Origin of the sequence: Brevibacillus sp. MS2.2, assembly GCF_013284345.1 — a bacterium.
Classification (GTDB): Bacteria; Bacillota; Bacilli; order Brevibacillales; family Brevibacillaceae; genus Brevibacillus; species Brevibacillus brevis_C.
This window is the reverse complement of record NZ_JABSUZ010000044.1, coordinates 1-42,831: the sequence shown is the minus strand read 5'-3', so window position 1 is coordinate 42,831 and position 42,831 is coordinate 1. Positions and strand designations below refer to the sequence as shown.

General features: G+C 48.3%; 41 protein-coding genes. 27 read left to right on the top strand and 14 right to left on the bottom strand.

Going from position 1 to position 42,831, the window contains the following annotated elements; genetic code table 11:
- Positions 1–192: 192 nt before the first annotated feature.
- Positions 193–1,305 (bottom strand): aminopeptidase, encoded by a 1,113-nt coding sequence (locus HP568_RS26275; protein WP_173630661.1) that lies wholly within the window; start codon positions 1,303–1,305, stop codon positions 193–195.
- 173 nt (positions 1,306–1,478) lie between these two features.
- Positions 1,479–1,571: a YjcZ family sporulation protein gene (locus HP568_RS26270; protein WP_017250455.1), complete on the bottom strand. Its 93-nt coding sequence runs from the start codon at positions 1,569–1,571 to the stop codon at positions 1,479–1,481.
- Between the two features lie 226 nt (positions 1,572–1,797).
- Here HP568_RS26270 and HP568_RS26265 point away from each other — a divergent pair, with 226 nt between their 5' ends.
- The 3 genes from HP568_RS26265 (at position 1,798) to ytxJ (ending at position 3,352) form a co-directional block, all read left to right on the top strand.
- Positions 1,798–2,031, top strand: coding sequence for a hypothetical protein (locus HP568_RS26265; protein WP_047071914.1), 234 nt, complete (start codon positions 1,798–1,800; stop codon positions 2,029–2,031).
- Positions 2,032–2,503: 472 nt separating this feature from the next.
- Entirely contained in the window at positions 2,504–2,902 is a 399-nt protein-coding gene (locus HP568_RS26260; protein ID WP_082195972.1) for a hypothetical protein, read from the top strand.
- A gap of 123 nt (positions 2,903–3,025) precedes the next feature.
- Positions 3,026–3,352 (top strand): bacillithiol system redox-active protein YtxJ, encoded by a 327-nt coding sequence (ytxJ, locus tag HP568_RS26255; RefSeq protein ID WP_048034000.1) that lies wholly within the window; start codon positions 3,026–3,028, stop codon positions 3,350–3,352.
- A 72-nt stretch (positions 3,353–3,424) separates the two neighbouring features.
- Here ytxJ and HP568_RS26250 read toward each other — a convergent pair whose 3' ends face one another.
- Complete coding sequence (locus HP568_RS26250; RefSeq protein WP_173630660.1) at positions 3,425–5,581, bottom strand: cell division protein FtsA; 2,157 nt, start codon at positions 5,579–5,581, stop codon at positions 3,425–3,427.
- 314 nt (positions 5,582–5,895) lie between these two features.
- Between HP568_RS26250 and HP568_RS26245 the strand changes: the two genes are divergently transcribed.
- The 4 genes from HP568_RS26245 (at position 5,896) to HP568_RS26230 (ending at position 9,532) form a co-directional block, all read left to right on the top strand.
- Positions 5,896–6,993, top strand: coding sequence for a bifunctional 3-deoxy-7-phosphoheptulonate synthase/chorismate mutase (locus tag HP568_RS26245; protein ID WP_048033998.1), 1,098 nt, complete (start codon positions 5,896–5,898; stop codon positions 6,991–6,993).
- A gap of 126 nt (positions 6,994–7,119) precedes the next feature.
- Positions 7,120–7,428: a metal-sensitive transcriptional regulator gene (locus tag HP568_RS26240; RefSeq protein WP_007720961.1), complete on the top strand. Its 309-nt coding sequence runs from the start codon at positions 7,120–7,122 to the stop codon at positions 7,426–7,428.
- A gap of 116 nt (positions 7,429–7,544) precedes the next feature.
- Entirely contained in the window at positions 7,545–8,555 is a 1,011-nt protein-coding gene (gene ccpA, locus HP568_RS26235) for a catabolite control protein A (protein WP_173630659.1), read from the top strand.
- A 44-nt stretch (positions 8,556–8,599) separates the two neighbouring features.
- The gene (locus HP568_RS26230) at positions 8,600–9,532 is read left to right on the top strand and encodes a 5'-methylthioadenosine/adenosylhomocysteine nucleosidase (protein ID WP_173630658.1); all 933 of its coding nucleotides are present in this window, start codon (positions 8,600–8,602) and stop codon (positions 9,530–9,532) included.
- Positions 9,533–9,601: 69 nt separating this feature from the next.
- Here the strand turns inward: HP568_RS26230 and HP568_RS26225 are convergent, their stop codons facing one another.
- The 6 genes from HP568_RS26225 to HP568_RS26200 all read right to left on the bottom strand — a co-directional run bounded on the left by HP568_RS26225 (position 9,602) and on the right by HP568_RS26200 (position 18,631).
- The gene (locus tag HP568_RS26225; RefSeq protein WP_048033996.1) at positions 9,602–10,750 is read right to left on the bottom strand and encodes an acetoin utilization protein AcuC; all 1,149 of its coding nucleotides are present in this window, start codon (positions 10,748–10,750) and stop codon (positions 9,602–9,604) included.
- Positions 10,747–11,391: a CBS and ACT domain-containing protein gene (locus HP568_RS26220; RefSeq protein ID WP_048033995.1), complete on the bottom strand. Its 645-nt coding sequence runs from the start codon at positions 11,389–11,391 to the stop codon at positions 10,747–10,749. Before HP568_RS26220 ends, HP568_RS26225 begins: the two co-directional genes overlap by 4 nt.
- Positions 11,392–11,425: 34 nt before the next feature.
- The gene (locus HP568_RS26215) at positions 11,426–12,058 is read right to left on the bottom strand and encodes a hypothetical protein (RefSeq protein ID WP_047071930.1); all 633 of its coding nucleotides are present in this window, start codon (positions 12,056–12,058) and stop codon (positions 11,426–11,428) included.
- A gap of 71 nt (positions 12,059–12,129) precedes the next feature.
- Positions 12,130–15,270, bottom strand: a complete 3,141-nt coding sequence (locus tag HP568_RS26210) for a penicillin-binding protein 1A (RefSeq protein WP_048033994.1) — start codon at positions 15,268–15,270, stop codon at positions 12,130–12,132.
- Between the two features lie 180 nt (positions 15,271–15,450).
- Positions 15,451–16,050: a 30S ribosomal protein S4 gene (gene rpsD, locus HP568_RS26205; protein ID WP_048033993.1), complete on the bottom strand. Its 600-nt coding sequence runs from the start codon at positions 16,048–16,050 to the stop codon at positions 15,451–15,453.
- 292 nt (positions 16,051–16,342) lie between these two features.
- Positions 16,343–18,631 (bottom strand): S-layer homology domain-containing protein, encoded by a 2,289-nt coding sequence (locus tag HP568_RS26200; RefSeq protein ID WP_173630657.1) that lies wholly within the window; start codon positions 18,629–18,631, stop codon positions 16,343–16,345.
- 228 nt (positions 18,632–18,859) lie between these two features.
- On the opposite strand from HP568_RS26200, the gene HP568_RS26195 reads away from it, so the two are divergent.
- The 7 genes from HP568_RS26195 (at position 18,860) to HP568_RS26165 (ending at position 27,388) form a co-directional block, all read left to right on the top strand.
- Positions 18,860–19,441, top strand: a complete 582-nt coding sequence (locus HP568_RS26195; RefSeq protein WP_048033991.1) for a histidine phosphatase family protein — start codon at positions 18,860–18,862, stop codon at positions 19,439–19,441.
- Positions 19,442–19,479: 38 nt separating this feature from the next.
- Complete coding sequence (locus HP568_RS26190; RefSeq protein ID WP_173630662.1) at positions 19,480–21,720, top strand: sensor domain-containing diguanylate cyclase; 2,241 nt, start codon at positions 19,480–19,482, stop codon at positions 21,718–21,720.
- Positions 21,721–21,786: 66 nt separating this feature from the next.
- Entirely contained in the window at positions 21,787–22,785 is a 999-nt protein-coding gene (locus HP568_RS26185) for an MBL fold metallo-hydrolase (RefSeq protein ID WP_173630656.1), read from the top strand.
- A 127-nt stretch (positions 22,786–22,912) separates the two neighbouring features.
- Positions 22,913–23,821, top strand: coding sequence for a DUF6612 family protein (locus HP568_RS26180; protein WP_173630655.1), 909 nt, complete (start codon positions 22,913–22,915; stop codon positions 23,819–23,821).
- 257 nt (positions 23,822–24,078) lie between these two features.
- Positions 24,079–24,681, top strand: coding sequence for a forespore capture DNA-binding protein RefZ (refZ, locus tag HP568_RS26175; protein ID WP_048033987.1), 603 nt, complete (start codon positions 24,079–24,081; stop codon positions 24,679–24,681).
- 47 nt (positions 24,682–24,728) lie between these two features.
- Positions 24,729–27,182, top strand: a complete 2,454-nt coding sequence (locus HP568_RS26170) for a septation ring formation regulator EzrA (protein WP_173630654.1) — start codon at positions 24,729–24,731, stop codon at positions 27,180–27,182.
- Entirely contained in the window at positions 27,179–27,388 is a 210-nt protein-coding gene (locus HP568_RS26165) for a hypothetical protein (protein WP_173630653.1), read from the top strand. The genes HP568_RS26170 and HP568_RS26165 overlap by 4 nt, the downstream gene beginning before the upstream one ends.
- A gap of 238 nt (positions 27,389–27,626) precedes the next feature.
- Here HP568_RS26165 and HP568_RS26160 read toward each other — a convergent pair whose 3' ends face one another.
- Positions 27,627–28,928 carry a BaiN/RdsA family NAD(P)/FAD-dependent oxidoreductase gene (locus HP568_RS26160; RefSeq protein ID WP_173630652.1) on the bottom strand — a complete coding sequence of 434 codons (1,302 nt, stop codon included), beginning with the start codon at positions 28,926–28,928 and terminating at the stop codon, positions 27,627–27,629.
- 79 nt (positions 28,929–29,007) lie between these two features.
- Complete coding sequence (locus tag HP568_RS26155; RefSeq protein WP_173630651.1) at positions 29,008–29,847, bottom strand: GNAT family N-acetyltransferase; 840 nt, start codon at positions 29,845–29,847, stop codon at positions 29,008–29,010.
- Between the two features lie 153 nt (positions 29,848–30,000).
- Between HP568_RS26155 and HP568_RS26150 the strand changes: the two genes are divergently transcribed.
- Both HP568_RS26150 and HP568_RS26145 read left to right on the top strand, forming a co-directional pair.
- Positions 30,001–31,080, top strand: coding sequence for a M42 family metallopeptidase (locus HP568_RS26150; RefSeq protein WP_048033982.1), 1,080 nt, complete (start codon positions 30,001–30,003; stop codon positions 31,078–31,080).
- Positions 31,081–31,121: 41 nt separating this feature from the next.
- Entirely contained in the window at positions 31,122–31,637 is a 516-nt protein-coding gene (locus tag HP568_RS26145) for a hypothetical protein (protein WP_082196053.1), read from the top strand.
- 70 nt (positions 31,638–31,707) lie between these two features.
- Here the strand turns inward: HP568_RS26145 and HP568_RS26140 are convergent, their stop codons facing one another.
- From HP568_RS26140 to HP568_RS26130, 3 genes are read right to left on the bottom strand one after another with little or no spacing between them, the layout of a single operon-like run.
- Positions 31,708–31,845 (bottom strand): hypothetical protein, encoded by a 138-nt coding sequence (locus HP568_RS26140; protein ID WP_173630650.1) that lies wholly within the window; start codon positions 31,843–31,845, stop codon positions 31,708–31,710.
- On the bottom strand, positions 31,842–32,012 hold the full coding sequence (locus HP568_RS26135; RefSeq protein WP_162630224.1) for a hypothetical protein: 171 nt from the start codon (positions 32,010–32,012) through the stop codon (positions 31,842–31,844). The genes HP568_RS26140 and HP568_RS26135 overlap by 4 nt, the downstream gene beginning before the upstream one ends.
- On the bottom strand, positions 32,009–33,256 hold the full coding sequence (locus HP568_RS26130; protein ID WP_173630649.1) for an MFS transporter: 1,248 nt from the start codon (positions 33,254–33,256) through the stop codon (positions 32,009–32,011). Before HP568_RS26130 ends, HP568_RS26135 begins: the two co-directional genes overlap by 4 nt.
- Positions 33,257–33,588: 332 nt before the next feature.
- Between HP568_RS26130 and HP568_RS26125 the strand changes: the two genes are divergently transcribed.
- The 11 genes from HP568_RS26125 to HP568_RS26075 form a co-directional block, all read left to right on the top strand.
- Positions 33,589–33,813, top strand: a complete 225-nt coding sequence (locus HP568_RS26125; RefSeq protein WP_173630648.1) for a hypothetical protein — start codon at positions 33,589–33,591, stop codon at positions 33,811–33,813.
- Between the two features lie 132 nt (positions 33,814–33,945).
- Positions 33,946–34,257 (top strand): YtrH family sporulation protein, encoded by a 312-nt coding sequence (locus tag HP568_RS26120; RefSeq protein ID WP_007720892.1) that lies wholly within the window; start codon positions 33,946–33,948, stop codon positions 34,255–34,257.
- Positions 34,254–34,799, top strand: a complete 546-nt coding sequence (locus tag HP568_RS26115) for a sporulation membrane protein YtrI (protein WP_173630647.1) — start codon at positions 34,254–34,256, stop codon at positions 34,797–34,799. Before HP568_RS26120 ends, HP568_RS26115 begins: the two co-directional genes overlap by 4 nt.
- Before the next feature lie 56 nt (positions 34,800–34,855).
- Positions 34,856–35,632, top strand: a complete 777-nt coding sequence (locus HP568_RS26110) for a sporulation protein (protein WP_048033979.1) — start codon at positions 34,856–34,858, stop codon at positions 35,630–35,632.
- Between the two features lie 234 nt (positions 35,633–35,866).
- A complete protein-coding gene (gene codY / locus HP568_RS26105; RefSeq protein ID WP_173630646.1) occupies positions 35,867–36,643 on the top strand; it encodes a GTP-sensing pleiotropic transcriptional regulator CodY in 777 nt (258 codons plus the stop codon).
- A gap of 203 nt (positions 36,644–36,846) precedes the next feature.
- The gene (locus HP568_RS26100; RefSeq protein WP_173630645.1) at positions 36,847–38,340 is read left to right on the top strand and encodes a M81 family metallopeptidase; all 1,494 of its coding nucleotides are present in this window, start codon (positions 36,847–36,849) and stop codon (positions 38,338–38,340) included.
- Positions 38,341–39,219 carry a MurR/RpiR family transcriptional regulator gene (locus HP568_RS26095; protein WP_173630644.1) on the top strand — a complete coding sequence of 293 codons (879 nt, stop codon included), beginning with the start codon at positions 38,341–38,343 and terminating at the stop codon, positions 39,217–39,219.
- 25 nt (positions 39,220–39,244) lie between these two features.
- Positions 39,245–40,843: an ABC transporter substrate-binding protein gene (locus HP568_RS26090; RefSeq protein WP_173630643.1), complete on the top strand. Its 1,599-nt coding sequence runs from the start codon at positions 39,245–39,247 to the stop codon at positions 40,841–40,843.
- Positions 40,844–40,860: 17 nt separating this feature from the next.
- Positions 40,861–41,781, top strand: a complete 921-nt coding sequence (locus HP568_RS26085) for an ABC transporter permease (protein ID WP_048033974.1) — start codon at positions 40,861–40,863, stop codon at positions 41,779–41,781.
- Positions 41,782–41,796: 15 nt separating this feature from the next.
- Positions 41,797–42,651, top strand: coding sequence for an ABC transporter permease (locus HP568_RS26080; protein ID WP_056489352.1), 855 nt, complete (start codon positions 41,797–41,799; stop codon positions 42,649–42,651).
- A gap of 22 nt (positions 42,652–42,673) precedes the next feature.
- On the top strand, positions 42,674–42,831 hold a 158-nt coding region (locus HP568_RS26075), incomplete at its 3' end, for an ATP-binding cassette domain-containing protein (protein WP_173630642.1).

Sequence of the window (42,831 nt, the reverse complement as noted above, 5' to 3'; positions counted from 1 at the left end):
TAAAAAGCTGGAAGTGAATTTTGACGAATATCAACGTTTTTGCTGGGAGTATACCATTCATCATCTGGAGTCAACGATTTCCTTTATGGAACAAAAAATGACTTCCTTGTTGAAACAACCAGCTTATTCCGTTTAACCACATAAAGCGAAGGGCTCATGTCTTGTGAACAATGAGCCCTTCGTTTTTTTCATTTATTTAAGATTTTCTGGATTGAGGCATTCGAGCTCAGGAACAACGAAACGTCCGTCTTTACGGATCAGGCGATCGTCAAACCAAATTTCTCCACCGCCCCACTCAGGGCGTTGAATCATAACCAAGTCCCAGTGCACGGAGGATTTGTTTCCGTTAAACGCTTCATCGTATGCCTGTCCTGGTGTAAAGTGGAAGCTTCCATCGATTTTTTCGTCGAAGAGGATGTCTTTCATTGGGTTTTGGATGTACGGATTCACGCCAATCGCGAATTCCCCAACGAAACGAGCACCTTCATCCGTATCAAAGATTTCATTAATCTTCTCTGTATCGTTTGCAGTTGCTTCGATGATTTTGCCATCCTTGAAGGTCAGCTTGATATTGTCGTAGGTAAAGCCTTGGTAAGGAGATGGCGTGTTGTACGCGATCGTACCGTTGACGGAATCACGGACAGGAGCAGTGAATACTTCTCCGTCAGGGATGTTGGCTTCACCTGCACATTTGATTGCCGGAATATCTTTGATGGAGAAGGTCAGATCGGTGCCTGGCCCTACGATACGTACCTTGTCGGTTTTCTCCATCAGCTCGACCAAGCTGTCCATGGCTTTATCCATTTTGCCGTAATCAAGCGTGCACACTTTGAAATAGAAATCTTCGAAAGCAGCGGTGCTCATATTAGCCAACTGAGCCATGGATGCATTTGGATAGCGAAGCACGACCCATTTGGTATGTGGTACGCGAATGTCCAGTACAGGACGGGCTAGCAGCTTGGAGTGTAGCTGCATTTTATCTCCAGGCACATCAGAGAGCTCACTAATGTTATCGCCACCGCGGATGCCAATGTAGCAATCCATTTGCTTCATGAAAGCCACATCTGCTTCACGCATGATACCCAATTGTGTTTCGTTGGCACCCATCAAGAGTTCGCGCTGAACGGATTGGTCGATCAGTTGGACAAACGGATTTCCCCCAGCTTCGTATACCTTGGCAATGACGGCTTTTGTCAGATCGGTAACGTTGCCAATGGAGTAAATTAAAACGTTTTCACCAGGCTTGACAGTCGCCGAATAATTGACGAGGACGTCAGCCAGTTTTTCAATTCGTGAATCTTTCATAGGAAGGGGATCCCTCGCTTTCCATATCATTCTTATCCATTGTACACAACTCAAACAGAAAAAAGCTACCCACTGACGAGGGTAGCTTGCGGAGGAAACGCGCTTGAAGGATTCGGTACTTCATGTATATGCAACGACCTGCTAAATATGGCTATATCTTCGGGGAAGAAAGATTAGTCGCAGCTGCACCCGATAATAACCAGCAGGATGAAAAGAATCAAAACCAGAGTGAAGCCGTCGAATTCTCCATTAAAGATGCCGCTCATCGAATAAACATCCTCCTCATATGTGTGTTAAGCCTCTTGTGCTTACATCTACAACATATGGGTGATCGCATAGGACCGAACCGGGCATCCGCCCATTTTTGAGAAAATTGTTTGGGGAATCTCTCATTTTTCATACTCTTGCAGTTCTCGATGTTTATTATTCTGAAAAGCAGGAAAAGCTAGAGGATACCAAAAGACTTTGCAAGTATGAAAGGATGTTTATGTGATGCAAAGATCATTATCTAGCATGCAGCATGATCTGGTACAAATTACGATTAATGTTGGAGAAGACTTTAAATCCATTGTGTGGAAAGCGCAATACGACATGGACTTCAATACAGAATGTCTCTTTTGTTTCTCCGAGCAAATTACCGGCTACCGTGTAGAAGACGAAGACGGAAAAGCGGGGAAAGTCGCCGTTTGTCCGCATTGTGAAAAAGTAAACGCCATCTACGCGTAAGATTGAAGTTTGATGGCAAAGAAAAGACGATGTTTCTTGCAAGCATCGTCTTTTTTGCGTTCTTTCAAGTTTTGGAAGGTACCGATGAACGCCCACAACTCGTGAGAAGAAAAAGCACAGGGCTCGCAGACCTTGACAACGCCTACCCAGTCGGAACTTAAAAAAGGGGACCACGCTTGTCGAACACTTCTTCCCTGAGATACATCCGCCCGTAGGGTGGCTTTGGCTCGACGGTCCCCTTTTTGAAGTGGAGACGGCCAGTGAATCTCCCATGCTGGCGTGTCAGAGTCGAAGAGAACTGTGCTTTTTCTTCTCCTCCACTATGTTGACTCAAACCAAATAGACCGCGTCCTTCTTAGTCTATATCTGACTCTATATCCACCAAGTACCACCTGTTCTTTAGCAGGATTGAAAGGAGGCTTCTCGAATAGTATGAGAGACATACATAAGTAGATAGGTAGGGGTGAACACCGTGCAAAAGAGATGCAACCGCTGCGGGAACGAAATGGAGATCGAGCTGCGCAACGTCGTGTACCGAAAACGGGTTAAAATCATGAATGTACCTGTACACGTATGCGTGGACGAAGACTGTGACCATTCCCAAGTGGTAGATGTGATTAAGAATGATTTGAAGTCACTCATGGAGGAACTGGGCCAACATCCGCAGCGCCAGGCAATCGAATTCGAAGAGATGTCAGAGTTATCCAACTTATTGGTATTGATTGCTAATGAGAAGGTGAATTCGACCGTAAGAGAACTACTTGGTGAAAAAGTCAACGAGCTATTGGATCTGTTTTTGTTGGCGCAGTCCCTTGGCGATGAAAAATGGATGCTGGAGCTACGCGAGCGTCTAACAAAAATTATGGTGTAAGGATAAAGAGATGCCTAGAAGAAAGGTATCTCTTTTTTCATTGCTCCCCTGCACCGCAAATGTAGACTTTGCCGCTTGGACTTATGTATACTGATAGGCACATAAGATAAGGAGAGATGAACGATGTCACAAAAACAACTTCACTCCATAGAAGAACTGGATGAGTTCGTAGCGAAAAATGGGAAAAGGCTTTTGTTTAAGCATAGCACGATCTGCCCAATCAGTACGTCCGCTTATGAAGAGTTTCAGGCGTATTTGCAGGACAATCAAGTGGAATCTGCGGTCATTCTGGTACGGGAGGATCGCCCTGTCTCCAACGCCGTAGCGGATCGTTTTTCCATCAAGCACGAATCCCCGCAAATCTTTTTGCTGGAAGACGGCGAAGTAAAATGGCACACGTCTCACTGGAAAATTACAAAGGACGCGATTGGTCAGGCGCTCAACGTGTAATCAAAAAGCCGGAACACCTTATAAGCGAGGTGAATCCGGCTTTTTGCATGGAGAAAAAGAGCGCTGGAGAAACTATTCCCAGAATAGCTCCAACTTGTCTCCACTTTTCAATTCTGTCTGGAAGTTGGCTTGTTCTCCGTTGACAAGCATGACGAATCCGGAGATGCTCTCACGGTCGGGCTTTTCCAAGGACACATCGACAAAACGGAAGACGTCGCTAAACACTGGTGAAGACGCAGGTGAGGATTTTACCGTGATGTTGGCACCTTCGCTCACGGGATCGGAGGCATTCGCCGCCTTTCCGTCTACCGTAATCGTTACCTGTGCGACAGGCAATACGACTCGTTCACCATTGAAGTGGACGGTCATTGTCTCCTGTACCCATTCTTCCAAGGGGATGACATCCTGAATGGAAGGGGCGGGGACTTCATCTTGCCGGTATACGAGGACATCGCCTTGCCGGACGACATCTGTCAAGGCAGCTTGCCTTCCGTTCAGCTCAATCACCTCGATATGGGACGGAATCGTGTAATCTTGTCCATTCACAGAAAAATGCAAGCCCGACTCCACTGATGCTTTTAGTTCGGCGAGCTCTAATACCTCATATACTGTGCGGGGGAGACGGATGTCCACCTCGGCACGATCAGTAATTAAAGTATCGAGAGTAGCAACCACTCCGTTAACATGTACGACTGGACCGAGTGAGTAGGGACGATCATTGCAGATCACCTCAAGCGTGTCCAGCTCAGCGAATAAATCTTTGGCAAACACACGCGCATCCTCGCCATTTGTACCTGCTACTACGGTGATTTGGTCCCCGTCATTGATTGGCGTGTCGAGACTGACGCTCTCTTTGTTGCGCTCAATTACCGGCGCCGTACCATGACCACCCGGAATCATTTTCATACGTCCGTTTACGGTAACGGTCATTGCCATTCCGGGGCGACCATACAGACGGCGGATATCCAGTCCAGATGCAATGAGCGCATCACCCAACGTCATTTTTCGCAAATCGAAAATGCGTACAGGAGAGTCATTGACTGTAACGGTTACATAGCGCAACGGATGACGGCGCGCAGCAACAGCAATACCGACTGGCGTTACGAACTCAGGCCCACTGAGCGCAGGATTTTCTCCGACGTACTGTTTGATCGCATCGCCGCCTCTGACAGCAACACGGGCGGCAGGAATATTCAAGACCTGAGCGACTTTTCCAGTAAGCCCAGGGGTGAGGCTACCGCCGCCGATCAACATGACCGCTTGCGGAGCTTTTCCGTTGAGCTCCAATATTTTGAAGGCAATTTTATCTGCGAGCTGCTGGATGTCTGCTTCAATCGCACTTGTTACCTCGGCCGCGCTCATCGTATGCTCCATGCCGAGAATGTCGGTGAAGGTGACGGACTCCTCGGTGGATAAGACACGCTTCACTTCTTCTGCCATCGGAAAATCCATGAGAAAGGCGTTCATTATCGCATCCGTGATTTCATCTCCTGCAACAGGCACCATGCCGTAGGCAGTAATGGCCCCTTCCTCAGTCAGCGCTACATCAGAAGTACCTGCCCCAATGTCCACCAATGCAATATTCAGTCGGCGCATAGTCACAGGAATCAGGACATTAATCGCCGCAATAGGCTCAAGTGTCAATGCCTGCATTTCTAGATCGCATCGTTTCAGAGCAGCGATCAGCGAGTCGACAACCACGCGTGGAAGGAAAGTTGCGATCACATCTGCGCTTGCTATGTCACCCCGCTGGTCAATCAGACTTCCGATCAACTCTCCATCCAGATGGTAGTTGACGACGCTGTAACCGACGCAATAATAGCGGGTGACGTCTTGATCCTTTAGTTCTTGGGCTAATGCGGCTTGGGCCTCCTGTACAGCGGAAAACTCCAAAGCGACAACATCATCACGCGAGATGAAGGCATGTCTGGCTAACGGCATGTCCACACGAACGCGGCGGGTGCGCAATGACCGACCAGCAGCAGCGACCGCTACCTGATGAAGTTTGCCGTATTTTCCTTCCAGCTCCTCTTTTATTTGTTGAATCACCTTAGCTACGGCGACAATATCGTGAATTTGCCCATCGAGCATGGAGCGTTCATCGTGCTCTCGAATTGCGCAGTCCAATACGCGGTACTGATCGCCGGTCGTTTCCACGATCAGGCCGACCACGCTGCGCGTTCCAATATCTAATGAAAAAATAAGCTCAGGGGCTATGATGTCAGACAAAAGTAGGTCACTCCTTGTAAGAGGTTGTTCAAAAAGTCTTTACAATACTTATCGGTGTTTTTGGACTGAAATGGAAAGGAACATTCACTTTTAGCTAGAACATATATCCAAAACTATTCGATTTAAAAGGGAAAGAATCCTGTCGAAGCAAGGAATCTTCTTCGGTTTGACGAATAATTTGAAAAGATAAAAAAACAGAAAAAATTTACTTTCGCGCTTTTTGGCGCTAAACTGCTGACAAGGGTGTTTGAATCGATTATAATTACCCTAATTTATCGATAAATCCCTATATAAAAAGAGGAGAGTGGAGAGAGATGGCACACGATCAGATCGAAACCATGCGCAAGCAGATAGACGAGATCAACCTGCAAATTCTTGAATTGGTCAACAAACGAGCTACCTTGGTTCAAGAGCTCGGCAAAGAAAAAGAAAAACAGGGCAGCAACCGTTTTGACCCAGAGCGTGAGCGCCAAATGCTCAATCTGCTCGTTGAAAACAATAAAGGTCCTTTCAATGACAATGCTATTCGTCATTTGTTCAAGCAAATTTTCCAGGTTTCCTTAGATCTGCAAGACGACGATAAGAAAAAAGTACTCCTCGTTAGCCGTAAGAAACAGGCAGAGGATACGGTTATCACTGTAAAAGGCGTAGAGTTCGGTGGAAAAAATCCGATTCTCATCGCAGGCCCTTGCTCTGTGGAAAGCTACGAGCAGGTAAGAGCAGTAGCAGAAAACCACGCAAAACGCGGACTGCGCACACTGCGCGGTGGCGCATACAAGCCTCGTACTTCGCCATACGACTTCCAAGGACTGGGTGAAGAGGGCTTGCAAATCCTCAAGCGTATCGGGGATGAGTTCAACCTCGTAACGATCAGTGAAATCGTAACGCCAGCAGATCTTGAGATGGCGACGAAATACATCGATGTCATCCAAATCGGTGCTCGCAATATGCAAAACTTCGAGCTGCTGAAGGCGGCAGGTCGTGTGAACAAGCCGATCCTCTTGAAGCGTGGCCTCTCTGCTACGATTGAAGAGTTCATCTACGCGGCAGAGTACATCCTGTCCGAAGGTAACACGCAGGTCATGCTGTGCGAGCGTGGAATCCGCACGTATGAAAAAGCGACACGCAATACGCTCGATATTTCTGCAGTACCACTCCTCAAGCAGGAGACGCACTTGCCAGTGTTTGTAGACGTGACGCACTCTACAGGTCGTCGTGATCTGCTCTTGCCTTGCGCGAAAGCAGGTTTCGCAGTCGGTTCTGATGGAATCATGGTAGAGGTTCACCCAGATCCAGATGTAGCATTGTCTGATGCGAAGCAACAGTTGAACATTCCACAGTTCAACGAGTTCGTTGATGAGCTGCTCACTTCTGGTTTGTACAAAGGCGAGATTGTGGCAACGAGAGCATAAGAATACCTTTCGAATACGATTTGAGGGTCCTTCCTGCGCGCGGAAGGACCTTTCTCATTTGACGAACCATTGGCGACCAAGTAAGCTAGAATTACGTGCTGATATTGATGAAGGAGGAGAGGACATATGGAAGACAACCATCAATGCTGCTCGACTGATCGGTCCACCGAAAGGCCGGATAAAATCAAGTCTAATCTCATCTCCCGTCTGAATCGGGTAGAGGGACAAGTTCGCGGAATTCGCGGAATGGTAGAAAAAGATGTCTACTGCGACGACATTCTCAATCAAATTGCGGCTGTGCAGTCTGCCCTGAATGCGGTTGGGAAAATGCTCCTCGAAGGACATATGAAAAGCTGCGTGATGGATCGCATTCAGCAAGGCGATCATGAAGTGATTGATGAGCTTTTGAAAACGATGAACAAACTCATGAAGTAACGGGTGCACAAGCCGTCAAAAACGATTGCATCGGCATACGGCTTGTCGTATCATAGGTGCATATATTTATGAAAACGTTTATGAAAACCAAAAAATAGGGAAAGTGAGGGTGCATGATGCCGGTTACTATATACGACGTAGCAAGAGAAGCGGGGGTGTCGATGGCGACAGTTTCCCGCGTAGTCAACGGGAATCCCAACGTAAAGCCTTTGACCCGAAAAAAGGTATTGGCTGCGATTGAGCGCTTGGGATATCGACCAAATGCGGTTGCTCGTGGACTCGCCAGCAAAAAAACGACAACAGTTGGTGTCATCATCCCGGATATCTCCAGTTTGTTTTTCTCCGAATTGGCCCGAGGAATTGAAGATATCGCTACCATGTACAAATACAATATCATCCTGTGTAACTCTGACCAACGGATGGAAAAGGAATTGCAGCTCATTAATACTTTGCTCGAAAAGCAGGTGGACGGGCTTCTGTTTCTGGGTGCAGAAATCAAAGAAGATCATTTGCAGGCATTAACAAGCACCTCTGTACCGACTGTACTCGCGGCGACTCGCGATGCGGACAACGTACTTCCGTCGGTTAGCATTGACCATTTCCAAGCGGCATACGATGCGACAGAAGCATTGGTTGCACGCGGGCACAAGCGGATTGCAATGATCGCGGGTCCTGCAAACGATCCATTGGCAGGGTTGATGCGCTATGAAGGTTATAAAAAGGCATTGAAAGATGCGGGTATCGAGCTGGATGAAGAGCTGATTGCGACAGGCAACTACTTTTATGAATCTGGCTTGTCCACTACAAAAGCGTTCCTTGCCCTTAAAAATCCGCCGACGGCGATTTTCGCAGCAAACGATGAGATGGCCATTGGTGCGATTCACGCCATTCAAGATTCTGGCCTGAACGTGCCAGGTGACATCGAAGTCATTGGTCACGATAATATTCGTCTGGTTGAAATGGTACGTCCACGACTAACTTCTGTCGTACAGCCAATGTATGATATTGGTGCGGTGGCAATGCGCCTGTTGACCAAGTACATGAATAACGAGAATGTCGAAGAGCATGTTGTGCTGCTGCCGCATCGAATTGAGTATCGAGAGAGCACAAAACCCGAGCAAGTTTGATCATAAAGGGACGTAGGCAATTGACAGCAAGAGGGGGATGGGAAATGCGTTACGGAATTATTGGCGCGATGGATGAAGAAATCGCGCTTTACTTGGAAGCGATGCAAGAGACGACTACTGCCACCAAAGCAGGCATTACCTATTACACAGGTAAAATGGAAGGCAAAGATGTCGTGCTGTGCAAATCAGGTGTCGGAAAGGTGAATGCTGCCGTGACGACACAAATCCTCATCGATTCCTTCCAAGTAGAACGTGTCATTTTCACAGGTGTTGCAGGAGCTGTTCATCCTGAATTAAATATTGGTGACATTGTGGTTTCGACGGATTGCATCCAACATGACATTGATGTGACACCACTTGGCTTTGAGCCAGGACAGATTCCGTTTACAGAGCGATGGACCTGGCAAGCGGATGCTGAGCTGATGCAGCAAGCGATCGATGCGGGCCAGGAGCTGGAAGCGGGCGTTCAAGTAGTGAGCGGGCGTATCTTGTCCGGCGACCAGTTCGTTGCCAGTCGGGAAAAGGTACAATGGCTGTATGAGCAATTTGCAGCACATTGTACGGAAATGGAAGGGGCATCTGTAGGACAAGTGTGTGCGATGAATGGCGTGCCATTTGTCGTGGTTCGCTCGATGTCGGATAAAGCAGACGGCTCCGCGCATGTAAACTTCGTGGAATTTACCAAGCTGGCTTCCCAACGCTCCTATGCGATTGTCCGTAACATGTTGACAGCTTCAGCAGCATCGACAGCTGCGGGAGTGATCGTCTACTCGACGAAAAACTGTGTGGATTGCGACATGGTTAAAAATTGGCTGACAGCAAAAGGCGTTTCCTTTGAAGTGCGCGATGTCATGACGAGTCGTGCCTATCAAGAGGAAGTGGAGCGCTTTGGCTTCATGGGTGTGCCTGTAACAGTCGTGGGCGATAAAGCGGTAAAAGGCTTCGCACCGTCTGAGTTGGAAGAGCTAGTGAAATAGGGTTTGGAATAGAAAAAGCGTGCTGACCAGTACCCAAAGGTACGAGGGCAACACGCTTTTTTTTACTTTTCATCCAATAGGTGCGTTCAGCATTGCACGTTCTAACGTAAGCCGATTTTTTTCCGTGATCTCTGCTCGTCGTGGAATTGTTGGGAATGGTTCGTCAAAAAGCCGAGATGGCAAGGGCAAATCCGTCTCAGGTTGCCAGCGCTTGAGCCAGGCTTCGGGAAGATCACCGTCCGTAAGAGGCTGATCGCTCATCTCACTCCAGACCAGGGTCCATGCCCGCGGCACCACCCGCCAAATATCGTAGCCCCCGCCGCCTACAGCAATCCAGCGACCGTCACAATATTCATGAGCGAGACGGTGAGCAAGACGAGGAATCGCCTGATAAATCTTCATTGAGCAAGACAAATGGGTGAGGGGATCGTATGCATGAGCGTCACAACCATTTTGGGTCAGGATGACATCCGGTTTGAAGCCAGCCGCTAGCTTTGATACCAACTCTTCATATACTTCCAGAAAAGAAGCGTCTTCTGTGAAGGCATCGAGCGGAACGTTGACAGAATAACCGTAACCGCTTCCATCTCCACGTTCAGACAAATTCCCTGTTCCTGGGAAGAGATACTTACCCGTTTCGTGAATGGATACAGTCAGTACATGAGGGTCATCGTAAAACGCCCACTGTACCCCATCTCCATGATGGGCATCTGTGTCGATATACAGCACGCGCGCATTCCAGTTTTTTCGCAAATAAGCGATCGCGACGGAGCAATCGTTGTAGATACAAAAGCCAGAGGCGCGTCCACGAAAGGCATGATGCAGTCCACCAGCGGGATTGAAGGCGTGTTCTGCCTGTCCACTCATAACCGCGTCCACTGCGTTTAACGTACCTCCGACGATCAGCGAGGACGCTTCATGCATGTTCGAAAAACAGGGAACATCCTCTGTCCCCAAGCCATAACTGGCTGCCTGCGGAAGCTCGTGTTCACTATGGCCCTGATCGCGAACAAATTGGATATAACGCGGGTCATGCACCAGGGCGAGTTCTTCATCTGTCGCCGGTCGGGGAGTCAGGATGTCTGAGTCTTTGAGTATTCCGTAACTGCTCATCAGATCATGTGTAAGGAGCAGACGACGCTGGTTGAACGGATGATCATCATGAAAATAATATTGCGTGTAGTCTGGAGAGTAGATCAGACGAGCATTTCGGCTCACTGGGGTATCCCTCCTTCCGTAGGTCCGATTACGGAAAAGCCCTTTTCAAGGAGCAATTGCGTCACGATACGAGGATCAATTGTCTGTACCCGAAAAACAAGGTTCTTTTTTGCGTGCTGTTTCCCAGGAAAAACCACGACGCTCGTGACATTTACTTGTGCATCGCGAAAGACTTGACTGACTTCTGCCAGCATGCCAACGCGGTCATCTACTTCGACTTCGATATGGGAGCTGGGCTTGTTAACGCCGAAAAGTTCGATCAGGCTAGAGAAAAGATCCGATTCTGTGATTAATCCTACGAGCCGATTCCCTTCGACGATGGGTAGTGAGCCGATTTTGTGCTCGTATAGTTGGAGGGCTGCGTCTTCGATGAAATCCAGTGGGTGGGCAGTGATGACTTGTTGATTCATGATATCGGCTACAGGCTTGTGCAGGACGGTGTCGTCATCGTCATGTGTCAGCAGGCGAGAGGGGAGGGCGTCTCGCAGGTCACGGTCCGAGACAATACCTACGAGTGAGTCGTTTTTAATGACGGGCAAATGCCTGATTCTGTTTGCACGGAGGAGAAGAAGCGCTTCTCCGATTGTAGTGGATGGCTGGATCGTGACAATTTTTTTTCGCATAATCTCTTCAATACGCATAAGAGTGACCTCCTGGAATCAAAAGGCATCCAAACTAGTAAAGAAAACGATTTTGAAACCGCATAGCATCAAAGGCAACGACTGTTTCTGGCGGTACACGCTTGCCGATTTTTGCCATGAGACAGTTGGCGGGATGTGAGCATATTTCCGGATCGTCTGTCGCCATCCAGCTCAGGCCTGCGCTACCCATGACCTTTTCCATGACCTTTCTGTATTGCCATACATCGAGTCCTGTTCCTTTCAGGTCCCAATGCCAATAATACTCCGTTGTAATAATGACGTAGTCTTCCATGGCGTCGTCCAAGAAGGCGACTTCCAGCAGCTTTTTGCCTACGCCACCCGCTCTCACTTTATGACTGATTTCAATCGCGCCCAGCTCCAGCAAATCGGGCAGTTGGGCTTGTGACCATCGCTCCAGTGGATCGGGGTGCAGAAAGGTTACGTAGCCGAGGACGAGGTCTCCTTCGCGTGCAATAATAATGCGCCCTTCAGGCAAATCCGCGATTTCGATGAGAGCTTCATGCTGCTGTTCAGGGATACGAAAAGCTTTCAGTCCTTCATCAAAGCGTAATGAGGCCAGATAACTTCCTGTAATCGGTCCTTCGACGAGCAGCTCCTTGTTGTTCACCATTAAGCTCAATGAATGATAGCGTTTGACGTGCTCCATCAGTTCCCCCCCTTACGTTTGTAGAAAAACAGAGATGGCGTCTAACCATCTCTGTCAGTTGTCATTCCAGTTTATTCTGTGGTGTTGGCAGTTACGATGTTAGAATGTGGCGATTCTCCGTAACTGTTGACTGCGGTAATGTAGTAGTTACTGCCATTCGGTACTTCTGCTGCGTGTGTAAAGCTTGTGCTAGAGACAGTACCGAGTAACAAATAGCCGCTTGCTGAGTCTGGGCTAAAATATACGTTGTACATCTGCTCAGACGAGCTGCTTCCTTTCCACTTTAGCTGCCAACCGTTAGGCGTGTTTTTGATAGACAAGGATTTCGGAGCAGCAGGTGGTGAAGCGGAATCTGTGTTTGTATTCGTGCCTCCTGATCCATCTGCTGGGTTCGTCACAGTTCCATCTGGATCTGTTTGACCATTCCCGTTATTGTCCATCGGATTCGGGATGCCTGTTTCGGTACCTTGATTTGGATCAGGCAACTGCCATGTCTGTGTAGATCCGACAGAAGCGATTGCGGAAGGCTGCGATTCATTACCAGCGATATCCACCGAAGTGACATAATAGCCTAAATCTCCATGGTGTGCAGTCGTATCGGCAAAAGTCAATTCCGACGGATCTTTCACAGTCGCTACTTTGACAAAGCCGTTCTGCACATCAGCGCGGTAGATGCGATAACCGACCAAGTCAGCTTCTTTGGCTGATTGCCACGTAAGCGTAATTTGCTTGCCAGAGCCTGTAGCCGTTACACCGCTTGGAGAAGATGGCGCTCCACCTGCCTCTGTACGAGGGTCTTCCTTGTCAGGCAGGCGTTGCTCCCAATCTGGTGGTTGGGTGGCGACCCTACTGTTTTTCGCTTGAATTTGCTCCTTGGTAGGCAGCGGATCAGGTGAGCGGTAGAAGACGCCTTCGGTAACAAAATCCTCAGGTGTTCCTTCCTTCGCCAAATAACGTTCGCCATTATACGTAATGACACGTGCTTTTTGGTGGGAGTCGTCTACCTTCGTCGGAACGAACTTGCTGTTGAAAATATCAGTGATCAAATGGCCAGCTTCCTTTGAAAGCTCACTTGGCAAAAGACCTGATTTCGAGTCAACAGTCGCGCTGACAATTCCTGCCGGCTTTTTAAAGGTGGAATCAGGAGGTGAAAGGTTCGGATGCTTCGCAATGACATCCTTCATGACTTTACCCCATACGACCATCGGAACATATTTGTCGGCGTCTGGCATTGGATATGGCTCGTCAAAGCCAACCCATACCCCCATGGACAGCTCTGGCGTGTAACCGACGAAATAGAGGTCGTTGCTGTTGTTCGTTGTTCCGGTTTTACCTGCCACATCGACTTTGCGCGGCACGTATTTGCGGATGTGTGTACCCGTACCGTTATTGACAACGGAACGCATCATATCAGTGATCAAGTATGCTGTTTGCTCGCTGTACACTTGCACTGGTTTAGTCTCATGACGGTAAATTACTTTTCCGGTGTTATCTTCAATTCGGTCAATCAGATAGGCATCCACGAAAGAACCGTGATTTGCGAATGTCCCATAGGCGTTTGTAATTTCCTCAACAGTTGTTCCGTAGGTGAGACCGCCAATTACGCCAGTGGCTGCATAGTTGTCAGCATCCACCAATGTTGTGATTCCCATTTTCTTCACGTATTCGAGAGCCGTTGGAATGCCAACTTTCAAATACGTCTTGATCGCCGGAATGTTCCAGGACATACGCAGTGCTTCACGGGCACTCATCATCCCTTGCCATTTGTTGTTCCAGTTCTTAGGTAAATGGGAACCGTTCTGGCCGTCAGCGAGTAGCACCGGAGCGTCATCGATTGGGGATGCTGGCTGGAGCAATCCCAGTTCAAAAGCAGGAGCATAAGCTGCAAGTGGCTTCATGGCCGAACCAGGCTGGCGTGGTACGGTGGCGTGGTTCGTCTGTTCCACCTTGAAGTCACGTCCCCCGATCATGCCGAGGATAGCTCCTGTTTTGTTGTGAATCAGCATTGCGCCGACTTCTTCCAGAGCATTTTCGATTTTCTCTGTTTTGCCGTTTGAGCGACGAATCGTATAGGTACGATTCTTACCGAAGTTTTTCGGGTCGGCTGCAACAGCCTGCATGATGTCATATACGCTCTTGTCGATCGTGGTATGTATCTTGTACCCTTTTCGCAGTATGTCGCGACGTTTCTCTTCAACCAGCTGTCGGTATTCGTTGCGGCCGATGGTTGATTTGTCTCGTCCTTTTTCCAAGAGGTCTGCATCCACAAGTTGACGTGCGGCACGATCTTCAATTTCCATCATCAAGAAAGGCACTTCTCGATAAGCTTGCTGCGTCGGTTTTGCTAGCTGTGCCTTTAAATCACTGGCGAGAGCTCCATCGTATTGAGTTTGTGTGATGTAGCCATTTTCCAGCATCCGATCCAGCACCATTTTTTGGCGTTCCTTCCCGCGCTGATAGCTTTCTGCACGGAATGGAGAGTAGGCACCTGGATTTTGAATCATGCCCGCAAGATAGGAGCCCTCAGCGAGCCCGAGCTCTTTTACATCTTTGCCAAAAATCCCTTTCGCGGCAGCCTGAACGCCGTATACGTTTGAACCGTTGGCGTTTTTTCCAAAGTAAATTTCGTTCATGTAGGCTTCCAGAATCTGATCTTTGGAAAACATGCGCTCGATTCGAATCGCGGTAAAAATTTCACGTGCCTTACGGGTGTGGCTAACTTCAGCAGAAAGGATTGTATTTTTTACAAGCTGCTGTGTAATCGTACTACCACCTGTTACGACGGGCTGGTTGGTAATTTCCTGAATCGCTCCGCGCATGGTAGATTGAAGCGAAACTCCGGAGTGGTGGTAGTAGGTTTTGTCTTCAGTTGCGATGATGGCATTAATTAAATAGGGAGAAACGTCTGCTTTCTTCACCAAACGTCGATCGCCTTCTTCGGCCCGCAATTGGCCGATCAGAGAGCCGTCGTTGTAGTAGGCGAATCCAGTCAGATAGTTAGTGAAGATTTTATTCTCCAGTTCCTCCTTGCTGCGCACAGGCTCGTCCTTCACGAGTGCGGCAACATAACCTGTCACGATTCCTCCTGCGACTGCAGCTCCCATTAGCCCGAGTACGAAGACGATTTGGAAGATGATCCAGAACGTTCTACCACGGCTTCTGCGTCGCTTTTTCTTCGTCGGTTCAGAGGAAGATGTGTGGTTATTCGACATAATCTACGACCCCCTAGCATACCCCCTGATTATACCATACGAGGAACCTAGAGGATAGAAAATGCGTAGGAATTAGCAAAATGTGTCAAATACCGTTGAAAGTTGTCGGGTGTATGAAAGCAATAAAAAAAGAGCAGGCCGACAAGCGGCACTGCTCTTTTTCTTTTTATCCTCAGACGATTAACGGCTGTAGAACTCAACGATCAGAACTTCGTTGATTTCAGCTGGCATTTCTTCACGGTCTGGCAGACGAGTGAAGGTACCTTCAGCAGCAGCATCGTTGAATGTAACGTAGTTCGGCAGGAAAGTGCGACCTTCCAGAGAGTCCTTGATCAGTTGCAGACCACGGGACTTTTCACGAATGGAGATTACATCACCCGGTTGTACGCGGTAGGATGGGATGTTTACTTTTTTGCCGTTTACCAGGAAGTGACCATGGTTTACCAACTGACGAGCAGCTGGGCGAGTTGGAGCAAAGCCCATGCGGTATACCAGGTTGTCCAGGCGGGATTCCAGCAATTTCATGAAGTTTTCGCCCACTACGCCAGCCATTTTGCTAGCATTGTCGAAAGTGCGGCGGAATTGTTTTTCGTTAAGGCCAAACATGTGGCGCAGTTTTTGCTTTTCTTGCAACTGGATTCCGTACTCGCTCAGTTTACGACGGTTGTTGTGACCGTGTTGACCTGGAGGGAAGTTGCGTTTGATGTCTTTTCCTGTACCATCGAGGGAGATACCCAGACGACGAGCCAGTTTGTGACGAGGTCCTGTGTAACGTGACATGTTTTCATTCTCCTTTAATATGGATTCGCAGGTGTTTACTTCCGGCAGGTTAGTTCCTACTTTATCTACACGAACTTCGGACGGTAGCGTTTCCGCATCGTGCTCCTCACAGATGATCAGCCGCAGTCTGTAAAGGGAGGGAACTAAGAGGGTACATCCTTCCGTTTTTACCTACAATCAATGCTACCCTGTACACATACATTCAATAATACTAGGCGCGATATAGTAAAGTCAAGGGAAAAGAAGCGCGCCATCCGCCGCAAGAAGTGGGATGGATGGCGCTTTTTGGGTTTTATTTTCGCAACAAAGTAACGGGACCGTCTGGATTATCCCGTTTTTCGAGGAAACGGGTAAAGGTAATGGCTGCATCAGCACGAGGGACGAGGCTTTGTGGCTGGAACTTCTGCTTGTCAGTTGGCACGATACCGAGTGTAGTCGCGATGATGATCGAACCGCGGTACTTCGAATTGGCAATGTCTGAGAGCTGGGACTGGAACATGCCAGGGAAGTCCGTCAGTTTTTTGTAACCGAGTGCACGAACAATCATATCAGCGAGCTCTTCACGTGTAATCGTCTCATTTGGGTTCAGCTTGGAAGCATTTTTATCGAGAAGACCGCGATCAACAGCTCCTTCTACGGCTGAGAAGAAGCGCGAACCATTTGCCACATCGCTATAAGTGGCCTTGCGTTCCAGAGAGTACTGTGGATAGTGATTGCCTTGGTTGAGACTGATCATGAGCATTTCAATCATTTCGCCACGTGTGATCGGTTTTTGCGGCATAATTTTGCCGTTTTCAAGCGTGAGTGCGTCGTATTCATACATCAACAAGAGTTCCTTTTCCGCCGGATGACCCTCCAAATCGGCAGGAGCCGGACGATGAAGCGCAATCGTTTTGCCAGTAGAGGTGGAGCTCCACTCGCCTGTTACAGCATCAAGGTAATACGGCTGCTCAAACGGCGTCATTGTCGCGCGATAGACGATCTTGGCAGTTCGCTTCGGTGTGTAGGAAGGCTGCTCTTTCGCGCGTTTGGCATCCTCAGGAGTAAGAGGGACGAGGGCGTATACTTCCTCTGCTTTTGTCTCTGTCCACCATTTTTCGCTCGCTTCGGCAGCAGGCAGATGCTTGGGAACTTGTGTCGGGTATGTTTCGCTGCCCAATTCAGTACTGTAACTCATTAGATCGCCTGTTTCTGTGTCAAACGTGAAGTAGGCAGAGCCGCTAGCTGCAGCTATTCCATTGATAAAACGCTCAAATCGGATCTGCGTCCGCTCGGAATCAACGGGTTGGTTTTGGATTTCCTCTTCAAAACGCTCTGTCCAGTAAAGCTGGTGGGCCATGGTTGGCGCCAAATCACGAATCGTTTCCATCGCTTTTGCCTTGAATTTTTCCATGTCTGGCTTTTTAGAAGCGCTTGTTTTTTCTTTACGGCCACGGAAGTCCTTGTCCAATCGGTAGATATCCCCGGTTACAGCATCCACGGAGACATACGCAAATCCGTCTTCGCTATTGCCCTTTTCGCCGAATTCGAGATCCCAGACAGGACGATTGCCACGGTAGTCTCTTTCATTGTAATTGGCAGAACGAAGCTCGTAGTTGGACAACTTCAATGCTTTCGATGCCCATTGCACAGCTTCCTCTTGGGAGAGCGGTTGTCCGCTGCGGCGTGCAGATAGGACCTTGCTGCTTACAGGCTCAGGATCTTTCGCTGGTTGATACGGAGTTAACGATTGTGTCAATGCTTTCCCGTTCTCCGCATCAATGTAGAAGGTGAAAGGATTCGTATACCCGAGAGACGGCTTGTTATTTTGCGTCTCCATCCGTTCCCACGGCAGCAGGTAAACTGGTTTTGGATTCGCTTGTTCTTTAAACAGTTTCTCAGCTTCTTCTTCCGAGATTGTCGCATCCGTGTCCTCGAAAGTCACGTCGTTCCAGGACAGAGAATAGTTGGTCACTGTGCCGGAAGCATCTACCGTGATATCTGCGCCGTTATCAGGAAAGAGAATGCCGTCCACGTCACGAACAAAGCGGAAATTATAGTAGACTTCCGAGTTCAGGGGAGTTTTTGGCTCTGGCATATCGCGCGTATACAGTCTTGTTTCCGCTGCTTTTCCTGCATTGTTTTTCTCGAAAAAGCGCTTCGCCTGCTCTTGCGCCTCTGTATAGGAAATTCGTTTTGCATAAGGAAGCGAGGAGGCTTCCTGCTCTTGACGCGAATAGGAAGTCAGCTCGCCTGTATTGGCGTGGATACTTGCGCTATAAGATAGAAGGACTTTTCCGTTTTCCGGATCTTTCTTCACCCAACTAAACGACCATTCTGGAAATGGGCGCCAGCTATCCGCTGAACGAAATGACACATTCTGCACCGTCATTCCTGCGGTGGGTACTATTTTGGTAGCGAGTGCCAAGGCTGCTTCCTTGGACAGCTTTGCTTTGGCCTGTGCCACGGAGTCTGCTTGTGCCACAGTAGTCGCCATTTTATTGGTACTTACATGAGGTGACTGTGCATGCGCTTGAGCCACAGGCAGCAACAGACTGGCAGATAGAACAAATGAGCTGGACCGAATGATCCACGGTTTCATAGGAACCCCTCCAACGATGTCATATTCTTCTTATCACCTCTGACGAGAGGAAGTAAAAGTTCGTTTCAGTTCAAATTCACGAAAAAAGCACCCGGCATTTGCAGAAAGGAATGAAATATAGGAATTTTGTACCAAATGTTTTTTTATCAATCTAGAATTGTGAACATGCATCTTATATAATAAGAAATACTATCCATAGAATACAGAACGGTAAGGAGATAATTCGTTTTGGAAACCATTATGTATCTCATTCGTCATGGAGAGACGGAGTGGAATCAGGTTCGTCGTATACAAGGCCACAGTGACATCGCATTGAACGAGCTCGGGGTACGTCAGGCCGAGCAAGTAGCAGGCAGATTCCAAGGCGAGACGATTCACGCTTTTTATTCGAGTGATCTCAGTCGGGCACACGATACGGCTGCCAAGATTGCTGGCAATTTCCAATCCTCTGTTTCTACGCGGACAACCTTGCGGGAGCGCTGCTATGGGGAGTGGGAGGGGCTCACCTATGAAGAAATACGTGAGCGGTTTGAAAATCAGGATGAAGCCTCCTGTGGAATTGAGACATTCGAAGACATGCAGCGTCGAGCTGTAGCTGCCATGACAGAAATAGCAGGGAGTCATCCAGGTGAGGCGATTGTCGTTGTCTCGCATGGCGGTCTCATTAATAGCTTCTTGCATTATGTGACGGTAGGAGAACAAGGAACGGGTATCACACGTATTGATAATACCGGTATTACGATATTTCGGTATGTAGATCGCAGGTGGGAAGTTCTATCCGTTAATGATACAGACCATTTGAAAGCTTGAGAAAATGCTGAGAGAGGGAGTTTCTCGTGTCAAGCAAAATGTTGGGGAAGTTAGAGACGGTCTTTTCCTACACGGCCCATTTTATCTTACAATCTTGGCCGGAAAAGCGCCCAGGCATCCTTTTCTTGACAGATTCCGGGGGCCGCGTAATCAACTTCATGGAAATGCAGGTTGGTCCATCTCGGAATTCTCAAGGGCTTACCCTGCAACACGATGTATCGATTGGCAAAGTCTTTGATTTTATTGAAGAGGCACTTTCCTCCAAAGAGATCGTAGTCAAAACGAGAAGTGAAATGAACAACGTATGTGGAGCCTTTCCTTTGTGTGAAGAAGATGGGAGGGTTCGAGCTGTCATTGGCATGATAGCGCCCGAAGACCAAATCCAATTCGATTTGTCATCCTACATGCGCGGGCTAGAGCCGTTGATTCGCATGGGATATGATGCGTATATTCAACACGTCACCAGCCAGATTGTCATGGATTTGACGTTGCATGATACGACCAAAGAGCTGCTGCAAAGCTTGACGGGTCAGGTCAGTGACATTATCCAAAAAGGCTATTGTTCGGCCGTAAAGCTCGCGGACAATGCCACGTTGATTCCGCAGGAGAACGTAACAACACAAGAGGCGGAAGTTGGACAAACCCACATTGCTCAACTGGTTTCGAGATTCGGCACGACGCAAATCATGCCTTCCATTTTGGATGACCACAGGCTTGTGGTCGTTCCTGTCTCCTTGAACCAAACACCGCTCTACGCATTGTTTTTGCATCTGCCACCCGAAGAGACAGATTGCGTGTACGATGAACGGGATGTTGCTTTTTTGCAAGAAATAGGCGCGAAGGCAAGCTGTGCGCTTTGGCGTTCGATCATGTCGGACGACCTGCGTCGTGAAGCGAGCAAAAAAGATTTGTTGTATCAATTGATGTCAAAGATTCAGGCATCCATTGATGTGAATGATGTTTTGCATGAAATCGTGACGAGCATTCCCAGTCTTTATCCGTACTTGTCGGCAGAGCTTTTCCTGACGGTTGAACCCAATGCAACCACCCCGGTCAAACAGCTTTCTTTTCAAGAAGTAGAGCCGTCTACCAGTACCAAGGCCTATTTGGAAGGACGTCTCATTGCCGAAGAAGTGGGGGAAGGGGAGCAACAGGTGACGGTGATCGCAGCGCCACTCTTGGGCAAGCAGGGCATCTACGGTGTATTGCAAGTGACGTCCGATCAGCGAATCACCCTGAATCAGCATGAAAAGGACTACATCTCCATCTTGGCGGATACTGCTGGGACTGCGTTTGAAAACGCTCAGCTCTATCAGCAATCGCGCAATTTGATTCGAGAATTACGTTTGATTAATGAGATGGCGCGCCAGTTGAACAGAAGTCTTGATTTAAAGGAAATTCTCGATTTTGTTACGACAATGATGCGGGCTACCTTTGATGCGGAGTTTTGTGCCATCTTGCGAAAAACGCCGGGCGAGGATTGCTTCGATGTACTTTCTTCCTCCATTCCAGCGTTCAATGGCATGGCTATCGATTCAACAGAAAAGCCATTTCAGCAAATATTGCAAAACAAGCAGGCGTTGTTGCTGGCTCAACCGGGGGCAGGACCACTTCCTTTTTCGCTCTTTACGTGCTGTTCCTTCATGGGGGTTCCGCTCGTTGTTGAGGGTGAGATTAGTGGAGTCCTTTTAGTCGCAGATTCCCGTTATCATTTTTTTAGTTTTGACGACTACAAACTCCTCGAAATATTTGGACAACACGCGAGCTTGGCAATGACCAACGCCGTCCTGCATAATGAAATGGAACGAATGGTCATTACGGATAATTTGACAGGTCTGTACACGAGAAGACATTTGAATGAACGAGTAAGAGGATCATTACAAAAAGACAACTATGGCTCGTTGATCTTGATCGATATTGATTATTTTAAAACTGTGAATGATACATTTGGCCATCAGGTAGGGGACGAGGTACTGATTCAGGTCTCCAATCTGATTCGACATAGCATCCGAGACAGTGATATCGCAGCAAGATGGGGTGGAGAGGAACTCGCTGTTTATTTGCCGCGTGTGGACAAAAACACCGCGCATTCCGTGGCAGAGCGCATACGGGAATGCGTCGAGCAGGAGACGTCTCCACAGGTCACGATCTCGTGTGGACTAGCGAAATGGAGCAGGGAGATGGATGTAAACCTGAGTGTAGAAGCGCTGTTCCATCAAGCAGACATTGCTTTGTATGAAGCCAAAAATTCAGGTAGAAATCAAGTTGTTCTCGCCTAGAGCCAAAACAATGGCTCTTTTCTCTTTTCGGAAAAAAAGGCAAAAAACTTGAGAGGTAGATAAAAAATGACAAAAAACGATGACAAGCAAAGGATCGCAACGCAAGTAGCACCTGATATTTTTTGTCTGGAAATACCTACGCCTTTTGATGTGGGGGCAGTAAACGTCTACTTGTTAAAAGGGGAACGCTTGACCTTAGTTGATGTGGGGCCATTGACCGACGATGCGTGGGCGGCCTTGACAGAAGGCTTAGAATCGATTGGGGTAAGCGTGCAAGATATCGAGCAAGTCATACTAACGCATCATCATGTGGATCACTGCGGGCAGTTAGAAAAAATACGAGAAACATCGGGAGCGAAGACGTTTGCCCATCCACAGGCAACCCCTTATGTACAGCAGGATGAGCAGTTTATGACTTTTCATGATCAGTTTTTCGAAGAGCTGTACATCCAGAGCGGTGTACCGGAAAAAATGATGGTCATTATCTCGAAATTTCACAAGCTGATGAAGACGTTTTCTGCGCCAAGCCAGATTGACTTTCATCTGAAGCATGAGCAAAAGGTTCCGTACTTGGAGGACTGGCAAGTACTGTATACACCAGGACATAGCCAAAGCCATCTGTCGTTGTATCGGGCAAAGGATCATGTCATGATTGGTGGAGACCATATCATCAAGCGAATTTCATCCAATGCCTTCATTGAACCACCCCGGAATCGTTCGAGTACAAGACCACTGACCTTGATCCAATACCGCACAGCGTTGCAAATGTGTGCGGACATGGAGATCGAACAAGTCCTCAGTGGACACGGTCAACCGGTTTACAATCATCGAGAGCTCATACTCGCCCGTCTGCAAAAGAACTGGGAGAGGACAGACACACTCCGTAGGCTTCTTGCAGATGGAGAAAAGACAGCTTTTGAATTGAATGCTCTCTTATTCCCAAACTTGTACAAAAAAGAATTACCATTGACGCTATCCGAGACATTAGGGCACATTGATTTATTGATGATTCTCCATCAGATTGAAGTGAGAGAGCAGGATCAAGTCTTGTATTACCACTTGTAAAACCTGATCGTGCAAGAGAAGCTTGCAAGTAGAATAAGCCTATTCCTCCCCGGAAACGCTAAAAGGGACTATTACCCTGGGACCCCACATGCGGCTGACCCAGGGTAGCCGAGGGAGGGTAGCATCTATGCAGAAGTATTTGCCCATTTGCGTGATGGCTCTTGTGTGTACAGTTGTTGTAGGTGGCTGTAATCAAATGAGTGTGAAGCAGGATGCGAATACAACGTTTGAACAGGTACGTGACAAGTTCGAAGCGCAGAAATCGTATGCGTTCTACGGCCAAACCAAGCTGTTGACGGCGAATAGTGCCAATGCGAACATGGTTAACTTTTCAGGCAGAAAGGACGGAGAGGCTGTTTACATGAACGTGAAGCTCTCTGTCCCGGAAGAAAACAGAGTGGACAACTTATCCTTGCTCAGCCATGGGAACAAGCTGTATACCAAGCATGATCAAAACGAAAGCTGGAAACATGTCGCAGGGGATAGCCCGGCCCTGCATCAAGAAATGAACAACTGGAACCCCATCGCTTCCTTTCAGCAAATCGACAACATGAAAAGAAACGTCCGGATGCTGCCTGATGAGAATCCAAAAGACGATTTTGAGGCGTTCGGAGTCGTATTGGATTCTGCCAAACTAAAGAGCTGGCTTGTTACCCAAATGCAAGAGCAAACAAAATCCGGAGCAAAAGTCCAATCGATAGCAGGGCGAGAGAAACCCTACATACCGAAGCTAAAGCTAGCGATGTCTCTCTCGGAAGGCAATTGGAGGGGGACTCCTGCCCATCATTCTGGACCCACAATTCAGTCCAAGAAAAAGGTGGACGTAAACGAGCTCGTGAACCAAATGGAAGTAGAGGCAGAGTACACGATTCACTACAATAAAAAAACGATGCTCCCCACAAACATGACGATGTCCATTCGATCTGCGTACGATTTGAACGATCAGCGTGTAAAAGAGCATACGCAGGTAGAAACATATTTGCAGCAATATGGAACAGTAGCCCCCATCACAGCTCCAGAGGAAAAAAGCAAATAGGGAGTAGGAGTAATCAAGTGAGACGTTCCTCTTGCTAAGCAGACAGGAGCGTCTTTTTTTCTGTCAGGGAAAATTGAAAAATTGAGGTAACGTGCTCGATGCTTTTTACGTACTTCTTATGTGAAAGAAAAACTATGCGATAGCGGTTTTTTTCGATGGAATCAGCATTTCGAGAAGGAATACTGGAAAACATTGTCGAACATACAACAAGACTATCTTTTTTCGTCGAATAATCTGTACAATAGGAAAGATGCCTGATGGATCAGACGAAAATGCGTATTTTATCCGCAGCAGCGAAGCTTTTTGATGTTCATGGCTACAAAGGAACCTCCGTAAGACAAATTGCCTCTGTTGCTCAAGTAAATTCCGCGCTGATTTCCTATCACTTTGAAGGGAAGCAAGGAGTCCTGGAGACGTTGATTGCTTCTTACTTTGAGACGATGTTTCGCCTATTGGAAGAACTGGAAAACGAGCAGGAAAACATCCCTGCCTATCAACGATTGGAACAAGTTGTGCACCTGTATTTGCAATTTCAATGTGAGCATGCGCCTATCACGCGTTTGATTCATCGTGAGCTGAGCGTAGAATCCATGCTTGCACGTGAAGTGATGACACTATATATGAGCCGATGGAAACACGGGCTTTCGCGCGTCATCGAGGGCGGTGTCGTCTCGGGTGAGTTTTTGCCCGTCTCTATTGATCGTACAGTACTGGCTATGACGAGCCAGATGATATATCCATTTTTGCAACCACAAATGGTTCGCCAGGTCTATGATCTGGAACCATCTTCCGAGGAGTTCGTCCAATGGCTGCAGACCTCGATTATGTGTTATCTGCGAGGTTCTTTGCTGCCTGCTTAGGCGTGGCCTCTCCCAATGAATGATTCTAGTAAGGGGATGTATGACAAGTGAAACGAAAACTATTCATGCTCTGTTTGGCAGGCATGTTGCTATATACGAATCCGGCTTATGCGACGCCGTTTCCAGATAAAAAAGACGAAGTTGTTCAGGACGCTGACAACTATTTGAAAAAAGAAGACAGGACGGCCTTTGCAAATTCATTGAACGGCATACCGGGCAGCTACAAAGTCGTGGTCGTGGAAAGCACGGCACCAGAAGCCGAATCTCCAGATATCTACGCGCAAAAGCTGTTTGACAATTACAATTTAGCCGACGATGCACTCATGATCGTACTCGACATGAACACCGAGCAGTTGGGGATTTATGCTGGTCCTAATTTGCAGGCAAAAGGTGCCACGATGGCATTGCTGCATGACAAGGTCGCGTCTTTCTATGAACCATTCCGTACACAAAAGCAGTATTTGACCGGGATTCAGACGTTAATTGCGGAAGTAAACCAAGAGCTTAGCCGTATTGAAAGCAAGCAAGCAACAGCAAAACCGGGTGCGACCGACGCTAGTAAAGCGGAAGAAAGCGAAAGCAGTAGCGCACTCGGAGGTATTCCATGGTGGATCTATCTGGTTGGAGCAGTATTTGCTGGGCTATCGATCGGCTTGATTTACGCGATGATCAGACGCCGTGCTATTTTTGCCCAAGTAGATGATGTAGAGGATTGGAAGGAAGAGCTCGTTGAAAAAATCAATGTCATCGAGGTAGAAAAACCGCTTCGTCGTTCCAGCGGCATGACAGAAGTACGTTATCACCACTTGGCTGACAAAAAAGAAAATCTGTTGCGCATTCGCATCCCTGATGTGGAAATGATGATTCTCGATGCAGAAGAGGCTTGCGATCGCTTCCGTTTTACGTTGGCACTTGGCATGCTAAATGAGGCGAGAGAGGCCATTTCAAAAATTGAGGAAGAGCTGAATGAGTTAAAAACAGACACTTCCAACGTGGCAGTTACCAAGCAAGAAAACAAGGTTGTTGTTCCTGAGATCGGAAAGCAAGTGGAGCAGATGGAACGACGCTTGTCCGATTTGCGTCTGGAGTACGGATTGTCTTTCCATGAGCTGAAAGCATCGCTCGATGAAGTAGATACGATGCGAAAACTCGTGAAAACTTCGCGGGCGGCAGGGGACGACATTGCGGCGTACGAAACCACACAAAAAGCTCAGCAAGTGCTTGAGCAGGTGGGACAAGCGATGGAGCTCATTCCGAAGCTTGTGCAACGCGTGAAAAAAGAATTGCCGGAAGAATTCAAGCATCTGGAAGAAGGAATCGAGCAGGCCGTTCGTGACGGCTTTGATTTAAAACAGGATTCCTTGGACAATGCCCTCTTGCAGGCGAAGCAATTGGTCATGTCCGCGAAAAGCGCTTTGGAAGAGGGCAGCCTGGAAATGGTGTTGACTCATGTCAAAGCGTTCGAAGTACTCCTTGATGCGACGTATCAAGCAATAGAAGATGGCGTTCTTGCCCGTGAAGAAGCAGCAGCGACGGTATATACAGAAGTGGAACCGCAAGCAGAAGTGAATCAAGACAAAGATGAAGCAGAATTTATACAGGTCGAAAAGAGAGCCGAAGTAGCAGAGGTGGAACAGGATGATTCGCTACAGCAAGTAGCTGCGACATCCGCGGCTGTGGAGCGGGAGATTCGTATACCTGAGCCGACTCCAGCTAGCGAGACCGAGCATTCTACCAGCGAGGCAGATTCTGAAAAGCCGACTCCTCTCCAGCAGTCGAAAGTAGAAGAAGAGCGAACGGTGCGAGGAAAATCCTCAGAGCTGAGTGAAGCTGAACGTTCTGTTTTGTTGCAAGCAATTCCTCAGCTTTTCAATAAAAAAGCACAAAAGCCTGCTCCAGCAGTTAAAGCTGAGGAGCCTGCTTACGTAGAAGAAGAAGAAGAGTATGAACTGGTCATGCCGAAGAGTCAGCCTGAACAGGAAGAGGTAATTCCGGAAGAAGAAGAGCAAACATATTTGGTCATCGAAACGGAAGACGATGCGCTGGATGAACTGGAGCGAATTTCTAACACATTAGTCCGCGTCCGTCAGCAAATCAAGCGCAGCTACTTGCCGGGGATTCCGGATCAATTGAAATACATGTTTGAAGAAGTCGTGCAAACGTTGGGCCGCGTGCAAACGATCATGGAGCAGTACCGCTATGATCTGGAAGAGGTGGCCATGCTGGTTCAGGACGCGAGTGATTTGGTCGACGAAACAGAGCGGATGGCAGAACGTATTATTACAACTTGTCAGATGGCAGAGGGTGCCATTCAGTATACAAACCGTTACCGTCGCCAAAATCGTCAGGTGAATGAGTTGTTGACAAAGGCAGAGATATCATTTCGACAACTGGCTTTCGCAGAAGCCTATCAGCTTGCCGAGGAGGCCCGTCTGGTAATCGAAGGCGCACCAGCCGAAGAGGACAACCGTTGGCTTCTCCGCCGTAAGAAAAAGGGATGAGTCCGATGATGATCTTTCCTCTGTTCTTACTGGTAGTTGGCATTATCGTCATGGTACAGCCGCGGACAAAACGCTGGCAATCGCGGATGAACGCCTATTTTCAAGGAGACGAAAGGCGCATCAAGCAGCGTGCCAACACGTTTTTTCTGTTGGGCTTAGCCTTTTTGTTCGCTGGATTTGCGTATTTGTTCCGCCTTGTCGGATAAACCAATAATGAATAGTAAAGCACCTGCTAGGAAAAGATGGACGTGCCTTCTTTTGTAGCAGGTGCTTTTTGTTGGGCAAAAAAAAGAAGCATCGCTCACGCAGGCGATGCCCCATCTAGGAAGATAAAGGGAGTAAGGTCTGTTAAACCAGCACATTACAACTAGGGGGGAGTAATGTGCTGATTTCTCTTTTCATGAAAAGAGAACCTGATTCATAGTTTCCCCAATCCCTCTTGGTCTAAACGTCATTCTCGTAAAAAAATTCAAATGCTTCCTGCGCACTATGTGTACCCGCAGAATGGCCGGACGAAAAGGCGATAGTGATGTTGTAGCCACCGGTATGGGCGTGGACGTCCATGACCTCACCAGCAAAATACAGCCCATCCATGAGCTTGGATCTCATCGAACGTGGATCGATCTCTTTCACGCTCACGCCGCCACCTGTAATGAACGCTTCCTCAAGAGAGAGCGTTCCCGTAATCGTGAGTGGAAAAGTTTTGATCAAGCTCGTGAACGTGCTCCACTCTTGTTTCTTCATATGGCTGTAGGTCGTTTCCTCCGAAATTCCTGCCATCGCAAGCAAGAGGGGAATAATCCGTTCGGGGAGGAAGCCTTTGATTGCATTTTTTACTGCCTTTTTTGGCTGCTCCTCAATCAGTTGCCAGCTTTCTGCCATGATTTCCTCGGCCGTTCTGTCAGGCATGAGATCGATCGTCAGAGATAGAGGTACCGCTCCGTATTTTCGTTGCGACACAGAGACATAGTGCCCCATTCGCAGGGAGGCGGGTCCTGATATTCCGAAATGAGTGAAGATCATATCGCCTTCTTGAGTGTTGATCTTTTTCCCATTGGGCGCATACAAGGTCATCGTGATATCACGCAGCGACAGACCCTGAATGGATTTATCGCGAATAAAAGAGTCATTGGCTGTAAGCGGTACTTCAGTAGGATACAGCTCTGTGATCGTGTGCCCGGCTGCTTTCGCCCATGCATAGCCATCGCCTGTAGACCCTGTCTGTGGTACAGAACAGCCTCCGACAGCAATAATTACACAAGGCGCGGTGATTTTCTCACCGGACTGAAGCATGATGCCGCCGACTCTCCCTTCCGAATAGAGAACTTCTTTTACAGCGGCATTTAAATGGATGGTGGCACTTTGGCGCTTCAATAAATCAATCAACGCTTGAGCGACTGTCACAGCTTTATCTGTGACGGGAAACATACGGCCCCGATCCTCTTCTTTTAACGCGACACCTATCTCCTCAAAAAACTGGATGATCTCCCGGTTGCCGAATTGGGTGAGAGCACTGTACATGAAGCGGCCATTTCCCGGCATTTGTTTGATTAATTCATCTTGCTCCTTGGCATTGGTTACATTACAGCGACCGCCACCAGAAATGATGAGCTTGCGTCCGAGTTTCGAGCCTTTTTCCACGAGACAAACTCTTGCTCCTTGACCAGAAGCAGCAATAGCAGACATCAGCCCAGAGGGGCCGCCGCCTATGATGATAACGTCATAATTGTATTGTGATCGATTCATTTCATTCTCGTCCTTTGTTGTATAGGGTTGGGGCAACCACCATTTTACCACAACCTGCTCACGGGGCGCGCAATTCTAGTTAGGATCGAGAGGACGAGGCACCTAAAATATCAGTCAATGGCTGCTTTTCTAAGACGTAACGTACGGTAGATTGACCACGGAGGATATTCGAGACGACATATCCTTTGGCAAAATACGCCGTGAACAATTCGCGCGTCATCTCTCTCCACAAGGAAGCGACGGCCATATCTGCTCGTTTTACATCCTGGAAGAAGGCAGGGACAGGGAGCAGTACAATAGGCTCTTCGCATGACAAATCTATTTCGATGGGATGTGGAATACCATCCTTGATTTCTAAACGCAACAGGTCAGGCACCTGTTCAAAAGAGGGAGTAGAGTTCTTCCCTGCCTGACGCGATTCCACACGATCGCTTCCGATAAACCATTCCACGAGGAAACGGTCTGTTGGCAGTCCACGATTGAAGTCGTCATCGAGCTGTCCGTAGCAGTTTGGCAAGTAAGTGCGAACGATACCGCCGAGCTTGGCTATGTTCAGAACACCGTTTACGGTTTCAAGCGGATCGTACGTCCATGTTATTTTGGAATAGCCTGCTGCCGCCGCTTCATCTTTTTGCAGCCATTTCATTTGTACGCCCAGCCCTTGCTTGCGATACTCTGGCAAAAAGCCGAGCATGTGCGAACAAAGATGGGGTTCTCCGTTGGTGAAGCCCGGGAAGCTGTACAAAAAGCCGATCATTTCCTCGCCATCGAACGCCCCTAAAAACAGACCCCCAAACTTTTGCATGGTGAGTGTCATATGGTGGGGAATAGCAGTAGATGGGTCCCATATTTGCCCCTCCATTGCTTCTAATTGCTCAATTTCACTGATTTCGACCAACTTTCGTAACGTGATTGCCATCTACGATTTCCTCCTCAAACGATTCGTGTTTTTTTCTTCATTCGGGACAAGCTCTCGCATTCCTGCTTGGGAGTAGTTGCGTCTGCATTCTCTCTCGCTGATAATAGAGAAGGATAACAGGCATGAAACTAGGGTCGAGGAGGATTTTTGGCGATGGAAAATAAATTTCAGGTTGAACTGTGGAACCGTTTGACGCAAGCACCAGGAGCGCCTGGCTTCGAAGGTCCGGTACGCGAGATTATGCGGGAATACATAAGCAGCTATACGAGTGAACTCATGTACGACAATTTGGGCAGTATTTTTGGTGTGATGCGTGGTAACGAGAACGGTCCCAAAATTATGGTAGCGGGTCACATGGACGAAGTCGGCTTCATGGTCACGCGAATTTCTGATAAAGGATTTATTTCATTCCAGACGTTGGGAGGCTGGTGGGGGCAGGTCCTGCTCGCGCAACGTGTACAAATTATTACGGACAATGGACCGGTCGAAGGCGTAATCAGCTCGATCCCGCCGCATGTCTTGAGCGACGATCAGCGCAATCGCCCGATGGATATACGCAACATGTACATTGATATCGGAGTGGATTCACGTGAGGAAGCAGAACAGGTAGGGATACGGGCTGGCCAGCAAATCGTTCCGGTTTGTCCGTTGCAGGTCATGGCCAATCCGCGCCGCATCATGGCTAAAGCATGGGATAATCGCTATGGTTGCAGTTTGGCAGTGGAGCTCGCAAAAGAGTTGCACGAAAAACCCGATCATCCGAATGTCGTCTACGTCGGGGCCACTGTACAGGAAGAATTGTCCGGGCAGCGCGGGGCGAAAACTGCCGCTGCGTCCATTGATCCAGATTTGTTCTTGGCATTGGATGCGAGTCCAGCCACAGACATACCAGGTGTAAAAGATGACGGCGGCAAGCTCGGCGGTGGACTTTTGATGCGCATCTACGATCCGATGTACGTCATGCCGGTAGGATTGCGTGAGCTTCTTATCTCCACGTGTGAAGAAGAGAACATTCCGTACCAGATTTATGTGGCAAAAGGTGGGACGGATGCAGGGGTCGTACAGTACCATGGCAAGGGAGTGCCGTCTGCCGTTATTGGAATTCCTTCCCGATACATTCACAGCCATGCTTCGATCATTGATCGCGAGGATTACGAGGCAGCCAAGCGTCTCTTGTTCAGTGTCATTCGCAAGCTGGACCGTGCGACGTGGGAATCCATTTTGCCGAGATAAATGGTCTGGAGAAAATCGTCGAGGAAAGAGAAAGCGGAGGAGTGCTTTTGAACGCGATCATATTGTATACACGGCGTCAGGGCGAAGCGACGTCCTTTGAATTTAATGTGTTTGACAATCAATTCGCTACGGAGAATCTGGCAGTGCGCAAGGTGCTGATGGCAATGCTTGCAGCCGTTTCCAACAACTTGACCGATCTGGAAGTGGAGTACAACGACAGCATACTGGTGGAAAAGGTCGGGGCGAAGCGTGCCGGGGAGCTGCTTCGTTTTCTAGGTGCAACCAAAGAGAACATGCGGGAAAATCTGAGCAATGGTGTAGTCGTCAGCCGGACCTTTCAAGCGCCTTTTACACAGGAGCGCTATGAATACTTCTACAACTTGACGGACATCGCACAACTGTCACACTATCGCTTGAAAGAGGGCAAAGAAGATCGCATCGTGTTTTATTTCACACGCTATCTCCAACTGATTGTGCCTGATGAAAAGTCTCGCCAAGCATTTTTGGACAGATTGGAAGAATTTTCACTACCCTACAAGCTCGTACCGATTGCGTAAAGGAAACGAAAAAAGTCATTTTGCCCTTGCATGAAGGCGCAAAATGACTTTTTTTATTGATTGCCTGAGGCTAGGTGGAAGGACGATTTGGCCCCTCCAGTTTTTTGTCTCCATAGCCCGGTGCATCGTTTTGAACGCTTTTGGGCTGGCGATTGCGCTCGTCTGGTCGATTTTGCTGTACAGAGGAATTCTTGTTTTGCTTGGTCATATAACTACCCCTTTCTCAGAACCATGGCTGCCAAGTCGAATTTGTTTTTTTGCGATGCGGGAGGATACATGGTCCTCCAATTGGATGAACAGGGAGGTGAGCGGCACTCGCCTAAGCACTTCCATTTGCTTTTCGGGTTGATGCTGCGTGTGTTCCTCTGCGTTCATGTGGCCCCCTCCTTTCTTCGATTTTTTGAGGGTGAGTCAAGCACATTGTTTTTGTGGCGGGGAATTGCATATACGGCAAACAGACCAAGAATGGCCGCCAAAAACAGCGTAATCACTCCATAGCCAATCCACGGATATTTACTGCCGACTCCCCCTAGCTTTTCAACCATTGCTCCACCCAATCCCGTCCCAAGAGCCGTCCCAAGACCAGATACGAAATTGGAAAAGCCGAAGTACGCTCCGAGCCATTCTTCTTTTGCGAAATGAGTGACGAGACTGTCCAGCATCGGCATAAACAGCATCTCACCCAAAATGAAAAGAAGCGCTGCCCCGCACAATGTGAGAAAATGGTTCGCCCATCCCATGAGCGTAAGCCCTGTACCCAACAAGATCGTTCCCATCGTGACAGACAAGTACGGATTGATGCGCTGTAGAACAAAGCGTGAGATCAACCCTTGCAAGACGACGACACTGAGCGAGTTGATCGTCCAGATGAGACCAATCATCGTAGCAGAATGCAGGACATGCTCTCCCCGCAGTGGCAGGATCATAGCGAATTGAGCGTAGACTGCCCAGATTAAGAGCGAGATCACGGAAAAAAGCAGAAAGCTGCGATGGGTCAAGATGTGACGATACTCCTTGATCGGGGTTTGCTTGCAATCTGTTCCCACACAGCGATCATCGGGAAGGATGAAGCGAGAAAAGACAGCAAGTGCTCCGTACACAAGGGCTGCAACGAGAAATGGCTGTTTCCCACCCGCTGTCATCCACGTAATGACCAAGCCCGCGACAATGATCCCGCTGTGAGCGAGTATCCCTCTCCACGAGAAGGCAGCGGTTCTTTGGCTCTCATCCACTTCATCCGCGATCATGGCTTTAATGGTAGGAGCGAGCAGGCCAAGACCCAAACCGTTGACAGAGGAGAATAACAAGAAGAGACCATAGGAATGGCTGTAGTGATAGCCTGCCATGGCACAGCCTTGAAGAAATGCCCCCAAGGCTAGGATGGAGCGTCTGCCCCAGCGATCGGACATCAAGCCGCCTGCCAGGCTTCCGATTTGGTATGTGATGCTTCCCGCAGCCAAAATGATGCCGACTTGGGAGAGAGAAAGAACCCGTACCTTTTGCAAAAAGACTGGGAAGACGGGAATGACCAGATAAGAGGCCATGTGCATGAAAAAGACGGCTATCAGTAACAGCAAGTAAGGCTTGTTGCGTAACAGAGATCCAGTAGAGGCTGTCATGTTCGGCTCCTCTTTGATTCATTCCTCTCTAGTATGCTCATCCTGCTTTATGAAAAACGTCTAGTCGTTTTTCACAAACCCAAAGTAGGCCACTACACAAAATCGATATGAGGGCAGGCAAGCGTCCAATCCAACAAACGTGGAACCACATATACCTATAGGGAAAGGTACCATGGGCGGTAGGGAATGGTGCGAGGAGCGCGGCAGGATGAAGGGGGGATCTGACGTGAGAGGATTTGGTTTCTTCAACGAGGAAGGTTTCGAAGTGATCATCTGGATCATCGTGATCGTTTTTCTCCTCGTTATATTTTTTGACGAAGGGATAGATTAAGATGAGTGGAAATAGGCCGGTTCGGCAATTGAATCACTATTACAAAACAAACGACGCTTTCAAGAAATGGATAAAGGCCAATGAGCAATGGTTCAAGCAAAATCCAGAAGTTTTTAACCAGATGCTGCGCAATCCGAAAATGGTTAACTTGTTTACGGATCTCATGATCATGAACTCGCCGCGCATTGAAAAGAAACTGAAGAAATGGAGAAGGAACCAACGCTGATCGATCCGGCATGCTGCCAAATAGAGCATGCCGCTTTTTATTTGGAACGCTGACGAGTTCTGTTATAAAACCGGGATGAAGAGCGTAGGGATAAGCATATGCTGCTTGTTCGAAGAAAGGATGAAGCACAACATGGCACAAGTCATTTTGACGTTTTTCGTGGCTTATGGCATTGTGGTCGGCGGCGCTCTTTCAGGTGGGGTGGGCGCCTTTCTCACAGAAAAGCCTCCGCTGCTATCTATGGCCCAATTGGCTGACCAGCTCAAAATATGGGGATTGGTTGGGGCATTGGGTGGAACCTTCGATTCGTTTTTGCAGATCGAAAAAATACTGATGGGAAATTTGACACCTGTCTTTAAACAGCTTGTGATGATCGTCGTCGCATTCTTGGGTGCCCATATCGGAACGATTTGTGTGCATTGGCTGGTACAGGTGCGCTCATGAAGGTGATTCTTTGGAAACGTTACCTCGCTCTTTTGCTCATGGGGTGCGTGTTAGGCGGAACCGTGATTTTATTTACATACGGACGCGAAATGGAGCAGATGATGCTGATCAAGAAAAGCTTGGAGCTGCAAAACAAAAAACTGTACGAGGAAAATCTGGAGCTGAAGCAAAATCAGCGGGTCTATCGCAAAAAGCAAGAGACTGTCATCGAAGACGTACGCGCTTCCGTACTCACAGCGGATCAGAAGCAGCCGCTTCATGCCACTATTGTGGTACAAGTAGTCGACCGTGTGGAAAAGGATCTCGCTTCGTTAAAAGGGAAGAAGGTTGAGCAGGTTGCGGAGGTCCATCAGGTCTTGCATGAAATGCTGCGGCGCCGCGAATATATTTTGTCTGATCGAACGACTGTGGAGGTACGAATCAAAACGGTGGTGATCAGTAGAACGCTGCATGTGTTCGTGACAGCGGAAGTTATACCCGATGATGTTTGGCAAAAGATTGCGCGAAACTTTCTATTTCTTCCGCCGTATATTTCAATATAGAATATCTGATAGCCAGATCAGGTAGGTCTGGGTCGGTATAAAGGAGAGGCGAACACATGTCCATGTTCAAAAAATTATTGGCTAGTGTAGGTATTGGCTCTGCGCAAGTAGATGCACGTCTTGAGCAGGATTCACTCATTCCCGGAGATATGGTCAGAGGTGAGGTCCATATCAAGGGAGGAGATGTCGCCCAGGAAATCGACGAAATCTACATGTATGTCGTCACACACTATGAAAGAGAAATCAACGACTCTAAGACGAAGGAAGAATGCACACTTGTAAAATATCGTCTGTCTGAGCGGGTACAATTGAAACCGAAAGAAGAAACCGTTCTGCCATTCGCTTTTCAATTGCCGTATGAGACGCCATTGACGATGGGGCGTCAACCCGTTTACTTGCGGACAGGTCTTGATATTAAAAATGCGATTGACCCGGGGGATTCCGATTTCATCGAGGTTCGCCCACATCCGTTAATGTCCAAAGTGTTGGATGCTGTTCAACAGATCGGATTCCAGCTATATAAGGTAGACTGCGAATACAATCGTCACCTTGGTCGCAATCATCCGTTTATACAGGAATTTGAATTCCGTCCGACAGGGCCATACCGTAGCCAATTGGAGGAGCTCGAAGTTGTCTTCTACCTCCGCGATGGCGAATTGGAAGTTTTATTGGAACTGGATAAACGTGCACGAGGCTTTATGGGAGCATTTGAAGAAGCGTTTAATCTCGATGAACGCTATATTCGTTTCCGCTTAACGAATGCAGACGTGAACAAACATACGCATGTCATTGCAGAAGCGATTGAAGCACTCATTAAGCAGCAGCTTCGCTAGAGAATGATACAAAAAAGGCATGACGGGGTGAAATTGACCACTCTGTCAGCCTTTTTTCTTTATGAAGATCGTAATCATCGCCCTAGTGGATAGTCACTGATCTATCAATTGGTGTAGAGGCCTCTCCCTAAATTCCTGTACACAACTCTCTTTCTAATTTTTCGATTTGCATGTATAGGGCTGGATTTTTCTGACAATACTGTGAGCATGAAGAATCCAGAGGAGGATATTATTATGAATTTGTTAGAAAAAACGCGAAAAATTAATGTGATGCTTCAAAAAACAATGGGTGGCAGCGGTGTAGGCTTCCAAGATCTCGCAAGGCTTTTATCTGAAGTGATTTCTGCAAATGTTTACATCATTACCGCAGATGGTTCGATCCTGGGAAGTGGAATGAATCAGGAGATTTCCCTGCAAGAAGAAGGTCGTTCATCCACGCAACTACAGGAAGGTGTACATCAGAAGCTGCTGGAAGTTACACAAACCTTGGCGAACGAGCCGATTACCAGTCCGTACAGCCTGGTTCCAAAAGAGTTGAATTCGATCTTCCCGCAAATGATGACGACGATTGTTCCTATCAATGCAGGGGGAAGCCGTCTTGGCACATTAGTCCTGCTGCGTGCTTACGGTCAGTTTGAAACAGAGGATCTGATTTTGGGTGAGATCGGTGCTACTGTGATCGGTATGAAAATCGTTCGTCAGCGCACAGAACAGATTGAAAATGAAGTGCGCGACAAAACATTTGCGAAAATCGCACTCTCTTCGCTGTCCTATAGCGAACAGATCGCGATTGAAAAAATTATGGAGCAATTGGATGCACGTGAAGGCTTGCTGGTAGCGAGTCAGCTTGCAGATCAAGCAGGTCTGACACGTTCTGTCATCGTGAACGCTCTTCGCAAGCTGGCAAGCGCGGGTGTGCTGGAATCCCGTTCGTTAGGGATGAAGGGTACATATATCAAAGTGTTGAATGACAAATTCCCATCTGAATTGGCGAAATGGAAAACCTCATAAATGGCATGAGCCACACAGAAGCTCTCCCTGTACGGGGAGGGCTTTTGTTTATGATTCAACAAGTATAGCAGAAGCGATAAAACGTTCATGATTTAGCGATTGAATAAATGATTTTCTTCCCTTTATAATGTCCACAAAGGTTTAAACTTCAAAAAAATCAAAAATTAAAGTCCATACTTCAATAACGAATGGAGGGTCTAAGAATGAAGGTGATTATTGGTGGGATTGCGCATGAAACGAATACGTTTTCCAATGTGCCTACGACGCTCGAGATGTTTCAAAGCTATGAGTGGGATTATCATGAAACGATTGTGAATCGCAATCGGGGCGTTCGCAACTTTCCGGGTGGGATGGTGGATCGCGCCGAAGAGCTGGGCATCGAGCTACTGCCGACCTTTCTCACCTTTACGTATCCAGCCGGGACGATTTTGCGGGAAGCGTATGACCGGATTAAAAAGGAGCTTCTTGACACGATTGCTGCGACAGAAGGGGCAGATGCCATTTGTCTGGGGCTTCACGGAGCAGGGGTCGTAGAAGGAATGGATGACCTGGAAGGCGACATTCTGGCATCAGTGCGTCAGTTGGTCGGTTATGACATTCCCTTAATTGTTACGCTCGACCTTCATGCAAACATGACACAAAAAATGGTGGATGAGGCCGACGCGCTCCTGGGTGTTCACCTCTACCCGCATGTGGATTGTTATGAACGCGGAATGGAAGCGATCGATCTTGCGTACAAGATGGTTACGGAAGGTATCAAGCCGACCATGCATTTGACCCGACTGCCACTCTTGATTCCGACATCAGCTACTCACCATTCCCCGGCACGCGAAATTAACGAAGCCTGCTGGGCATGGGAAAAGGAAGAAGGCGTCATCGACTGTGCATTCTTCCACGGATTTCCGTACACGGACATTCCAGAGCTGGGCGTTTCTGTTTTGAGCGTGACGAATAACGATCAGGAGCTCGCCAAAAAAGTGAGCGAAGATGTCGCCAGTCTGATTTGGGAAAAGCGGGATGAATTCGAGTTGAACATGCCTACTCCTGCCGAGGGAATTGCGATGGCACTGGAAACGGAAGGCATGCCCATCGTCATCAATGAGACCTCAGATAATCCAGGCGGAGGCACACCAGGAGACGGAACGCATTTACTGCGAGCAATGCTGGATGCCCAGCTGACAAATGCATGCTTTGGTTTTATTTACGATCCCGAAGTGGTCCAGATTGCCCATCAGGCTGGAGTAGGCGCTACCATCCAACTATCACTGGGTGGAAAGACAGACTACTTGCATGGAGAACCACTTGAAGTAACAGCCTACATCAAAGCTTTGACCGATGGAAAATTCATTGCGACGACGCCGATGGGCCAAGGGGGTCATGAGAATTTTGGCAAGTCCGTTCGTTTGCAAATTAACGGGGTTGATGTACTGGTTTGCTCCGTGAAATCGCAAGTGCTGGATGAGCAAATTTTTCTGTTGCACGGAATTGATGTGACCAAATACAAGATCGTTGCTTTGAAATCAAGCACACATTTCCGGGCATCCTTCGAACCGATCAGCGCACGCGTCATTACCGTCGATTCGCCGGGACTGACGACGCTCAACTTCCGCTTCTTCAAATACGAGCGCGCCATTCGTCCGATTTATCCGTTAGACCCAGCCACAGAGTGGAACCTACATCAATTGACAAGGAAGTAGATGATCATGGAATCCGTACAGGAGCGCATCCGCAAGCATTATCCGGAATTGACCAACCAACAAAAACTCGCAGCCAAATACATTCTCGCCGAGCCGAAGACCGTTGCACTGCAACCAGCCAAAGTTGTCGGGGCATTGAGCGGCACAAGCGAAACGACAATCATCCGACTATCTTACGCTCTCGCCTACTCCGGGTACAGCGAATTGCAAAATGAGATACGCAGCTCCTTATTGGAAAAGGTTCCAAAAGCTGATGCCATCCACAGTTTCCGAACAGCGGCTGTGGAGATGAAGGGAAAACAAGACCTGATTTCTTATAACATGGAGCAGGATGTTGCGTATATTCGGCAAACGTTAGGGGAGCTGCAAAAGGACCATCTTTTGCAAGCGGTTTCAAGTATTATGGCAGCCAAACACATTCTCGTTGTAGGGTTTCGCAGCTCCTATGCTCCAGCCCATTGGCTCGCCTTTACGCTGAATGTCGTCAGAGGAAACGCGCATCTGTACAATGGGCCAGTTGATGACGTCAACTATCTGTTGACCCAGATCAATCAGGAGTGGCTCGTGATCGCACTCTCCTTCCCCCGTTATACGAGTGAAACGATCTTGTTTGCAAAAGCAGCCAAAGAGAGAGGCGCCAAAATCATCGGGATTACAGACGATGAGCTATCTCCGATTGGGCCGGTAGCCGACCAAATTTTGAAAGTCACCGCACCTGCTCCTACTGCCTTAAAAGGAATGACGGCGATCTTTTCCATGCTGAATATTTTGATTAGTGGTGTGGTTCAGGCTGATGGCGAACAGGTACAACAAAGACTGAAAGAATACGAAGAGACAAGTCGACAAATATACCCGTTTGTGGAAGGGACAGAAGTGTAACGGCAATTGATAAGGGGGACGGGACATGAAGATTCACAAGTGGAAGCAAGGGGCCTTGAGTGTATTTGTGGCAACGGCGTTGATTGCAGGCTGCTCCTCACAGCCGAGCAATCAGGCGGGGAATGACACGTCGGCCAAAGGTAACACATTAGTCATCGCTTCCTTGACGGACCCAGACTCGCTTGATATGCACAAAACGAGCTGGCTGAGCATGGAAAACAGTTTAATATACGAGCCTCTATTGACCCGTGATGCAACAGGCAAACTCCATCCGGGTTTGGCAGAGAAGTACGAAATCTCGAAGGACGGCAAGGTGTGGACATTTATCCTCCGCAAAGATGTCCGCTATCACTCTGGCGATCCAATGACGGCAGCATCCGTAAAGGATTCGTTTGACCGTTTGCTCGCCATTTCGCCTGTGAAGGGGCTTGCAGGTCCGATTGAAAAAGTGGAAGCAGCAGACGAGTACACGCTCAAGGTGCATTTTAGCCAACCGTTTGCCCCATTTGTTAACGTCATTGTCGGCGGATTAGTCTCGCCTCTTGACGCCAAAAAGGCAAAAGAATTAGGAGATGGCTTCTCAGATAATCCATCTGCAACGGGGCCGATTATCTTTGACAAACGCGAGCGAGGTGCATCGCTCACCTACAAGAAAAATCCTGATTATAACTGGGGACCGGAGTACGCTGCCAACAAAGGCCCTCTGCAGTTTGACAGCATGATGTTTCGACTTATGAAAGACGACGATACGCGGCTGATGGAATTCAAAAAGGGTACGGTCCATGTGTTGTATGATGCGCCGCCGAACTCGGTTGCGGAGCTTGAGACACTGCCCGGAGTTAATATTGAGAAAGTGATGGACGTTGGAAACAAATACATCGCTTTTAACAACAAGCACCCGTTGTTTTCAGATGTCCGTCTGCGCAAAGCAGTAGCCCTCTCCGTAGATCGCGATCCACTTGTTCAGGTAGCGTTGAACGGATTTGGCAAGCCGGTCTATGGTCCATTGGCACCCACGATTTATGGCTACAGTGAAGCGATTGAAAGTAAGGCGAAGCAGTTGTATTCGAGAGATTTAGGCAAAGCCAAGCAGTTGCTGGCGGAAGCAGGCTGGACGGACAGTAATGGGGATGGCATCGTAGATAAGGATGGAAAACCGTTGTCTGTAGAAATGCTCGTCTCTCAAGAGCCAGCGTTTCAGCGAGCGGTGCAGATTTTGCAGAGCCAGTTGAAAGAAGCAGGTATTGATATGAAAATCAGCGTACAAGAAATGACGACTATAAAAGATCGCATTTCGAAAAAGTCGTATGACATGGCTTTGATGTACTACGGCTGGTTTGATGCAGATATCTTGTACCTCATCTTTGAAAAGAGCAATTCAACAAGCCGTACTCATTACACGAACCCTGAGTTGGATGTTTTACTGAACAAAGGACGTCTGGAAATGAATGAGCAGGCGCGTCTCAAGATTTACGAAGATGCACAGGAGATTTTGCTGAATGACCTGCCGTGGGTTCCGTTATGGGTGAGCGAGACAGTGGTAGCGACACGTGGTGTCAAAGGCTTTACGGTCAACCCGTACACGCAGGGCATTACGTTGCATGATGTCACGCTCGAAAAATAGACAACGGAGGTGAAGGCATGCGCCGATATGTAATAAAAAGATTACTTTCCCTGGTGGGGACACTGCTTGGCGTATCCGTCCTGATCTTCTTGATGGTGCACCTCATTCCGGGCGATCCCGCAACACAAATACTCGGACAGTTTGCAACACCAGAGGCCATCAGTCAAATGAGAGCGAAGCTAGGTCTTGATCAACCACTGTGGCAGCAATACATGCGGTTTGTCGGAAATCTGTTCGCTGGCGATTTGGGAACATCGTTATTCACTGGCGAAAAGGTATGGGATCAGATTATGAACCGTTTCCCAATTACCATGCAGCTTGCCATCCTTAGTGTCATTATTGCCGCAATATTCGGCATCTTGTTGGGCACGATTGCTGCCGTTAAGCAAAACACCTTCGTCGATCGACTTGTGGTGCTTACCTCGTTACTCGGTATTTCAGCACCCGGCTTCTGGATTGCCTTGTTTCTCATCTGGATTTTTGCTTACAAGCTGGCCTTGTTTCCGATTTCCGGCTATGAGGGGGTTCACTCCCTGCTACTGCCAGCGATCACCTTGGGTATGGCGGAAGCGGGGATGATCGCCCGTATGACCCGATCCAGCATGCTGGAAGTCATCAAGCAGGATTACATGCGGACAGCCGAGGCCAAGGGGGCGGCGCTTTTCCGAATCATAGTGAGCCACGGTCTGCCGAACGCCATAATTCCTGTTGTCACGATGTTAGGCTTGCAGTTCGGTTCGCTCATGGCTGGCGCTGTGGTGGTGGAAACCGTATTTTCTCTGCAAGGGATCGGCAGCATGGCGATTGAGGCGATCAGTAAACGGGATATGCCGACCATACAGGGCATGGTGTTTTTCATGGCGTTGATTTTTGCCTTAACCAATTTGATCGTGGATCTCATTTACAGCCGGATTGATCCGCGAATCCATTTCGACTAAGGAAGGAGCAGATGGATGGTGAACAGTAATCGTCCGGAGTCGTATTGGGGAGGGATGGGCAAACGGCTGAGACGCAATAAGACAGCAATGGCGGGTGTGGTCATCCTGATCGTCTTTACACTGGGTTCGCTTCTTGCTCCAGTCATTGCCCCTCATCCTGTCGAACAAATGAACTTTAACAGCCGATTAAGCGCTCCGAGTCTGACTCATCTTCTCGGAACGGATGATTTTGGCAGAGATATTTTTTCCCGTTTGTTGCACGGGGGGCGAATCTCCTTGCTGATGGGCTTGATAACGGTTGTGCTTTCTACCCTGATAGGTGTAACGCTCGGTATTATCGCTGGCTATTATCGTCGCGTGGATCTGTTTATCATGCAGGGCATGGATATTCTCATGTCACTTCCCGCACTGCTTTTGGCGATCGCTGTCATTGCGGTCTTGGGTCCCGGTTTAACGAATGCCATGATCGCGGTAGTCATTGCCGTTATTCCGTCTTATGTGCGGGTCGTTCGCTCTGCGGTCTTATCCATACGGGAAAAAGAGTACATTGAGGCTGTTCGCGCTCTGGGGATCAGGGATTGGCAGATTATGCTGAAACATGTTTTACCCAATATTCTCTCCCCAATCATCGTGCTTTCCACCATTCAATTCGGTGTGAGTATTTTGGCGGCAGCGGCCTTGAGCTTTCTCGGACTGGGTGCGCAACCGCCGATGCCAGAGTGGGGAGCCATGGTGTTTGTCGGCAAGGCATTCTTGAGTCAGGCCTGGTGGATGTCCATTTTTCCTGGATTGGCCATTATGCTGGTTGTCCTTGGCTTCAATCTGTTAGGTGACGGATTACGGGATGCATTCGACCCGAAAACGAGGTAATGGATGAAGGGGGCACGAGCTGATGAAAGAGGTACTCTTGGAAGTAGTTGATTTACGCTTGCAGTTTAAGACGGATAAGGGCGAGCTGCCAGCGCTGCAAGGCATTTCTTTTCAACTGAAAAAAGGTGAGACGGTCGCGCTGGTAGGCGAGTCTGGCTGCGGAAAAAGCGTGACGTCCTT

Coding starts and splice junctions, on each gene's coding strand:
- HP568_RS26095 (WP_173630644.1), top strand. CDS start 38,341: ATGATCATGGAATCCGTACAGGAGCGCATCCGCAAGCATTATCCGGAA.
- HP568_RS26270 (WP_017250455.1), bottom strand. CDS start 1,571: ATGAGCGGCATCTTTAATGGAGAATTCGACGGCTTCACTCTGGTTTTG.
- ccpA (WP_173630659.1), top strand. CDS start 7,545: ATGCCGGTTACTATATACGACGTAGCAAGAGAAGCGGGGGTGTCGATG.
- codY (WP_173630646.1), top strand. CDS start 35,867: ATGAATTTGTTAGAAAAAACGCGAAAAATTAATGTGATGCTTCAAAAA.
- HP568_RS26215 (WP_047071930.1), bottom strand. CDS start 12,058: ATGGAGCACGTCAAACGCTATCATTCATTGAGCTTAATGGTGAACAAC.
- ytxJ (WP_048034000.1), top strand. CDS start 3,026: ATGTCACAAAAACAACTTCACTCCATAGAAGAACTGGATGAGTTCGTA.
- HP568_RS26110 (WP_048033979.1), top strand. CDS start 34,856: ATGTCCATGTTCAAAAAATTATTGGCTAGTGTAGGTATTGGCTCTGCG.
- HP568_RS26080 (WP_056489352.1), top strand. CDS start 41,797: ATGGTGAACAGTAATCGTCCGGAGTCGTATTGGGGAGGGATGGGCAAA.
- HP568_RS26240 (WP_007720961.1), top strand. CDS start 7,120: ATGGAAGACAACCATCAATGCTGCTCGACTGATCGGTCCACCGAAAGG.
- HP568_RS26245 (WP_048033998.1), top strand. CDS start 5,896: ATGGCACACGATCAGATCGAAACCATGCGCAAGCAGATAGACGAGATC.
- HP568_RS26085 (WP_048033974.1), top strand. CDS start 40,861: ATGCGCCGATATGTAATAAAAAGATTACTTTCCCTGGTGGGGACACTG.
- HP568_RS26150 (WP_048033982.1), top strand. CDS start 30,001: ATGGAAAATAAATTTCAGGTTGAACTGTGGAACCGTTTGACGCAAGCA.
- HP568_RS26115 (WP_173630647.1), top strand. CDS start 34,254: ATGAAGGTGATTCTTTGGAAACGTTACCTCGCTCTTTTGCTCATGGGG.
- HP568_RS26130 (WP_173630649.1), bottom strand. CDS start 33,256: ATGACAGCCTCTACTGGATCTCTGTTACGCAACAAGCCTTACTTGCTG.
- HP568_RS26135 (WP_162630224.1), bottom strand. CDS start 32,012: ATGAACGCAGAGGAACACACGCAGCATCAACCCGAAAAGCAAATGGAA.
- HP568_RS26265 (WP_047071914.1), top strand. CDS start 1,798: ATGCAAAGATCATTATCTAGCATGCAGCATGATCTGGTACAAATTACG.
- HP568_RS26125 (WP_173630648.1), top strand. CDS start 33,589: ATGAGTGGAAATAGGCCGGTTCGGCAATTGAATCACTATTACAAAACA.
- HP568_RS26230 (WP_173630658.1), top strand. CDS start 8,600: ATGCGTTACGGAATTATTGGCGCGATGGATGAAGAAATCGCGCTTTAC.
- HP568_RS26160 (WP_173630652.1), bottom strand. CDS start 28,928: ATGAATCGATCACAATACAATTATGACGTTATCATCATAGGCGGCGGC.
- HP568_RS26165 (WP_173630653.1), top strand. CDS start 27,179: ATGAGTCCGATGATGATCTTTCCTCTGTTCTTACTGGTAGTTGGCATT.
- HP568_RS26220 (WP_048033995.1), bottom strand. CDS start 11,391: ATGCGTATTGAAGAGATTATGCGAAAAAAAATTGTCACGATCCAGCCA.
- HP568_RS26155 (WP_173630651.1), bottom strand. CDS start 29,847: ATGGCAATCACGTTACGAAAGTTGGTCGAAATCAGTGAAATTGAGCAA.
- HP568_RS26120 (WP_007720892.1), top strand. CDS start 33,946: ATGGCACAAGTCATTTTGACGTTTTTCGTGGCTTATGGCATTGTGGTC.
- refZ (WP_048033987.1), top strand. CDS start 24,079: ATGGATCAGACGAAAATGCGTATTTTATCCGCAGCAGCGAAGCTTTTT.
- HP568_RS26090 (WP_173630643.1), top strand. CDS start 39,245: ATGAAGATTCACAAGTGGAAGCAAGGGGCCTTGAGTGTATTTGTGGCA.
- HP568_RS26275 (WP_173630661.1), bottom strand. CDS start 1,305: ATGAAAGATTCACGAATTGAAAAACTGGCTGACGTCCTCGTCAATTAT.
- HP568_RS26190 (WP_173630662.1), top strand. CDS start 19,480: ATGTTGGGGAAGTTAGAGACGGTCTTTTCCTACACGGCCCATTTTATC.
- HP568_RS26210 (WP_048033994.1), bottom strand. CDS start 15,270: ATGTCGAATAACCACACATCTTCCTCTGAACCGACGAAGAAAAAGCGA.
- rpsD (WP_048033993.1), bottom strand. CDS start 16,050: ATGTCACGTTACACAGGACCTCGTCACAAACTGGCTCGTCGTCTGGGT.
- HP568_RS26185 (WP_173630656.1), top strand. CDS start 21,787: ATGACAAAAAACGATGACAAGCAAAGGATCGCAACGCAAGTAGCACCT.
- HP568_RS26180 (WP_173630655.1), top strand. CDS start 22,913: ATGCAGAAGTATTTGCCCATTTGCGTGATGGCTCTTGTGTGTACAGTT.
- HP568_RS26140 (WP_173630650.1), bottom strand. CDS start 31,845: ATGACCAAGCAAAACAAGAATTCCTCTGTACAGCAAAATCGACCAGAC.
- HP568_RS26100 (WP_173630645.1), top strand. CDS start 36,847: ATGAAGGTGATTATTGGTGGGATTGCGCATGAAACGAATACGTTTTCC.
- HP568_RS26200 (WP_173630657.1), bottom strand. CDS start 18,631: ATGAAACCGTGGATCATTCGGTCCAGCTCATTTGTTCTATCTGCCAGT.